This is a genomic window from Pedobacter psychrotolerans (assembly GCF_004340665.1).
GTDB classification, from domain to species: Bacteria; Bacteroidota; Bacteroidia; order Sphingobacteriales; family Sphingobacteriaceae; genus Pedobacter; species Pedobacter psychrotolerans.
On record NZ_SLWO01000002.1, the window covers coordinates 57,587 to 115,257 of the forward strand.

Consider the following 57,671-nt stretch of genomic DNA (forward strand, 5'->3'; position numbering starts at 1 on the left):
AAGATCCTGAATCAAGTTCAGGAAGACGATTCCTCAAGCAAAATCGTCATTGCGAAGCCAATTTTTCATTGGATGAAGCAATCTATCCAGTTTTTTCATGGGGATGTACTAAACGAATCGTCATGCTGACCTGTAGCGCAGCGGAAAGCTACGGAGTAAATTTAGTTCAGCATCTATTTAGATAAGATCCTGAATCAAGTTCAGGAAGACGATTCTTCTAGAAAAATCGTCATTGCGAAGCCAATTTTTCATTGGATGAAGCAATCTATTCAGTTTTTTCGTGGGGATGCACTAAACGAATCGTCTTGCTGACCTGTAGCGCAGCGGAAAGCTACGCAGTAAATTTAGTTCAGCAGCTATTTAAATAAGATCCTGAATCAAGTTCAGGAAGACGATTCTTCTAGAAAAATCGTCATTGCGAAGCCAATTTTTCATTGGATGAAGCAATCTATTCAGTTTTTTCGTGGGGATGCACTAAACGAATCGTCTTGCTGACCTGTAGCACAGCGGAAAGCTACGCAGTAAATTTAGTTCAGCACCTATTTAGATAAGATTCTGAAACAAGTTCAGGAAGACGATTCTTCTAGCAAAATCGTCATTGCTTCGTCGTACCTACTTGCATGACGACTCACCTGTTGATCAAGTTCAACCAGACAAACCCAATTCGCATCAACAAAAATGGCCCATATTTTCATATGAGCCATCCAATATTATATTTTAACCTTCGCTTAGTAAGCCCTTTGGTTATTTCCTTCTTTCCAGTTTACAAAAGCTTTATTAACTACTTTGTTACCACCTGGTGTTGGATAGTTACCTGAGAAATACCAGTCACCTTTATTTTTCGGACAAGCCTCATGTAAGTTTTCCAGACTTTGATAAATCACCTCAACTGACGCAACTGTTCCTTTCGGCGTGATAATCTGCGCAATTTTTGCAGAGATTTCTTCAGGAGAAAAAGGTTTATATATCTCTTTAACATGATTAACAATCTCTTCTTTAGGCAATAATAATGAAGCTTTACATTTCGTGTAAACATCCTCAATTACCTGCCACATTCCACGTTCAGTAAGCAATTGTATTGCTGCATCAAAGGCAACAAATTGCCCCATTCTGCTCATATCAATACCATAACAATCAGGGTAGCGAATTTGTGGTGCAGAAGAAACAATGATGATTTTCTTTGGATGTAAACGATCAACAATCTTAATGATACTTTGCTTTAAAGTTGTACCCCGAACAATCGAATCGTCAAGTGCCACTAAGGTATCCTGGTGATTATTGATAATGCCGTAAGTGGTATCATAAACGTGTGCCACCATTTCACTCCTGTCGGCATCCTGCGTAATAAATGTTCTTAATTTCACATCCTTTACAGCAAGTTTTTCAACTCTTGGTGCAAGCGACAACAGTTCCTCCAATTGCTCATCACTTAATGACTCCTTCTTATGCAGTAATATATCTTTTTGGTGCCTGCGAACATATTGTTGCACACCATCTACCATCCCAAAAAATGCAACTTCTGCCGTATTTGGGATGAAAGAGAATACTGTATTTTTCAAATCGTAATTAACCGCCTGAAGTATTTTTTCACTCAATAAACGACCTAACTGTTTACGTTCGCGATAGATTTCAACATCACTTCCTTTAGAAAAGTAAATCCTTTCAAAAGAACAAGAAAGTCTTTCGGTAGGTTCACGGAATTGCTCCATGCTTACTTCACCGTTCTTCTTGATAATTAGCGCATGCCCTGGATCAATTTCTTTTACATCTTTAAACTGAATATTAAATGCAGTTTGTAAAGCTGGTCTTTCTGATGCTGCAACCACGATTTCATCATCATAATAATAGTAAGCCGGACGAATTCCTGCCGGATCACGCATGATGAACGAATCGCCATTACCAACCATCCCGCAAATTGAATATCCACCATCCCAGGTTTTAGCTGATCGGCGAAGGATATTCGCAATGTCTAAATGATCTGAAATTTTGTGTGTAATGGCCACGTTATCGTGCCCTTCTTTTTTGTATTGATCGAAAAGCTCCTGGTTTTCATCATCTAAAAAGTGACCGATTTTTTCCAATACCGTTACTGTATCAGCTTTTTCTTTCGGATGCTGCCCTAATTCATACAATTGCTCCAATAATTCATCAACATTGGTCATGTTGAAGTTTCCGGCAATGACCAGGTTACGCGTCATCCAGTTATTTTGCCTTAAAAAAGGGTGGCAATTTTCGATACTGTTTTTACCATGCGTACCATAACGCAAATGGCCCATTAACACTTCGCCGATAAAGCTTACGTTGTCTTTGAGCCATTCTGTATCCTGCATTAATTCAGGAGTATTTTCTTGAATATCAACGAATTTGTTTTGAACATATTCGAAGATATCTGCTACCGCATTCGAAGCCATGCTTCGGTATCGGCTGATGTATCTACTGCCTGGTTTCATATCCAGTTTAATGGTAGCTATACCTGCGCCATCCTGGCCCCGGTTATGCTGTTTTTCCATTAAAAGGTATAATTTGTTAAGGCCGTAAAGTGCTGTACCGTACTTTTGCTGGTAGTAAGAAAGTGGTTTTAACAGGCGAATAAAAGCGATTCCGCATTCGTGTTTTATCTGATCACTCATTGTGTGGGTTTGAAGCCGCAAAGTTATCCTTTTATATACTCACAACCTAAACAAAAGTGTTTTCTTTTGTCACGAAGAGGTTAATTCAAAATTAATATAGCTAATACTATTATTTAGAATAATTAAAAATAAATTGTAATTAACAAAATGATTAATTACAATTGAAGATCAGATAATTTTTAACTAAAAACTAAGACTATGAAAAGAAATTTAAAATTAACGACACTAATTGCTGTAATTATTATCAGCTTGCTTTACTCTTGTAAAAAGGAAACAAACGATCAAGTAAAACCAACTTTACAAGAAGTTTCTTTATCACCAGAAGGGTATGGTTATTCAAGAATCAGTAAAAATGAGTTAACCAATATAAAAGGTGAGGATCTAAGCAAGATTTTTAAAAATTTCTCTGTTTACTATAATAAACAAATAGCATCTATGCAAGTAACAACTTGAGTTCTAGTTTTATTGGTCAAGAATATGAATTCCACTCATACAACTGCATAAGTAGCGGTACATTAACTAATCTTCAAAGTAGTGATCACCTTATTTTAGATGATTCTGGGCAAAATTAAAGATTTATAGATCAGGGTATTGTAGACCTGTACTATTGTCAGGATGTTTTACTGAACGGTAATGTACATGGTTTAATTGGCGGTCAAGAAGGTCAATGGGCATCTGCTGATGAGAGTTATTTTAACATAGACCCATGGCGTACTGATTCAAATGCGTTTAGAGGTCTCGTAGAAGAATCACCGGAACAATGGATTAAAGTGCGGTATTTATAAAGTTATGTGTATTTGAACAAGCAAGTAAAAAAATTAATTTATTTGCTTGTTTGAATTACTTAAATTTAAACTGTTTGCAATACTATTTTAAACAAGACATTGGCATAATGTATTCTTATTTCAATTAGGATGATTCTAAATTGAAGAAACTTTACATATTATTATTCATGTTCTTAGCCACAACTGTTCAAGAACAGTTATCGAAGGCAAAGTTATAGATAAACAGAACAGGCCAATTCCATCTGCAAATAGGATACAAAAGCGCTAGCTAAAAAACTCAGTAAAATTAAAGGCTACAAGCCATACTTTATTGATGCATTCGGTAATGCTAAAATTACCAATACAAAAATTTTCTCAAGCCTTGCCACCTTTCAGCGCAGCATTGTGAGCAGGAGAACACCTTTTGACCGATTTCTCGCTAAAGATAAAAAAGCCCTGACCGATCAACAATTAATGGGCTTACATTTATTCCGTACCAAGGCCCGCTGCATCAATTGCCATAACGGACCATTGTTTACTGATAATGAATTTCACAACGATGGCTTAACCTATTATGGACGTAAGTACGAAGATTTAGGTTTATATAACGTAACTAAGAAACCGGAAGATGTTGGCAAATTTAAAACACCGGGTTTACGAAATGTGATGAAAACTGCACCATGGTTTCACAATGGCTTATTTCCCAATATAGATGGTGTAATGAATATGTATAATATAGGGATGCCGGTACAACGTGTTAAGCCAGAACAAGTGAATGACCCACTGCTACCCAAAAATGATAAATTATTAAAAGGCTTAATGCTGAGCAATGCCGAAAAAGACGCCGTAGTTTCATTTTTAGATGCACTAACATCGCCTACTGTACTGATCAGGGTAGATAAATTACCACAGTAATATTAGATAGCTAAAAATAACCAGGAATTAAAATATAAATATGCGCTATTGGCCAGTACTTCACACCACGAACCAGTCGAAGTAAACGACGCGACAAATGCGCTATATAATGCTTAACAAGCCCCACTCCTATCCCATACAAAGCCCATACCTAAGGCATGTTAAAAGCATTTAAAGGCATATCTTATGCTTGCATAGTAACCTTTTACATACTATTGGATCCTACCTCCTCGCCAAAGAAAATCGAAGCATGTTCATCAAAGGCCAAAGGATCTCCACTGGTATAAAATGATTTCTTTCCTGCTCTTGCTAGTTTTGCTTTGATCTCTGGATGTCTTTCTAAATAATCAACTAAACTATTGGCAACAATTTCTCCTTGCGTTAAAATATTAATGTGATCAGGAAATACTTTTTTAAGTTTAGGTAATAATAGCGGATAATGTGTACAAGCTAATAGAACACAATCAATATCTTCAGATTGTTGCATCAAACTGCTGCAATACTCATTGATAAAAAAATCAGCACCACTTTGCAAATGTTCATTGTTTTCAATTAAAGGAACCCACATCGGGCAACTTTGCTGAAATACATTAATCTTTGGGAAAAACTTATTGATTTCTAATAAATAAGATTGAGAATTAACCGTTCCACGGGTTCCCATTACTCCAACTTTTTTGCTGAAAGTAAATTCGTCAATCACTTCAGCAGTAGGTCTGATTACGCCCAGCACTTTCCTATCTGGATATTTTGCAGGTAAATCCTTTTGCTGAATAGTGCGCAAAGCTTTTGCAGATGCCGTATTACAGGCAAGAATAACTAAATGACAACCTTTGGCAAATAGCCACTCCACGCATTCCAGTGTATATTTATAAATCGTATCAAATGAATGGTCACCATAAGGAGAGCGGGCATTATCACCAAGATAGATGTAATCGTATTCTGGCAACCGATCTGCTATAGATCTGAATACGGTTAATCCACCATAACCTGAATCGAAAATACCTATTGGTGAAGTGTTTTGCATTGAGGTAAAGATATTATTTTTTATTATCAATTGTTGGAAAGTTGGTCAGCTGAGAAGTTGATTAGCATTTAGATATAAACAATCATCCTACTGAATTCATTCAGGATTTATTAATAGAAATTCTACACTATTGATGCTAAAATAAATTTTTCATAAATCACTCAGCATAAAAAAAGCGGAACCAAGTTACCTTGATTCCGCTCTTTATTTTTTGCTTTGCAGGAAGACTATTGACTTCCGATTAAAGACTCAAGACTTATTTCTTAGGTGCAGGTGCTTTAGTAGCAGTTGCTGAAATGCCTAATTTAGTTTTAACTGAAGCTGTGATATCATCACCACCTTCCCAGAAAACCAGGTTATTACCACCTTGACCGTTTGCAATGTCAAAAACATAAGCTAAACCTTTTTCTTTAGCCACAGCTGAAATTGCAGTAGCTACTTTAGCCTGAATTGGCTGGAACAACTCACCTTGTTTAGCGCCTATATCTTGTGAAGCTTTTGTACGGGCATCATTGATACGTTTCTCTAAATCTTGCAATTCTTGACCAACAGTTTGTAATTGTTTACCTACAGCTTCTTTGTTTGCCTCGCTTAAGGTTTTCTCTAAACTTTGAGCACTTGTCATTTTAGTCTGATATTCTTTGATCATTGCATCAATATCAGCCTGTTTTTGTTTTCCTAATGTTTCTAAAGTACTTTGAGCCGTTTTAGCTTCAGGAAGGTTTGCGAAAACTTCTTCTGAATTAATGTGACCCAATTTTTGTTGCGCACTTGCCATATTCGCTGTAAACACTAATCCTGCTGCTACAAAGAATACGTTAATTAACTTTCTCATCTTTCTATTTTACTTTTTTATTTTTCTAATTGTTTTCGAAATTCAACGGGCGAATATACTAATTATTTGCAGTTCCTGGTTTGTAACCTAACTTAACAACAACATCATTACTAAGATCGTAACTACTGCTAGCATAAATCATCATGGTTGCTTCACTGCTTTTATCGAAGATAAAATCAAGGTATTTTGCTTTGGCAATTTGTTTAATTGCATCAGCAACTTTATCCTGAATAGGCTTGATTAATTTTGCTCTGCTTTGAAAAAGATCTCCATCAGGACCAAATTTCTGACGTTGAAATTCTTTAGCCTGTTTTTCTTTTTCAATAATTTCATTTTCTCTACGCTTGCGCATATCATCAGTTAATAAAACCTGATCGGCCTGATAGGCTTTATACATTCTGTCGATTTCAGAGAAATTCTGATCAACCTGCTGTTGCCATTGCTTTGAAGCCACTTCTAACTGGCTTAATGCCGATTTGTACTCTGGCATTTGCTTTAAAATGTATTCTGTATCTACATAAGCAAACTTCTGTGCAAAGGCACCAAAGGATGTGCAAAGTAGAAATGCGATTAAAAAATATTTTTTCATTGTGTGTAAATTTGTATTCAAAGGTAATGAAGCAATTATGATTTCTAAAGCTATTAAACTTTTATATCTACAACCATTATGGTTTCATTTTTCTGTTAATGATTTTATCTAATTAGCGATTTGATGTAAACTATAATAGACTTGTTTATATCAAAACATAATCTTCACAAAGATACTATCAAATAGTTAAAGCCAAAGTAAACTTAAGCATTTAACTTTTTTTAACAATTGAAGTTAATTCAACTATTTTTTATCTAAAAATCATAAAAAAAGGGATGTCTGTTAAACATCCCCTTTTTTATGATAGAAAATCTATATTTTAAAAACCACCCAATTGCTGCGCAATACTGAAAGTAAAGTTTTGTTTACCACCCTCACTAACACCTGGTATGGTATCAAATGCATGACCGTAATCTATACCAAGTAAACCAAATATTGGTAAGAAAATTCTGGCACCAATACCTGCTGATCTTCTGATGTTGAAAGGATTGAAATCACCAAATCGATCCCAAGTGTTACCACCTTCAGCGAAAGCCAGAACGAATGCTGTTGCTTGCTGACTTGAAATAACGGGATAACGAAGCTCCAATACATATTTAGTATAAATTGGACTACCTGATGTTTGTGCCGTAGTTGGATTAGAACCATTCGGTATAACAGCATTGTTTGCATAACCACGCATAGCGATGATCTCTGAACCTTGTAAGAAGTCAAATCCCTGCATACCATCACCACCCAATTTGAAACGCTCAAATGCTGATTGACCTACGGCTTTACTGTACTGACCTAAGAAACCAAATTGTGCCTGTGCTTTAACCACTAAGTTTCCAGCAACACGTTGGTACCATTGCGAATCAAATTTCCATTTATGGTATTCAGTAAAACGATATTTATCTTTATCAGATGCCGTAGCATAATTCACTTTGTTAAACAATGAATATGGAGGCGTTGCCTGAATAGTAAATCGAAGGAAAGATCCTGATTTAGGGAAGATAGGTGAATCTCTTGAATCACGGCTAATCTCCTGCGATAAGTTAAAGTTATATGATGTACCGGTAGAGAATTTAAACCCGCTATAATTATTTAAAATATACTGTTGGAAACTTACTGCATGGCTTAATTGGAAATAGTTATCCGGCCAGTTTAATCTTCTGCCTAAACTTACAGTAACACCATTCAAACGAATTTTCTGAAATGCTGCATTGTCTGAGCTATATCCATTAGATTGTAATGAAGTAAATGCACTTACACCAAAACTTACTGGCTTCTCACCACCAAACCAAGGTTGAGAGAAAGAGAAACTATATGATTGGTAATACTTACCATTCGTTTGTCCACGTAAGCTTAACTTCTGTCCATCCCCTTTTGGAAGTGGTTTATAAGCTTTAAGGTTAAAAAGGTTACGTAATGAGAAGTTATTGAAAGTTAAACCTAAAGTACCAATGATTCGGCCACCACCAAAACCACCAGATAATTCAATCTGATCTGAAGGTTTTTCTTCAACAGCATACTCAATATCAACAGTACCATCTGCAGGATTAGGGCGAGGTGTAGGAACTGTTTTAGATTCGTCGAAGTTACCTAACTGTCCAATCTCACGAATGGTACGGATTAAATCACTCTTATTAAATTTCTGTCCTGGTTTGGTACGAATCTCACGTAAAACTACTTTATCATTGGTAATGGTATTACCTTTCAACGTAATTCTGTTATTCACATACTGTGGACCTTCATACATGCGCATTTCCACATCAACCGTATCACCGTAAATTTTGGTTTGAACAGGATCAATATTGAAAGTCAGGTAACCATTATCAGTATACATACTGTTGATATCGCCACCGTTTTCTCCACCACCATTCAGTTTTTTATTTAATCTTTCTTCACTGAATACATCACCCTTTTCAATGGTTAATACTTTACTTAAAATACTGTCAGGATAAATGGCGTTACCTGCCCAGCTAATATTTCCGAAGTAATATTTTTTCCCTTCGTAAAGGTCCATTTTAATATTTACCTTCTTTTTGTTGTACTGATAAATGCTGTCTTTTAAAAGAGTTGCATCACGATAACCCTTTTCCTGCAATTTACCAACCATCTTTAATTTATTCTCCTCATATTTCTCTTTAGAGAATTTTCCTGAACCCCAGAAACGCCACCATGCAAATTGCTTAGGGCTTTTTAAATATTTTCTAAGTTTAGCGGATTTAAAATCTTTGTTTCCGGTAAAGTCTATGTGCTGAACCTTAACACGGCTTCCTTTATTGATGTAAGCTTCTAAGACAACACTGTTTTCGGCATTAGGATCTTTACGGGTTTTATAATCAATGGCCGTAAAGAAATAACCCTTATCCAACATATATTTTTTTATAATCCCAGAGGTGGTATTATATAAGTTATCATTAACGATTTTGCCAGTTTTATCATTCAACTTTTCCTGAATGGCTGTTCTTTGTGATTTGCTGATTCCTTTTAAATCAATAGAACTTAAACGAGGACGCTCGACTACTTCGATTTCGAAATAAACAGAATCCTGAACAAATTTTTCAATATTAATTTTCACATCATCAAACAATCCTTGCGCCCAAAGCGTTTTAATTGCATCTGATGTTGCTTCACCTGGAAGAACAACTTTATCGCCCTTGGTTAATTTAGATAATGTGATTAATACATCTTTATCTAAATACAGTGTTCCGGATACGCTTGTACCGCCGATAATGTATTCTTTCGGACTGAAATAATCGAGATCTAAGCCTCCAACTTTTAAAGATGGGGTTACCGGTGTCTGACCTTGTGGACGTATTTGAGCAAAGGCCGGTGTGGCTAAAACTAGTAGGATTAAAACTTGAAATATTCTTTTCATTAAAGTAATTTGTTCAGTAATGGCCACGAAGGTATTGGTCTTATAAAGCAAAAATCACTTTATTCAGTTTTCCTTTAATGGTTACATTTATCGTATAAAAGTGGCGCTAAGTTAGTTTAAACGCTTGTTAAAAAGTGTTAAAAGAAAAATTAGTTTAATTGTTCACTAATTTTACCGAAACGGCGTTCGCGTTTTTGATAGTCAACTATTGCCTCGAAAAGATCTTCGCGTCTGAAATCGGGCCAAAGTACATCAGTAAAATAAAACTCGGTATAAGCCATTTGCCAAAGTAAATAATTACTGATCCGGTGTTCTCCACTGGTTCTGATCATTAATTCCGGATCTGGCATATTAACCGTAGTTAACTTGGATGAAAATAAATCCTCATCTATATCATCTATGGAAATGGCATCTTCTTTTACAGCAGAAGCAATTTGCTTCACGGCATCTAAAATCTCCCATTTTGAACTGTAACTTAATGCAAGGGTTAGGGTACATTTTTCATTATGTGCCGTTTTGGCCATCGCTTCATGCAAATCATTGATACATTGCTGCGGCAAAGTGGCTATATTACCGATGGCATTTAACTTCACATGATGTTTATTCAATGTTTCAGTTTCGTTATTGATAGTAGAAATCAGGATTTGCATTAATGCATCAACCTCTTCTTTTGGTCTGTTCCAGTTTTCAGTAGAAAAAGCATAGAGCGTTAAGTATTCAATACCTACGTCTACACAACCTTCCACAATATCTTTTACAGAAAGTACACCTTGTTCGTGACCGAATACGCGTACTTTTCCCTGGCCTTTTGCCCATCTTCCATTACCATCCATAATGACAGCAATGTGCTTTGGCAGGCGACTATAGTCTATTTGTTCTTTAAATCCCATTAATTATGTCACAATCAGCTTAAAACGTGTAGCATTTTGAGGATACAAAGGTAAAAGATATGCCAACACTAACAAATAGATAAGTGTCCCTTTTTCTTAAATCTCCTCTTTGGGTACCAGGGATACCAATATTTAGGTTGTTTGGATCTGCAGGATTTGAAAGATTAAATGGTGGATTACCTATAATAACCTGCTTTTGAATTTCCGGATAACGCCCACTCACGTCATCAATATAATCTGTCATAGGTGTTCGATAGCCAATCTCTGAAAAAATGCTCCAGGTATCTTTATAATTATACCTTAACCCAACACCGTAAGGAATGGTGAGGGCAACATTACTATAAGCATTTTCCTGTCCTTCTGTAACCATTCGATCTAAACGGTATTTTTCTCCACCATACTTAACCGTAGGTTCGAAAATAACTGCACCTGCACCGGCAAAAATATAAGGTGAAAACAACCTGCTACCACCACCCAGTTTAAAATTAAATAAGTTGAAATCTAATATGGCGCTTACCTCACTCAAACTGGTTTTGAAACTTAAATTTCTATTTCTAAACTGCGCATTGCTTGATTCTGAATCTTTAGCCTCAATTTGCCCGTAGGTGTAATTCAAACGCACACCTAAATATTGATTAAAATTTCTTTTTCCGAAGATACCAGCTGAAATACCACTAATTTTTAAAGGATTGTTCTGATTCAAATCACCCATGTAACCTGCACCACCAGCCATTAACCCCAATTCCCAATTACCACCTTCTTGTCCACGTGATATTTGTGTACTGAAAGCAAAGAAAAGAAGAATTAAAAGCAATTTGTTCGGCACCATATTTAGTAGTTACGGGTATCTATTCCCCATAATAATTTATTCCTTAACGTATTCAGGTAGGTTTCATTGTTAAGCCGAATCAGATTAAGACAAAAGTCTGCCTTTTTTATAGAAATTTTAACTGATCTTTCTACTGTTACAGTTCTACTGTCGCATGAAACTAAAAATTTAGATTCACGTGCTTCCACTTCAAATGATAATTTACGGTCATCTGGTAAAACTACCGGTCTTACATTGAGGTTGTGTGGAGCAATTGGAGTAACCACAAAATTCCTGGAATCGGGATAAATGATTGGGCCACCGCAACTCAGTGAATAGGCAGTAGAACCTGTTGGCGTGGCAATAATTAATCCATCAGCCCAATAAGAATTAATAAAGTCATCATTCATCTTCGCATGAATAATCATCATGGCAGAATTATCACGTCGGTGAATTGTAATATCATTAAGGGCAAAATTTTCCTCGCCAAATAATTTATTATCTGATTCTAGCACCAGAAGCGAACGACAATCTAAGGTATATTCTCCATGAATTACTGCCTTTAATGCCGATTCGATTTCATTTTTATTGATGCTGGCTAGGAAGCCTAGTCGTCCGAAGTTGATTCCAATAACTGGAATATTCGAATTACGGATTAATGAAAGTGTATCTAATAATGTACCGTCACCACCCAAGCTAATTAAAATATCTGCACGTTCTTTTAACTCTGCGTGATTATGAAAAATCACCGTATTTTTTGGCAAATTAATCTTTCCGTGCAGCGATGTTTTAAACTTGGAGTATAAAACGGGCTGAACATCATGATTGGCTAAATGATTAAAAACCTCCTGAACATAGGGCAAAACTGTATCATTAAAGTCTCTCCCGTAAATGGCTATCCTCATCATTAGTTTTTAAACATTTAAATAGTTCATGAATGAATCGTATCGTTCCTGCGATCCATCATCAACCTGCGTATTGTTATATACTTCTTTTACCTGGTAATCATATCGTTCTAAAGATGCGACTAAAGAAGTGAGTTCAGTTTTATTTACTTTTAAGGTTACTTCAAGGCGTGTTGAATCCTCAAAAGAGTTTACATAAGAAGATAAAATCTGAGCATTATCCGCTTCCACAATTTGTGCGATATGCGCCAGAGAATTATCACGGTTGCTGATTTCCAGAACAATTATCCCGCCTGGTTCATTTACAGCATACTGTTCAGCCACAGCATCAACCATTTCGTTTATCGATATTAAACCTAAATAGTTTTTCTGCTGATCAACAACAGGAACTACACTCAGCTGCAACTGACTCAGTAACCTGATTACATCATATGTATGTGCATCATTAAGCACGAAAGCGCTAAGTAAATGAACAGAAGCATCATTCAAAGGTGTATCGTGATTATGAATATTGAGCAGATCATCTTCTGAAACCAAACCCAAAAGCACACTATCATTTACAACAGGCAGATGCTTTAGTTTAAAATCGTTTAAGCGATCTAAAGCCTTCTGCACTGAATCATTGATATTCAGTGTAGGAATGTCGTTCGATATGATTTCTTCAGCAAACATTATTTAAGTAGTATTCTATCTAAGAATTTCTCCAGGTAATCATTAAATACTTCGGGCTGCTCCATCATAGGTGCATGACCACATTGATCAACCCAGTTAAGCTCAGAATTCGGCAATAATTGGTGAAATTCCTTTGCCACTTCCGGAGGAGTAACTTTATCATTTTTACCCCAGATTAAAGAAACAGGAATGGTAATCTTGGATAGTTCTTTTGACATGTTATGGCGAATTGCCGATTTAGCCATGGTTAAAATCCTGATTACGCGTGACCTATCGTTAACTGTTTTAAAAACATCATCAACAAGTTCTTTGGTTGCAGTAGCCGGATCGTAAAATGTGAACTCTACCTTTTCTTTAATATAATCATAGCTTTCCCGACGTGGGAAAGAACCACCGAAAGCATTTTCATACAAACCTGAACTTCCTGTTAAGACCAATGCCTTTACAAATTCCTGATGTGCAACAGTAAATACTAAGCCTACGTGCCCACCTAAAGAATTGCCGACCAATACCACCTGATTAAGCGATTTAAACTTTAAAAACCGATGAAGGTATCTTGATAAGGCTTTAACACCTAGAGTTAAAATAGGTAAATCATATATGGGCAGAATCGGAATGATAACATGGTATCGATCCTTAAAACGTTCGATTACCAATTCCCAATTGCTTAGTTCACCCATCAGGCCATGTAGCAATACCAGTGTCTGGCCTTTTCCAGCTTCAATGTATTTAAATCCTTCTTCTTCTATTACCTGGTATGTCATATGTATTCTAGATGGTATTGTGCACTAAGTTAGTAGAGTAAAATTAATTTTTCGCATTTCTATGCCATTTTTCTGAAATAAAACCGAAAACGGTATAAAAACCTGATTCTTCGCATCCAAACGCACTATCAGGCATCGAGTATCAATTATCAAGATACAAAACCGAGAATAGCTTCCTCCTTTGGTCTTTCAGCTTTAAGCTTATTTAAGCAAGCTTTTCTTTCACAATTTCAGCAATTAATTTACCATCTGCTTTACCGGCAAGTGCTTTGTTTGCTAGGCCCATCACCTTACCCATATCTTTAACCGATGTTGCGCCAGATTGTTTGATTACATCTTCAATAATCGAAGCAACTTCTTCCCTACCCAATTGTTGTGGCAAAAATTGATTAATAACATTAATTTCTTCTTCTTCAACCAGATATAAGTCCTCACGGTTTTGTGATTTGTAGATATCAGCCGATTCACGACGCTGCTTGATTAATTTCTGAAGAATTTTCAGTTCAGTTTCTTCTGTAATTTCTTCTGAAGAACCTTTTTCTGTTTTAGCCAGAAGCAAAGCGGCTTTTATAGCTCTTAAACCTCTTAACTGTGCCTGATCTTTAGCCAACATGGCTTTTTTCATTTCCTGATTTATAGTGTCTGATATCATAATTAATTTTTTTTAAGGAGTTTAAATGGGAAGATGGTTATTTTGATAAGTTGGTGTTTCTCAACTTTACAGCTCTTCGCCTTCCCAACTTCCTGCCTATCCGTTCTTTCTGTTAATAATTGTAGCCGTAGCTTGTACTGTTGGCATAATCAACATGTCGTTGATATTCACATGTTTCGGGCGACTCACCACATACCAAATGGCATCAGCAATATCATCTGCAATTAGTGGCTCCAAATTTTCATATACTTTCTTTGCCCGGTCTTCATCTCCTTTAAAACGGACCACTGAAAATTCAGTTTCAACCATACCCGGATTAATTTCTGTTACCTTAATGCCATAGGGCAAAAGATCTATTCTCATCGCCTTACTTAAAGCATCAACGGCGTGTTTGGTTGCACAATATACATTTCCGTTCGGATACACCTCCTTACCAGCAATTGATCCTATATTTATGATATGACCAGATTGATTGGGAATCATCCAGTTGGATACAATTTTAGTGATGTAAAGCAAACCCTTAACATTGGTATCAATCATAGTGTCCCAATCATCAGTGTTGCCTTGATCTATTGGATCTAAACCCTGACTTAAGCCAGCGTTATTTACCAGCACATCAACTTTCTTCCAATCAGCGGGTAAAGTTTCCAACGCAGCGGATAGGCTTTTTTTATCCCGAACGTCAGCCAAGACCTGTTTAATTTCTATTTCGTATTTATCGGCCAGATGATGTGCAATTTTGGTTAAACGATCTTCTCGGCGGGCCAGTAAAATTAACTGATAACCTTGCTGTGCAAATGTATGGGCACAAGCTTCACCAATACCAGATGTTGCGCCTGTAATTAAAGCAATTTTAGACATGTATATGAATTTAAGTCTTGATAAATCCTCCGACATAAAACTAAGGCCGATGATTTACCTCTATTGGCAAAGGTAAGTTTTTTTGATTTGTACGGCTATTGAAAAATTAAGCTGAACGTTAATTGACGCAATTTCAACTTATCTATCGGATTGGCGAAAGCAGTGTCGTCATGTTGCAGAATATCATTGGTAGAATACGATAATTTAATCTCCGGCGACATTTTAAAATATTCAAAATATAAATCAAAACCAATTCCAGTCTCATAAGAAAGGTAATTTCGCTGATTTTTCAATAACTTATTGATTGCACTTTCACCTTCATCAAAAGTTTTTTTCTTTGAGGCAATATCAATGGAATATTTAGCTCCTCCCAACCAGTAGGCACGGAAATTATTTAAGCGGTTCGATTTTATTTTTAATCCGAGCGGGAACTCAAACATCGTAGCCTGAACTTTCTTATCGATTTGGGTTTGAAAATTTTTGGTTTGTCCGTTGCCCAAATCAATTGATCCCATTTGCTCGTATTCATAACGAACAATCCGATCACTAAAAATTAATGATGGTGTGGCACGGAGATCAAAGTTATCAGAAATGTTTCTATTGATCACAAAGCCCAATCCGAAACCTTGAGATGGCGGGCTGGAAATCGAATTTAAACGGCCGGTAACCGGAAGTCCAGTGTTTGGATCATAAGAGACTCCAAAAGAATCAGGAACTTCATAAAATGGACTCTGCCAGTTTTCTTTTTTTAGGATTTTATATTCTGCGGAAATGTATTGAAAGTTAAACCCAAAACTCCAATCTTCATCATCAATTCCTCCGCCCCAATTTTGAGCAAAGGAAGTAGTATAGATAAAAAATAGGGAGAGAATGAGGCTTAATTTTTTTATCATTTAGTGCCGACGTAAATTGAACTTATTCCAAACGTTAAAATTCTTTGTTTGGTACTTTTGAAACCAACTTTCTCCATTAAGGTGGTAAAATCTTTTCCATCAGGAAAAGCGGCTACTGATTCAGGCAAGTAGGTATATGCCTTCGCATCTTTTGAAAATAGTTTTCCAAAAAATGGCGTGATATGTAAAAAGTAAAAGTTGTATAATTGTTTTACCGGAAATACACGGGGTTTTGAAAATTCCAGAATTACCATTTTACCATTTGGTTTTAAAACCCGGTACATATCAGCCAAACCCTTTTCGAGATTTTCGAAATTCCTCACGCCGTAAGCACAGGTAATGGCATCAAAAGTGTCCTGTTCAAAGTGTAAGCCTTCTGAATCGCCCATCTGTACCGTGAACACTTCATGCAAGCTCCGTTCGTTAATTTTTTTCTTCGCCACGGCTAACATGCCTTCAGAAATATCTACACCGATTACTTTTTCGGGATGCAGCTTTTTTATTGCCTCAAATGCAAAATCACCTGTTCCAGTGGCCACATCAAGTAAATTTCTCGGCTGGATAGAGACTAATTCTTTGATGGCTTTTTTACGCCAGATGATGTCAATCCCTAAAGAGAGAAAGTGATTTAAAAAATCGTATGTACCTGAAATGTTGTTAAACATGGTTGCAACCTGCTCTTTTTTAGTTGCATCTGCTATTTGATATGGAGTGATATTCTGATTCATGATGTAAGGCAAAGATAAGTAAAAGAGTTTGCAGTTAGGAGTTCAGAGTTTACAGTTTAGCGATGATTTCAAACTTTACGGACTACTGACAACGCTGGGTTTTCAACTCCTAACTCCAAACGCCCAACTCAAAACTAATTGTTACATTTGCCATATGGTTATCAAAACGGCAACATTTGTTTGCAGCAACACCCAAATTTCGGCATTACCAGCGCCATTAATGCCTGAATATGCTTTTATAGGTCGCTCTAATGTAGGGAAATCCTCTTTAATTAATATGCTAGTGAATCAGCATGGATTGGCTAAAACTTCGCAACGTCCAGGCAAAACACAATTGATTAACCACTTTTTAATTAATGAGAAGTGGTATATCGTCGATCTTCCCGGTTACGGTTATGCAAAAGTTTCAAAAACCAGCAGAGAGAAATGGGAGAAATTTATTCGTGCTTACATTACCAAGAGAGAAAGTTTGCAATGTATTTTTGTCTTGATTGATAGCCGTTTAGATCCGCAGCAAATTGATATTGAATTTTGCTATTGGTTGGGTGAAAAGCAAATTCCATTCTCACTGATATTTACAAAGGCAGATAAACAGGGAATGACAACCACACAAAAGAATGTAGCAGCATTTAGAAAAAAACTGGGTGATTTCTTTGAAGAAATTCCGGCAACGTTTATCACGTCTGCAGAAAAAGGAAATGGGAAAGATGATGTGCTGCAATTTATTAGTGAAGTAAATAAAGATTTTGTCGTTCCGACAGACTATAAAAAGTTTTAAACAGTTAGCAATTTCAGTTTACGGCTGAAAATCGGACACATAAAATATTCGTATATCAATCAATGAAAAAATATTTTTCACTCGTACTATTTGCGCACTCCGTTTTTGCATTGCCATTTGCAATGATTGGCTTCTTTTTGGGTGTAACCACGACTGACAATCCTTTCGAATGGCATAAATTGATTTTGGTTTTGCTTTGTATGGTATTTGCCAGGAATGCCGCCATGGCATTTAACCGCTATCTGGATAGAGATATCGATGCAAAAAATCCCCGTACGCAAATGCGTGATATTCCTGCCGGAAAAGTTTCGGCCAATGAAGCATTAATCTTTGTGATCATCAACTGCGTGTTGTTAATCGCTAGCACATACTTCATCAATCCGATGTGCTTCTATTTATCACCTGTTGCCTTATTTGTGGTGCTGTTTTACAGTTATACTAAAAGATTTACTGCACTGTGTCACCTGGTTCTCGGACTTGGCCTTGCGCTCGCTCCTATTGGTGCTTACATTGCAGTAACAGGTCACTTTGCACTTGTCCCGGTTTTATATTCTTTTACAGTACTTTTTTGGGTAAGCGGATTCGATATTATTTACGCTCTACAGGATGAGGCCTTTGATCGTGAAGAAAAATTACATTCTATTCCTTCTGCACTTGGCATAAAAAATGCACTGAACGTATCCGTTTTACTGCATGTACTTTCAGCAACATGTGTAATCCTACCTGTATTTTTTACTGAATTCAGTTGGGTATATTACGTTGGAATTGTATTTTTCTGCTCTATGTTGATTTATCAGCATTTGCTCGTTAAACCAAATGACATTAGTAAAGTAAACCGGGCGTTTCAGACTTTGAATGGCTATGCCTCTGTGGTATTTGCCGTTTGCTTTTTAATCGACGCTTACATCAGACATAAGTAATAGAAATGAGAGAATTTTGAATAAGGAATGTTTGTCAATATTAAATGCCCTTCAATCATTCCCTAACTCAATAATTTTGTAATTCAATAATTAACAAAATATGATTATAGAAAAAAAAACCAGAACATATATCCCACAAGATTTGACTATTACATGGGAAAGCCTGTCGCCACTATTCACAGAATTACAAAATCGCGAAATCAATAATGTAGAAGCGTTGGAGCAATGGTTGAAAGACCGTTCTGAACTGGAAGCAGCACTTGAAGAGGATTTTGCCTGGCGGTACATTAAAATGAGTTGCGATACAGCCAATGAAGAACTGGTTAAAAGCTTTCAATATTTTGCAGAAGAGATTGAGCCAAAAATTTCACCGCTATCTAACGAATTAAACAAGAAATTTGTGGAAAGTCCTTTTATGGATGATCTGGAGAAGGAAAAATTCTTCGTGTATAGTAGGGCGATTAAAAAAGCGCTGGAAATTTATCGTGAAGAAAACATTGAATTGTTTACACAATTGCAGGTTAAACAGCAAAAATATCAGAGCATCACTGGTGCAATGAGTGTGGAAATTAATGGGCAGGAATATACTTTAGAGCAAGCATCAATTTTCATTAAAGATTTAAATCGTGAAGTTCGTGAACATGCCTGGAAAACCATTCAGCAACGACGTTTAATTGATAAGGATGATCTGAATATTTTATTTGATGAATTAATCAAAATGAGACATCAGGCGGCTTTAAATGCAGGTTTTGAAAACTATCGTGATTATATGTTCCAGGCATTGGGTCGTTTTGATTACACTCCACAAGACTGTTATGATTTTGCCAATGCAATTGAAAAAGAAATTGTTCCCATTTTAAAAGAGCAGGCAGAAAAACGCCGGGAAGCTTTAGGCTTGGAAACGCTAAAACCATGGGATTTAGAGGTGAGCATCAGTGGAAAACCCGCACTGAAACCATTTAATAATGGCGAAGAATTAATTGATAAAAGTATTGCCTGTTTTAACGCCATTGATGAAAATTTAGGCGCAAAACTCGCGACCATGAAGGCCAATCATCTTTTTGATGTAGAGAGCAGAAAAGGTAAGGCTCCGGGTGGATATAATTATCCTCTGGCAGAAACGGGTGCACCATTTATTTTCATGAATTCGGCAAATTCGCTTCGCGATTTAACGACTATGGTTCATGAAGGTGGTCATGCGATCCATACTTTCTTAATTGCAAACCTGGAATTAAATGATTTTAAGCATTGCCCTTCTGAAGTAGCCGAATTGGCTTCCATGAGCATGGAGCTTATATCCATGGACAACTGGCATGTTTATTTTGATAACGAGGAAGATTTGATCCGTGCTAAAAAAGAACAATTGGCAGATGTACTTAAAACTTTACCATGGGTTGCGGTAATTGATCAATTTCAGCACTGGATTTACACCAATCCTGAACATACTGCAGCAGACCGTGAGGAAACCTTTAAGCAGATTTACAGTCGGTTTGGAGCTGGTTTTGCAGATTGGACTGACTTAGAACAACAGTTTGGTAACGGTTGGCAGAAACAACTGCATCTTTTTGAAGTGCCTTTTTATTATATCGAATATGCCATTGCACAGTTGGGCGCTATTGCCGTTTGGAAAAATTATAAAGAAAATCCAGGTCAGGCATTAGATCAATACTTAGCTGCGCTTTCTTTAGGCTACACGAAACCAATTAATGAAATTTATGAAACCGCAGGAATTAAATTTGACTTCAGTGCAGATTATGTAAAGGAATTGGCCAAGTTTGTGAAGGATGAGTTAGAGAAATTAGGATAATTAATACATCTATATTCTTAAGAAGTCGCGGTTAATCCCCGCGACTTTTCTATTTTTAGATAAAAACATTTCTATGCGTGCTTTGAAAATAATATTGATCCTTTTAAGCTTTGCGACAAGCATTTGCCACGCACAGCAAAATAATACTATACAGAAATATACTTTAACAGGTTTTATTAATAAAAAGATTCCGGTTGAATTAAATATTTCCGTTTCCAATCAGCTCATTTTAGGAAACATCAGGTATTTGAATACTAAATTAAAAAAGCCAATTAAAATTATTGGCCTCATAGAGGATCATAATCAGTATTCATTGCATGAATTTGAAAAAGATGGAAATATCAGTGGAAGTATTTATGCTACGCTTAAAAATAATAAACTGGAAGGCAACTGGTCGGCGACTAAAGCTGATACCAGTTATGCTACGTCACTGACTGTTAAAGACAATCCAAATCTTCAACCAGAAATATTTTCTCCGCTTCAACCAGATCAGTTGACAGGTGAATATGCGTATCAATATGGAGATAAAGGTTATCAGGGAAATATTTCAATTAAGAAATTGAGTGGCAACACGTATACTTATGATATTAGTTCCGTCACTCGTGATCCTGGAAGAAACATTGCTGATGCATCGGGAAAGGCTGTTTTAAAAAACAATCAGCTGGTTATTTTGGTGAACAAATCTTGCAAATTCAGGATTAAATTCTATAATGGTTTCTTAATGATTACCCAGGAAAGTCCGGGTCAAATAAGTGATTGCGAATTTGGATTTAATGCAACATTGGAAGGAACTTATTTAAAAGTAAAATAATATTAGCAATAAATTAATCGGTTTAGAACTGTCCATAACATTCCAATACTTTTTGCGACAAATAATTCCACAGATTTAAATGGTTAATACAATAATCTGCGCAATCTATTGAACTATATTAAATCGTTAACTCACCTTTCTTCCTCGTTTTCATAATCACAAACATCACCAATACCGAAATTAAAATCATCACTAGATAGCTATAACTCAAATTACGCTCATCTTTTGCCGGGAAAAGATTAACAACGCCATAGCTTAGGAAAGAAACAATCACATAGGTAATTCCTCCTGTTAAACCACCTGCAATACCTGCATTTTTCGGGAATTTACTTAGACAAAAAGTAAAGTAATTATTAAAAGTATAGCCAGCACCGATATGAATGATAAAGGCGAAAAAGATCAAGGAATATAAATTACTAATCAGGCTTAAGCTTAAAATCATTAAGGTTACAAATAAAAGTTGCAATGCTGAATTAATGGCAAGGCGCCTAAAAAACGGACGGTTAATGGTTGCCTTACCAATAAAACCGCCAACCATCCAGGCAAAGCCTAAAACCAGAGAACTGTAACCCGCAATCACTGGAGAAAATTTCAACTCATGCTCAATGATAAAGGGGCCCGTCATGTTATACACCATTACCATACAATAAGCTAAACCTAACATCACAATACCTAACGTAAAGCATGTGGTTTTAATCATGCTAACATAAATACCGACAATCTTTTTTAATTGGAAATCTGTAAAATGCTTTAATGTTTCTCCGCTGAAAAGAAACTCGAGTAAAGCAAAAACGAGAGCAAAACCAGCAAGAAAGTAAAAGTTGGATTCCCATCCGAAAGCCAGCTGTAAATATCCTCCAACAAAAGGTGCAATAATTGGTCCGGTTGACCAAATGATTGAGAACAGACTTAAATAGTGTTTAAGTTGATCACCTTCAAATAAATCAACAAAATAAGCACGTTTTGCTACAACAATACATCCAACAGTTAAACCATGAATTACCCGCATGAAATAAATCAGATAGATATTATGGGTAATCGCAATTACAATACTGGCAGCAGCAAAAATTAACAGTGCATAAAGGCAAATTTTATACCGCCCGAAACTATCTAAAACACTTCCAATAAATAATTGAGATACCCCATAACTGATCAGAAATATACTTAAGGTAAGTTGAACCTGAATACTGCTCACCTGCATCTCTCCTGCCATGGTAGGTAAAGATGGAATATAGATATCTGTAGCGAAGCCCGAAAGCGGAATTAAAGCAAAAGCAAGAAAAGTGGCTATTTTTTGATTCTTTTCTTTTATGTAGGTGATATTGTCTGAAACCGTTTGCATTTAAAATTAATATTATAATCAAACAATTTTCATTTCTAAAAAATGGCTTGATTCGTTTAAGACGACAAAAGTATCATTTTAGAACATGGATAAATTATGCAAATCAAATAAAGGTTAATGCTTTTCAAACATTCGCAAATTTTGACATTTCACCAATAATGCTCAAATTTTAAACTTTAACATATGTAAAAACACGCTGATTCGAAAATTATATCTTGCTTTAAACGTTTTTAACTGATATTTTTATAAGTTTGAAGAATACTACAAGCAAATTAAGATGTTCGAAAAGCTATTCAGGAAGAAATCTATTTCAAAGATATTAAAAGATGCAGCAAGCGGCTATGGCGATCATGAAAATACACTTCACAAAACACTTGGCGTACGCGATTTAACTGCGTTTGGTATTGCCGCAATCATTGGTGCCGGAATTTTCAGCACGATTGGCAAGGCCAGTGCGGATGGTGGACCTGCAGTAATCTTTCTTTTCATCTTTACTGCTGTTGCTTGTAGTTTCGCTGCTTTTGCTTATGCAGAATTTGCCTCAATGGTCCCGGTTTCAGGAAGTGCCTATACCTACTCTTATGTTGCGTTCGGTGAATTAGTGGCCTGGATCATCGGCTGGTCGCTTATCATGGAATATTCAATCGGAAACATTACGGTAGCGATTTCATGGTCGGATTATTTTACTGGTCTGCTCTCTACCATTAAAATACCCTTTCTCGGCATCAATGGCATCCATGTTCCAGATTGGGCAACAATGGATTACCTAAGTGCCTATAACGGACATGAACATGCTGAAGCATTGCGAGCAGCTGGTAAAAGTATTACAGCCTTGGATCCTGCTACAGCCTTAGCCAATAACGCCTGGCGTACTGCTCCTCAAATTGGTGGCTTCCACCTGGTGGCTGATCTTCCGGCCCTGGGGATTATTATATTAATTACCTGGTTAATTTACCGGGGTATGAAAGAAAGTCGTAATGCCAGTAATGCAATGGTAGTAGTTAAACTGGCAGTGATTTTATTGGTTTTAGCTGTTGGAATATTTTATGTTGACACTAAAAACTGGAACCCTTTTGCACCTAATGGCGTGTCGGGAATTTTAAAAGGTGTATCTGCCGTATTCTTTGCATACATAGGGTTCGATGCGATATCAACCACTGCAGAAGAATGTAAAAACCCACAACGCGATTTACCACGTGGTATGATGTGGGCCATCATCATTTGTACCGTTCTATATGTGGCTATTGCACTGGTTTTAACAGGCATTGTAAGATCAGATACACTTGCTGTAGGTGATCCATTAGCCTTTGTTTTTGATCAGATTAATTTAAAACTAATGAGTGGAATTATCGCTGTTAGTGCGGTATTTGCAATGGCCAGTGTACTTCTGGTTTTCCAAATGGGCCAGCCTCGGATCTGGATGAGTATGAGCAGGGATGGTTTGTTACCAAAATCTTTTTCAAAAATTCACCCCAAATATAAAACACCATCTTTTGCAACTATTGTGGTAGGTTTTGTAGTGGCCGTTCCTTCGCTTTTCATGAATTTAACCATCGTAACCGATCTTTGTTCTATAGGTACTTTATTTGCCTTTGTATTGGTATGCGCAGGTGTGCTGGTATTGCAAAACCGCCCTGATGTGCAACGGGGTAAATTCAAAATTCCATATCTTAACAGTAAATTCATTGTGCCTATTGCACTAATTGCAGCACTGGCATTCGCTTTTGTTCAATTTCAAAAGGAAACCAAAGCCTTCTTCTTCAACACACCAAAAACGATTACTACCGTAAATTTTGTGACTTCTTTAAAAGGTGAGGAACTCAAAATCGTAAAGGAAGAAATTGTTAAAGATGCTGCACCACAAATTATTCTTGCAGAAAAAGTAGATGCGGAATCATACCTAAGCGCCTTACCAGGCGATCGTTATGAACAATTTATCGCTGCATCAAAGGTTTCATTTGACAAGAAATATGAAACTGGCTGGAGCTTGTTCAAACATAAAATCCCCATGTGGATTTTTCTGATCATCTGCGTGATCATCTCCTATTATTGCATCACTAAAAACCTATCACTGATTCCGGTTTTAGGATTAATCAGTTGTTTGTATATGATGTGTGAACTGGGAATTTCCAACTGGATCGGTTTTGGAATCTGGCTGGTTATCGGATTGATTGTTTATTTTGCATACGGCTACAGACACAGTAAGTTAGCTCATCCTGAAGTTTAATTTTTCTAAGCAAGATACTGACTAATGAGAAGTGTCCGCTATCGGTTTGCAACGTACGAACAGATATCATGCTCAGATTCAGTTTCGGTCGGTGGAGACACACGACCGATAAGAAAGTCTGCTTTCGGTTGGTATTTACATTCAGTTAGTGTTACTGTAAGTGTTCGGAAGATTATGATTTGTAGATTGAAAACGGATAACCACCCCCTACCCCTCCTAAATTAGGAGGGGAGTTCCCCTTATAGTTGTATAACAAAAAGCACTAATTCAATCTTAGATTGGTATTATCACCATGTGTTCGGAAGATTATGCCTTCGGTTGGTGTTATCACCAAACGACAAGTAAATCTATTTACGCTATCCACTTCGTTTTTTGAACACAAAAATAGTTAGTATAATAAGCCCTATTCCGGAAAGAATAAGGTAATATTCGCTATGTGGCAAACCATTTACCTTGGCTGCAGGCCCTACTATAAATAATAAAACAGCAAATACTATTAATAAGTTCTTGATCATTATACAGCCAATCTATTCAACTCAATATCGTCAGGCGTAACAAATATTAAAGGAACCTTTTCTACATCCACATAACTGCTATCCAAGCCAAAACTGCGTTCTTCTGATAAACTTAACTTTTTAAGGATAAAATAATAATCCATAATCTGACGCTCGTAGAAACTCAGCTTAGTAAATTTAGACAGGTGTTTTTCCAACAATACAAACCTGAAATCTCCTGCAATTTTATGTTTATTCAAAGATTTATACTGACTGGTAATGTCTATTTCTCCATTTTTCACCAATTCTTCAACCACTTTACGGTAGAGTAGGTTTACACGTTGTTCCACTCTGAAACCTAATCTAAAGTCAATTCGGATTAACTTCCCTGGGATTAAAAATTCTACTTTGTAATCCATTGTATACGGCTCATCCATTACATCAACGTGAACCAACCAATATACATCAGCTCGTTTAGGTTCTTTCTGAATAATGGAGTAAATAATCTTGGATTCTATCTCTGTTTTAAAATTTGCACTGGTTAAATAAACCAACTGTGAAGAATATTTTGGAACAGATTCATCACTACTTAATTCACTTAAAATTTGATAGTAATCTTCAATCTCCACATATTTCACAAAACGGTTTTTAATTTTTCTGGCTACAAACCAGCTCCACATGATGGTAAACAACAATGATCCGATTAATACGGTTACCCAACCACCATGCACAAATTTGGTTAAGTTACTCACTAAAAATGTTCCTTCGATAACGATGTAAGTCAGGAAGAAAATCAAAATAGAATATTTAGGGAATCTTCTGCTCCGCAGGTAATAACTCACTAAAATAGTTGTCATTAACATGGCTATAGTGATAGATAAACCATAAGCCGCGTCCATTCGTTCAGACTCTTTAAATAATAATACGATACCGCAGCAACCAATCCACAACATCCAGTTAATAGATGGAACATATAACTGACCTTTTGAAACCGTAGGATAAACAATTCGGATTTTTGGCCAGAGGTTTAAACGTACAGCTTCGGATATCAAAGTGAACGAACCACTAATCAATGCTTGAGAAGCAATAATTGCAGCCATAGTAGCTAAAATAACCATACCAATTTGAAACTGTTCAGGCACAATCATAAAGAAAGGATTCATTTTTGCACCAGGCATAAAATTACCTGAGTTTTGTAGTATCCAAACGCCCTGACCCAAATAGTTAAGAATTAAAGTAAGTTTAACAAAAATCCAGCTGATTCTGATATTGTTTCTTCCGCAGTGACCAAGATCGGAATATAATGCCTCGGCTCCAGTGGTACATAAGAATACACCACCCAAAATATAAAATGCATTGTGATTTGTGACCAATAAATGCATCGCATAATATGGATTCAATGCCCTTAAAATGCTAAAGTCTTTAATGATAAAGGAAACACCTATAACCCCTAAAATAGCAAACCATACAAACATTACAGGTCCAAATAGTTTTCCAACCAGATTGGTACCAAACTGCTGAATAATAAACAGCATGGATAAAATGGTTAAAACAATTGGGATAACCGGAACATCAAATTTACTGGTTAAACCCTCAATTGCCGAAGTTACTGTAATACTAGGTGTAATAATTCCATCTGCTAATAAAGCACATCCACCAATAATAGCAGGAACAACGAGCCATTTAGCCTTTTTCCTTACCAAAGAGAACAATGAAAAAATACCTCCCTCTCCCTTATTATCGGCCCTCAAGGTTATAATAACATATTTGATGGTTGTTTGAAGTGTCAATGTCCAGATAATACAGGATAGTACGCCTAAAACAACATCAGGTGTGATGGCACCGGGATTGGTAACTACACCATCTCTGACACCTAAAATAATTTTAAAAATTGCATTGAGCGTATATAGAGGCGATGTACCAATATCTCCAAATACGATTCCTAAACTGATCAGAACCCCACCGGCGGTTAATGCATTAACATTTTTATGATTTGACACTTTTATGTTTTTTAGTGGGGGCAAAAGTAAACTATGTCTAACAAATTAACAACCAAATTATTGTGTATTTTTAACATGATTGAAAACAGGTATTTTTGTTAAATTGTGTTAAAATATAGCTTTCAAACAAAATGTTTAATTTCTTTGTTTAAAATTAATACATTTGCTTCACCAATTTGATGAAACTCTACACTAGGATAACGTTACTCACAAAATTTATATGCACATTGTGTATGGTTTTGTTGTGTAGTTTAAATTCCTGGTCGCAACAAGCCGATAGTATTCACATCAGCTTAAAAAATAAATCAAAAAAATCAATCAGAGTACCAGAAATAAAGGCAAATATCGAATCTTATAAACCGATGTTTGGTACATTTGGCTATTCTGGAGTTTACAATTCCTATTCAAGCGTTACAAAAAGCGTTACTGTTGCTCCAGCAAAAGATAAATTGTTAACAGTCGTAAAAATTTATCCCAATCCAGTTGAAGATCAATTAAATATCATTTTAGCTATTGGCAAAGATGGTACCCAAACCACAATAAAAATTATAGATTTATTAGGTAATGAAGTGGTTACACTTTCAAATGAACGCTTAAATGCTGGAGAGCAAACCAAAAGCTTCAATATTCCAAGCCGTCTAAATGCAGGCATCTACTTTTTAAGGGTAACAGCAGGGTCAGAAAGCCAGGTAAAACGAATCTCAGTTTTATAAAATCATTTTCTTTTCTATTTTTGGAAAGGTATGAGCGATCTCATACCCACACTCTATACCCATAAGAAATGAAAATTATAGCCATAGGCCGGAATTATGCTGAACACGCTAAGGAACTAAATAATCCCGTTCCAACTACTCCGGTCATTTTTATGAAGCCAGATACGGCCTTATTAAAAGATAACAAACCTTTCTACCTTCCCGATTTTTCTGACGACATTCATTATGAACTTGAAGTGGTTTTAAAAATATGCAAGGAAGGAAAGCACATCGCCGAAAAATTTGCTTCAAATTATTATGACGAGATTGGTTTAGGAATTGATTTTACAGCCCGCGACATCCAAAGTAAACACAAGGAAAAAGGCCTCCCATGGGAGTTGGCCAAAGGCTTTGACCATTCTGCACCCGTAAGTATCTTTTTGCCTAAGAGCGATTTTGAAAATTTATACCTTTTGGACTTTGAATTAAAAATTAATGGTGAAACACGCCAGCATGGCCACACTAAAGATTTATTGTTCTCCTTCGAAAAGATCATCAGCTTTGTTTCGAAGTATATTACTTTAAAAAAAGGTGATTTGATTTTTACAGGTACACCTGAAGGGGTTGGCCGTGTTAATCAAGGTGATAAGTTAGCCGCGTGGCTAAATGGCAAACAACTTTTAAATTTTGAAGTTAAATAAGGAATGATTAAAAAACCGATCCTGAATCTATTTAATATCTCACTTTTTATTTGTTGTTCTATAACCACTAATGTGCTTCATGCGCAGCAAATATTCAGCAACAATAAATATCCCATTACAGATTTCAGACAACCACTGGATATCACTCCTCCCGCCCTCGCAGGTTCCTTTGGAGAAATAAGAGGCAACCACTTTCACTCAGGTGTGGATTTTAGAACCAATCAAAGAGAAGGCTATCCGGTTTATGCAGTTGCAGACGGCTACATTTCGAGGTTAAGGGTTCAAAATAGTGGCTTCGGACAGGCACTTTATATCAATCACCCAAATGGTTTTACTACAGTGTATGGGCACTTACAACGGTTTTCACCAAAAATTGCCACTATTGTAAAAAATCTGGAGTATGAGAAGAAATCATTTGAGATTGATGAATTTCCAGATGCAACACTTATTCCGGTACATAAAGGTGAAGTAATTGCCTGGTCAGGTAACCGCGGCAGTTCTGGTGGCCCGCATTTACATTTTGAAATCAGGGATACCAAAACCGAAGAGACTATTAACCCACAGTTCTTTGGAATTATCATCCCGGATAACATCCCTCCAGTTATTCATGGTTTATACGTTTACCGTTTAAACGGCAAAACATTTAATGAATTTACACCTAAACAAGCTATTGGCATTACGGGTGCAAATGGAAATTATAAAGCTGTTGCACCAGTTAGTTTAACTGGTGAAGTTGGTTTTGGAGTAGTTACCACAGATCGGCATAATGGTGCATCTGGCACAAATGGTGTGTATTCTATTCAACTGGAACTGGATGGAAAGATGATTTATACTTCTGCACTGGAGCGTTTTGCTTTCGAAAACAGTAAAGCGATTAATTCACATATTGATTATCCAACATACCTCAATACCAAAAGAAGTATTCAGAAGAGTTTTATCGATCCTGGAAACCCGTTAAAAATTTACAGCGGATTGGTAAACAGCGGAAAAATTAATTTTAATGATGGCGGCACGCATCAGCTTCGCTATATCATAACAGATTCTAAAGGCAATTCTTCCATTTTACCTTTTACCGTAAATGCAGGAAATGCACCATCCGTGGCACCAATTACTCCATCAGGCCTTATCTATCCGTACAATAAAGTAAATGAATTTAATACGGAGGATATTAAAGTGGTGTTTCCAAAAGGAACTTTGTATAATGATTTAAACTTTGTTTATAAAAAGCTTCCAAAACCAGCAGGAAATGCATGGTCCGCTATCCATCAAATTCACAACCGATATACCCCACTTCATGTTGGTTTTGATTTATGGATTAAAGCCGATCAGCTTCCGGAGAATTTAAGATCAAAAGCACTAATCGTCAATTCAAATGGCTCTACACAGGGCGGTTCCTATGATAACGGCTTCGTAAAAGCAACACCAAGAAACTTCGGCAGTTTTTACATTGCAGTTGATACCATTGCTCCACGGATTTCACCAATTAATATTGCCGATGGAAAAAGCATGGCTGGTTTATCAAAAATGATTTTTAAAATCAGTGATAATTTATCGGGAATTAAAAGTTTTAACGGCTACCTGGATAGCAAATGGATATTAATGGAATTTGATGCAAAAACTGCAACACTTTGGCACAGCTTTGATGAGCGAACTACAACAGGCAAGCATTCATTTGAACTCGTCGTTATTGATATGAAAGAAAACGTAAGACGATACACGATACATTTTTCCAAATAAATGGTAAAAATGTTTTAAAATGTCATCTTTTAAATCCCTGTGAACAGGATAGTAATTTAAACTGTTTACATTGCAGCATTAATTAATAGATCCATGAACATCAAAATTCAATCATTTTATATATGGCAGAATTAAAAGAAGGTGACCCGGCACCAGCAATTACATCAAAAAATCAAAGCGGAAATGAAGTTTCGCTAAATGATTACAAGGGTAAAACCGTAGTGCTTTATTTTTACCCTAAAGATGATACCCCTGGCTGCACAGCTGAAGCTTGCGATTTCAGGGATAATTATCAAGGCCTTCAAGCCAAGGGTATTGTGGTTTTAGGTGTAAGTATAGATGATGAAAAATCACATCAGAAATTTATTACCAAACACAACCTGCCTTTTACCTTACTGGCAGATACCGACCAGAAAATCGTAAATGATTATGGCGTATGGGTAGAAAAAAACATGTACGGAAAGAAATATATGGGTACCGCTCGTACAACATTTATTATAGATGGTGAAGGTAAAATTGCCCACATTATTAAAAAAGTTGACACCAAAAATTCAACCCAACAGGTACTCGATTTAATCAATAACTAATTATGATATAGCAAGTAAAATATTAACTTTGCTATGTAACAACAACCTCATATTTAATGAAACATACAATTAAAGAGCTAGAAGATATTGCCTCGCAAATCAGAAGAGATATTGTAAGAATGGTTCACGGATGTCAGTCTGGACACCCAGGCGCTTCGCTTGGATGTGCTGATTTCTTTACGGCTTTATATTTTGAAGTATTGAACCATAAAACAGATTTTACCATGGAAGGTGCCGGAGAAGATTTATTCTTCTTATCCAACGGACACATATCTCCGGTATGGTACAGCACACTTGCACATGCTGGCTATTTTGATAAAAGCGAATTAGTTACCTTCCGTAAACTGGGTTCAAGATTACAAGGACACCCAACCACACATGAACATTTACCTGGAATTCGCATTGCATCAGGATCATTAGGTCAGGGATTATCAGTTGCTATCGGTGCAGCTTTAGCAAAAAAATTAAACGGTGATCAATCTCATATTTTTGCATTACTTGGTGATGGAGAATTACAGGAAGGACAAAACTGGGAAGCAGCTATGTTTGCTCCTTTTAATAAAGTAGACCATTTAATTGCATCAGTTGATTATAATGGACAACAAATTGATGGACCCACCAGTAAAGTACTTGCCTTAGACGATTTACAAGCAAAATTTGAAGCTTTTGGATGGCACGTAATCAATACCGATGGTAATGATATGCAGGCTATTGTTGAAGGTTTACATTATGCTAAAACACTGACTGGAAAAGGTAAGCCAATTTTAAATTTAATGAGCACACAAATGGGTGCTGGTGTTGATTATATGGTTGGTTCGCATAAATGGCATGGTACAGCACCAAATGATGAGCAATTGGCTTCAGCATTGGCGCAGTTACCAGAAACTTTAGGGGACTATTAAACTAGATTTGAGACAATAGACATGAGATTTGAGACGAATTGTCGCCTGATCTCACATCTAAAATCTCATATCTAAAACACAATGAAAACCTGCGAAGCAAGCTTGAACGCAGCTAATTAAAAATATAATATCGTGAAAAAATACACATACACAGAGAAAAAAGACACACGTTCGGGATTTGGTGCTGGCTTACATGAAGCCGGAAAGAAAAACGAAAACGTAGTTGCATTATGTGCTGATTTAGTGGGATCGCTTAAAATGGATGCTTTCATTAAGGATTTCCCTGAGCGTTTTACACAAGTTGGTATTGCAGAAGCCAATATGATTGGGATTGCAGCCGGTATGACCATTGGTGGTAAAATTCCCTTCACCGGAACCTTTGCCAACTTTTCAACAGGTCGTGTTTACGATCAGATTCGTCAATCGGTAGCCTATTCTAATAAAAATGTTAAAATTTGTGCTTCACATGCAGGTTTAACACTTGGTGAAGATGGTGCAACTCACCAGATTCTAGAAGATATCGGTTTAATGAAAATGTTGCCAGGAATGGTGGTGATCAATCCTTGCGATTATAACCAAACCAAAGCTGCAACCATGGCCATTGCAGAATACGAAGGTCCGGTTTATTTACGTTTTGGACGCCCCGTAATTCCAGTATTTACAGATCCTGATCAAAAATTTGAGATTGGTAAAGCATGGATGGTGAACGAAGGAACTGATGTAACCATTATTGCTACCGGCCATATGGTTTGGAAAGCAATTGAAGCAGGTGAGCAATTGGCTGAACTGGGTATTGATGCAGAAATCATCAACATTCACACCATCAAACCTTTAGATGATGAAGCCATTTTGAAATCAGTTAAGAAAACAGGTTGCGTAGTTACCTGTGAGGAACACAACAAATTTGGCGGTTTAGGTGAAAGTGTTGCACGTTTACTAACGACTGAATTACCTACTCCACAAGAATTTGTAGCTACAAATGATACTTTTGGTGAAAGCGGTACACCTGATCAATTAATGTCTAAATATGGCTTAGATGCGGTAAACATTGTTGAAGCAGTTCAAAAAGTAATCGGCAGAAAAAAAGCATAAATTAAATCACTTTAAAGGCACGAAGCACACTAATAAAAATTGGTAGTCTTGGTGCCTTTTTGGTAGTAAATACTAATATTCCTCGATGAAACCAATTGAAGATTCGCAAATTCTTGAAATGTTTGCCATCGAGAAAACCCGCGATGAGGCTTTCAATTTACTTTTAAAAAAATATCAGCAGAAAATTTATTGGCACATCAGGCGATTGGTACTTAACCATGATGACTGTGACGATTTGTTACAAGAGGTTTTTGTAAAGGTGTGGAAGAATCTTGATAAATTTAGAAATGACTCGCAACTGTATACCTGGATTTATCGCATTGCTACTAACGAATCCATTACTTTCCTTAACAAGCAAAAGCTAAAAAACAACACGCCTCTGGATGAGGTATCTTCAGAATTGGCTGAAAACCTTGTAGCTTCTTCTTACTTCAATGGAGATAAATTAGAATTAAAGTTGCAAAAAGCCATTCTTACCCTTCCCGAAAAACAACGCCTGATCTTTAACATGAAATATTTTGGAGATATGAAATATGAAGAAATTTCGCAGGTATTGGGAACATCAGTTGGGGCTTTAAAAGCATCTTTTCATATTGCTGCAAAAAAAATTGAAGCTTTTATCACAAATGATGAAATAGATTATTAAACCTTTTCACTCTAATTGTATCCTATATCTGTGATGAATGAAAATATAGAAAATAACGATTGGAAAAAGGATGTTCCTGCCCTAACCGCAATGCAGAAACGCAATCCTTTTATTATTCCAAATGGATATTTCGACAGTGTGGAGGATAGAGTGAAGTCTGCTATCTTTATAGATGGTTTGAATAAAGAATTGAGTGGCGATAGTTTTGAGGTTCCACAAAATTATTTTGAAAATCTCTACGAGCGTATCCAAACAAATGTTAAGTTATCAGCGCTGCCAAAAGCCGAGCAATCTTTTTCTGTTCCAGAACAATATTTTGAGGGCTTAAAGCATAAAATTACAAACAGAATAGCTGCTGAGCAACCTATAAAAACTGTAAAAATTATCCCGCTTTGGAGACGAAACATTTTAAAATATGCTAGTGCAGCCTGCTTCGTTTTAATGGCATCATTTGGTGCTTATTTCTATCAAAACAACGCATCATCAATACCTGCTCAAACCTCATCTGCAGAACTTTCAAACGATCAACTGCTGTATGATATTGATGAAAACACCATCATTGAGCATTTAGAGGAACAAAATACCACATCAGCAAATAATACTTCTGCGTCAGATACAGAAATGGAAAACTATCTATTGAGCAATTTCTCTTCGAGTGATTTATCTCATGAATTAAATAACTAATAATGAAAAACTTACTATTCAGTGCATTAATATTCCTATTGCCCATTACGCTTTTGGCACAAAGACCAAAAAGCGAAGAAATAGAATCACTTAAAATAGCTTATTTTACCCAAAAACTTGCTTTATCTCCAGATGAAGCAAAAATCTTCTGGCCGATATATAATGATATGCAGAGCGAGCAAAATGCCCTACGCAAAGAACGCATGCAAAAAATGATTTCCTTCAGAAAAGTAAATGAAATAGATAACCTTACTGATGCTCAGGTTCAAAGTTTAATTACCAGCGAATTTGATTTTAAACAAAGAGATCTCAATCTGGATAAAAAGTATTACAGTAAATTTAAATCAAAACTACCTATCAAAATCATTGGGAAATTTTACCGGGCTCAGGAAGGATTTAAAAGGGAACTGCTGAATAAATTTAGAGGAGGCCAGAAAAATTAAACGAAAGACTTGCAGTACGCAGGTCTTTTTGTTTTAAAGGCTATTGTATTTCCGTACTTTTGTGCCATGCTTACACAACGTCAGTTGTTTTTACAACACAATGCACAAACCTCTCCCGAACCACTTATGCTCGAATTTGTACGGGCCAAAGGCGTTTACATTTACGATTCATCTGATAAAAAACATTTAGATTTAATTGCCGGTATTGGTGTGAGCAATGTTGGTCACTGCCATCCAGCGGTGGTTAAGGCTATTCAGGAGCAAGCTGAAACCTATATGCATTTAATGGTATATGGTGAGTATGTACAAACACCACAAGTAAATTTTGCCAAAGCTTTAGCCGATATTTTACCCGAAAGCTTAAGTTGTACTTATTTTTTAAATTCTGGTACCGAAGCGGTAGAAGGTGCCATGAAACTGGCTAAACGCTACACAGGCAAAAAAGGCTTTATTGCCTGTAAAAATGCTTATCATGGTAGTACACAGGGTGCCGAAAGTTTAATGGAAAGTGATTTCTATTCCTCAGGTTACGGTCCATTTTTACCACATGTTAGCTTCATTAGGCATAATAATATCGCTGATTTAACTAAAATAACAGAAGAAATTGCAGCTGTTTTTATTGAACCTATACAGGGTGAAGCTGGAATCAGGGTAGCTGACCTGGATTATATGGTGGCCTTAAAAGCAAAGTGCCAGGAAACCGGAACCTTATTGATTTTCGATGAAATTCAATCAGGCTTCGGGAGAAGTGGTAAAATGTTCGCCTTTGAGCATTATAATATAGTACCAGATGTTCTGCTTCTGGCAAAAGGAATTGGTGGCGGCATGCCCATCGGTGCTTTTATCAGTTCGTTGGAAATTATGTCCGTTCTATCACATACCCCAATTTTGGGACATATGACCACTTTTGGAGGTCACCCGGTTTGTTGCGCAGCCGGTTTAGCTACCCTAAGAACTTTGGTGGATAATGGAATTGTTGAAGATGTAGAAGAAAAAGGGCAATTATTTAAGTCGCTGTTAAAACATCCTGCAATTAAAGAAATCAGAGGGAAGGGTTTGATGCTGGCCGTTGAATTTGAAAGTTTCGAAGTGAACAAAAAAATTATCGATGCCTGTATCTTAGATGGTGTACTTTCGGATTGGTTTCTTCACTGCAGCAATTCCATGCGTATTGCTCCTCCCCTTATCATCACTAAAACAGAAATTGAGGAAGCCTGCAGCATTATCCTGAAAAATATTAACTTAGTTCTTGAGTAAAAGGTTGAATGATTAAAGCTGAAAGAATAAAGCTTAAAGACTAAAGCAAAGTGACAAACAAACGATTAAAAGCTCAAAGTATATAAATAAATACCAAAATGAACGTACTTATAGTTGAAGATGAAAAAAGCCTGGCGCTAGAAATGGATGAATTTTTAAGCAAAGAAGGATTTATAGTTGAACATGCCTGGAAAAAATCATCTGCAGAAGAAAAAATATTTGTTAACAACTACGATTTCATTTTACTTGATTTAGGCCTACCCGATGGCGATGGTTTTGAGGTATTGAAACAACTTAAAGCCATTAAAGACCGTGATGATGCCGTAATCATTTTAACCGCCAGAAGTGCAGTTGATGATCGCATTAAAGGTTTAGATGAAGGTGCAGATGACTATTTACCAAAACCCTTCTCCTTAAATGAGCTTTTAGCACGCATGCATGCCATCATCAGAAGGAAACATAAACTTGAAAAAAACGAAGTTAATATCCATAATTTTCTGTTAAACATTCAAAATAGAACGGTTTCTTTTGGTGAAGAACGACTCAATTTAACCAAAAAAGAATTCGAAATCTTTAACTACCTCGTATTAAACAAAAATCGCGTAGTGTCTAGAATGAGCTTGACTGAACATGTTTGGGGCGATATTTTAGAAGTTAATTCTGACTCCAACTTTGTAGATGTACACGTTAAAAATTTACGCAAAAAATTGGCCGCAACCACTCCTATCGATTGGTTTGAAACCGTAAGAAGTATTGGATACAGGATTAACTGTTAAGCAGAGAGATGGTGATTTTGGGAAGATGGTAAGTTGATGAAATCGGTTAGAAGGTTAGATGTTTAGTTGGTAAGCTGAAGTTTGAGGAGATGTCAAATCGACCAATAAGATTATAAAATTTATATTTTAGATACCTTAATGCTTTAAACAAATTAAGACCTTATCCATCTACCGCTCTAAACGCCTAATCCTCTAACCCAACTTTCTCAACTAAACGCCTAACCCATACTAACCCTCTAACACAAATCTACCAACTGACCACCTAACCAACTCCCCCATGAAATTACAGGTTAAGTTTTCTTTATACAATGCGGTAACTAAAATTGCTATTATATTGCTTTTAGGAGCTGCCATTTTATTTTCATTGGAAAGACTTGCCTATAATCAACTGGATAATCGACTGATTAAGAAAAAGAATAAGATTATCAAAAACCTGACGGATAGCGAAATTGATAGCTTACTCAATAATCAAGATTCTTTTACTGACTACAATATTTTAAAAGAGGAGTTCATTGTTTTACAAGATATTCCCGACAATCAGAAGGATTCTTCAGCGATTGTTTACACAGAGCGACGTGAAATTGAAGGCAATATTGAAGTCTACCGCATTTTAAATTACAAATTTTCTTACCACACCAATTGGTATAACCTGGAAATTGGTGAAACCATGACGACCCTCCAGTCAATTAAAAATTCTATTCGTTTTTATACACTCATTGTACTGGTTATTGCCCTATTGATCACTCTAGTGGCTGATTACGCTTTTTCAAATTATTTACTCAAACCTTTTTACCTGATCATTGATAAAAAAATCAATAAGGTTGATGATCCCTTACATTATAATTACCAGAATATTCCCACTACTACCGAAGATTTTAAAATGCTAGATAATAGCGTAAACACATTGATGCGAAAAATAAACACCCTTTTTGCACTCGAAAAACAGTTTATTGCTAACGTTTCACATGAATTGCTGACACCTATTTCTATTTTAAGCACACGCTTTGAAAATATGTTAAACACGCCGGAAATTCCGGTAGAGCATGAGAATAAAATTTATGCATCGATTAAAACACTGAATAGGCTGAAGGTGATTATTAATAGTTTGCTTTTAATTTCAAAAGTTGAAAATAACCAATACCTGAAAACGGAAGAGATAGACCTTCGGGAAAAACTCAACGATATTTATGAAGATCTGGAAGATAGAATAGCCGATAAAAATATCAGCTATCAGATTGATATACGCGATGATTATAAGTTCATTGGTAATAAGGCACTCATGCATACACTCCTGATGAACGTGATCAACAACGCAATAAAATATAACCGTGAAGGCGGACAAATATCAATTACTGGTAATGTCATTAATCAAAAATATGTGCTTACTGTTTCAGATAATGGATTTGGTATGAGTGAAGAACTGGTGGCAAATGCTTTTGACCGTTTTAAAAGGGGAAATACTGAAGAGAATGGATTTGGTTTAGGCCTGGCTATTGTTCAAAGTATAGCCATTTTCCATAAAATTGATATTGAAATTAAATCTGTAGAAAACGTAGGTACCAGCATTTCTATGATTTTTTAGACCACATACAAGTTAATCAATCCATCAGTTTCATCTATTTCAATTTCGTACCTTTGAAGCTACATGCCGATGCCACTATTTTTTAAGAAAGTATTTCTGCTCGTTATAGGCTTTTTATTATGGCTTGTACCAGATTTGATGGCTCAAAAAGTGGTACAAATACAAGCGTCTGCTCCTCAACATATTTTTACTTTTAAAGAAATTGAGGTTTTGGAAGATCCGGCTGATCAATATGAAATTAATCAAATCAGCAGTAAAGCATTCGAACATTTGTTCAAGGCCAGTATCACCAGCACACCACAAACCAAAAATCTTAATAAAACTTATTGGTTTCGAATAAAAATCAGAGGGAATGAAAAAGTAGAAAAACCATTTCTGCTGGAGTTTTTTGATCAAACCATTGATCACATTACAGTCTTCATTCCACAGGCTGATGGCACTTACCATATTGAATCATTAGGCGATACTCATAATTTCAATAAAAGGCTGATCAACCATAAAAACTTTGAAATTCCCATTAAAAATAGCTCCAATAATGTTCGAACATATTATTTTAAAATAAAATCATCTCAAATTTCAGATATCATTATTGTGTTGAGGTCTGCCGAATGGTTTATTTCATATGCACTAGATGAATACTTCTATTTTGGAATTTTTTATGGAATGATCCTGGTCTTCAGTTTCTACAACCTGATTATGTATATCTCTATCAGGCAGAAACAATATCTGTATTATGTTCTCTATAACCTGAGTGTTGGATTTTTCGAAATGAGTACCGATGGTATTGCGTATCAATACCTGTGGCCAAATGCACCAGCTTGGAATCAGGTAGCCTATGCATTTGCCCTTTGTACCACCAGTGTATTTGCCCTGCTTTTCACCAGAGAATTATTACTGGTTAAATCAAAGGCACCAAAAATAAACAGGTTAATTACGGGTGTGATCATCTTAAGGATTATCTTTTTTTCATACTGTTATCTTTTTGATCAGACTTTATTCAGCTTTAAATTTATAGAGGCTATCCCCCTTTCAGTGGCTTTCTTTACCGGAATCTATATTTACAAAAAAGGCTATAAGCCTGCCCGCTTCTTTGTGCTGGGCTATAGCTTTCTGTTTATAGGCTTTGTGCTTAAGTTCTTAATCATGCTGGGTATCGATTGGCTGAACTTTGGTGTCATCAGTTATTACAGTCTTAGTTTTTGTTTCATTATGGAAATGGTTTTCTTATCCTTTGCCATTGGAGATAAGGTAAGAATTTTGAAATTGAACAGGGATAAGGCGCAACAAAAAATCATCCGCCAAATGGCAGTTAATGCCAAATTAAAGGATACGGTAAACCGTGAACTGGAAAGTAAAGTAGAAGAACGTACACGTGATGTTTTTCACAAATCATTAATTATTGAAAGCAAGAACCAAGCTTTAGAAGAAGCGAATATTTTACTGCAAAAGCAAGCTGAAGAGATTTCAAGAATGAATGTTTTATTGGAGCAGGATAATGAAGAGCTTCAAACCAATGTTGAAAAAATAACCCGTGATCGGGTTATGAATACTGAGGTGGATTTTGAGGAGTTTAGTAAAATTTACCCTGACAAAGAAACCTGCTATGAGTTTTTAGCAGAACTTAAATGGAAAAATGGCTACCACTGTAGAAAATGCAGCAATGATCATTATTTTAGTGGTCACATCTTACATAGCCGCCGTTGTAGTAAATGCGGTTATGAAGAATCAGTTACTACTTACACCATTTTTCACAATACACGGATTCCGATTAATAAAGCCTTCTATATGATTTTCCTGATTTATTCATCAAAAGGAAAAATCTCTTCACATAAACTTTCAGAGTTACTTACCATCAGACAAAGTACTTGCTGGACTTTCGGATCTCGAATTAAAAAAGTGATGGAGGACCGCAAGAAAACACTTAAAAAAAGTGGTAAAAATGGTTGGAGCCAGCTCGTAATTGAATAATAAGTCTTGCTAATTAGTCACATTTATGTTATTTGGTTAAATCAGCAAAAATAATTTGATCGGTATTTAAGCGTATCAAAATCGCCCCGAAGCCTTATCCATTCCTTTAACTTAATAACTGATAATCAGGCTAAAGCGTATCAAGATAACTGCGGTACTAAAGCGTATCATAAATTTTATAAAATACTATAAATCAGTTATTTACACTAAAATTAACTTTCAGAAAACTTGTTTTTAACATGAATTGCATAGTAACTTTACCTCATATAATATTAACAAAGCAAAAATTATGAGAAAAAAATTTACATTGCTTATGGTATTTCTTCTTGGCGCTATCTCATGGAGTATGGCACAAAACATTACCGTAACCGGCCAGGTAAAAGATCAGAAAGGTCTGCCTTTACCTGGTGTTTCTGTTAAAGTGAAAGGCTCAAACCAAGGAGCATCAACGGCAGACAACGGAACTTTTACCATTTCTACACCACAGAATTCAATACTTGAATTTTCTTTTATTGGATTTAAAGCGATAGAAGAGTCCGTAAATAATCGTACCAGTATCAACGTCACCCTATCTGATGACAATCAGCAGCTAAATGAAGTGATTGTAATTGGTTATGGTACCACCACTAAAAAAGACCTGACTACATCGGTGGTTTCAGTTTCATCGAAAGATTTAGAAAATCAGCCGATCACTAACCCGCTACAGGCTATCCAGGGTAGAGCAGCAGGTGTTCAGGTAAGTTCTCAATCTGGTAAACCAGGCGCAGGAATTTCAATCAGCATCCGCGGTAATACATCAATCACCGCATCTAATAGTCCGCTTTATGTGATTGATGGAGTTACGTCAAGAGATGCCAGCTTTTTAAATGCCAATGATATTGAATCGATGACGATTTTGAAAGATGCATCTGCAGCAGCTATTTATGGTTCAAGTGGTGCGAATGGAGTGGTTTTAATTACCACTAAAAAGGGATCAGCAGGCAAATTGAAAGTAGCTTTCAACGCCTTCTCAGGTTTTTCAAACTTCTGGCAAAAACAAGATGTATTGAACAATGAGCAATATATTGGTTTAATGAAGGAACTAGGTTACACCACTTTCGGTGGAAATAACAATACTGACTGGCAAAAAGAGATTTTTGGCACCGGAACACAAAACCAATATCAGGCATCCATCTCGGGTGGTGTAAAAGGCGGTCAGTATTATTTTTCTACAGGTTACCAGCAAGATAAAGGCGTTGTTGCACCAGCGAAACTGGATCGTATCACGGCAAACTTCAACGGTTCTCAAAACATTACATCATGGTTAAAGTTAACTGGAAATGCTGTTTTAACATCAAGCAATTCCATCGATGTTGGAGATAACAGCAGTGTTTCTCGTGGAGGTGTTATTTTAGGTGCATTAACGACCCCTCCTACCATCGGTATTTTTGAGCCAAATGGTCAGTATACTACTATTCCGAATGCCGGTGGCTGGGATAATCCTTTAGCTTTAGCTTTCGGATCAAACAATAAAACACGTAATTTCAGATTCATTGGGGCATTTGGTGCTCAGGTTAATTTCACCAAAGATCTGTTCTTCAAATCAACAATCAGTACCAATTCGAATAGAAAATTTTACCAGTATCATACTGATAATTTCCTTACCACTTATGGCCGTCAGGAAAGAGGTGTTTACAGAGACAACACCACTAATGATCATGTTTGGTTAAATGAAAACATTTTGAATTACACTAAAAATGTTGGAAAAAATGCATTCACTGCCACAGGTGGTTATACCATTCAATCTTCAGATTACCAATATAAAAACAACGAATTAACCCGTTTTTATGATGTATCTGGTAATCCAACTGCTCCATCAGTTGCCTTAACAGTGCCTCAAAGAGCACAGTGGAGCAAACAATCTTATTTGGCTAGGATCACTTATGCTTATGATAGTAAATATCTGTTCAGCTCAAACTTCAGGGCTGATGGCTCATCTAGATTTGCGAAAGAAAATCGTTTCGGTTACTTCCCATCATTTTCAGCAGGTTGGAGAATTTCTGGAGAGAACTTCATGAAAGACAGTAAAACCATCAATGACCTAAAACTTCGTGGTAGCTGGGGTAAAGTGGGTAATGATGAAGGTATTGGAGATTACGCCTACTTAAAACTTTACAACGTGAATGCCCAGGGAGAATATAATCTTCAAAACCCTGCAAACGATAACCTTTCCTGGGAAAAAACCACACAAACCAATATTGGTTTAGATTTAACCATGTTCAATAGCCGCATTACCTTCACGGCTGATGCTTATCTAAAAAAGACAAATGATCTTTTAATTAACGTGCAGTTGCCTCCATCATCAGGTTTTGTAAGTCAGGCCTATAACATTGGTGCAATGGAAAACAAAGGCTTGGAGTTTGTTTTGTCAACCAAAAACTTTGATCGTGAGCAATTCAAATGGACTACGGATTTAAACTTTTCCATTAACCGGAACAAAGTAACCGATTTAGGTGCCACTACACAATCATTAAACTTTGCCGGCATTTACGAACGTGATGATGCCGTTCGTGTAGTAGCAGGCAAGCCATTGGGAAGTTTCTACGGCTATGTATTTACTGGTGTAAACCCTGCTAACGGAGCGGCGCAATATGCAGATACTAATGGCAATGGCGTTACAGGCTCGGCAGATCCGGGCGATAGAACGTTCATTGGTTCAGCACAACCGAAATTTACCTATGGCATCACCAATAATTTCACTTATGGAAACTGGGGATTAAATTTCTTCTTCCAGGGTGTTCAGGGTAATGAATTATTTAATGCATCAAGAATTGATATCGAAGGGATGTTTGATTCTAAAAATCAATCAACAGCCGTATTAAACAGATGGACTACTCCAGGTCAAATCACCAATATTCCAAAAGCATTAAGAAGTAGCTCAGAAAACTCCCTTACTTCCAGCCGTTTTGTAGAAGATGCCTCTTACCTGCGCTTGAAAACCACTACGCTTTCTTACAGCTTCGGCCAATCTGTATTGGAAAAACTAAAGATGAGCAAGCTAACCATTTTTGCTACAGGGTATAACCTGTTAACCTTTACGAAATATTCAGGTTTAGATCCAGAGGTTAACGTAAATGATGCAAATGGCCCTTCGATGGGAGTTGATTATGGCACTTATCCACAATCAAGAAGTTTATTGTTTGGTATTAATGTTGGATTTTAAAGATTAAGAAAATGAAATTAAAAATATATTCATTAGTGGCAACCGCTGCATTAGCGATTACTTTGCAAAGCGGATGCAAAAAAGATTTCCTTGAAAAACAGCCTTTCAATCAAGTTACAGCAGATGTAGCCTTTACAACTGCTGCAGCAGCAGAGAAATTAATGGCTGGCGTTTATGGTGGTATGTACAACGACTATCACATTTGGGATTATATGGTTAACGGTGATGTTACGGCAGATAATGCCTATGCAGGTGGCGATAACCCTGCCAATATCCAGATAGATCTCTTCACGACCAATTCTACAAATGGAAATGTTGGCCGTGATTGGACCGGACTTTATTCCAATATCAAAAATGCAAATGAGGTTTTAGAAAACGTTCCGAATATTCAGGATCCTGCATTGGATGCCAGTGGCCGGAGAAATCAGATTTTAGGAGAAGCTTCAACGCTTAGGGCTTACTTTTATTTCCACCTGGTGAGGTTATATGGTGGTGTTCCTTTGGTTTTAACATCGCCCACCTCTTTAGAAGAAATGCAAAAATCTCGTTCATCTGTGGATGAGGTTTATGCTCAAATTATTAAAGACTTAGAGTATGCTTTACCTAACGTTCGTGCTACTGCGCCTAATAAAGGCATCATTACCAAAGGGATTGTTAATGCGCTATTGGCGAAAGTTTACGCATCAAAACCCACCCCAGACTGGAGTAAAGTACAACAATACGCTGATGCCACTATAAATGGCGGTTATAACCTGATGGGATCTTTTGATCAGTTATTTGATGGCGCACATAAAAATAACAGTGAATCTATCTGGGAAATGCAGTATGATGGATGGGGCGGCCCGAATGGTCGTGGAAACTGGATGACAGGCGTAATTGTAGGCACAGGCTGGAAACGCTTTTGCACACCGACAAATGACTTGATTGCTGCATTTGACACAGAAGGTGATATGATTCGTAAAAACTCCAGTGTAAGCTTTAAAAACGTGAGCACTGAAGGATGGTCTGATGACTATTGGACAAAATCTAATTATCCGTTCATTAACAAATACCGCAATGATGATTTAGCGAATTCATATATTCTTCGTCTTGCCGATATTAAGTTACTTAAGGCAGAAGCGCTAAACGAATTAAGTGCCTCAGGTTGGTCGGCAGCTGCCCCTGTAGTGAATGAAATCCGTCGTCGGGTAAACTTGGCAGCCACTCCTGCAAATGATCAGCCATCAATGCGCCTGGCCATTGAAAAAGAACGCCGTTTAGAACTGGCTTTTGAAGGTCATCGTTGGTTTGATTTATTAAGAACCAACAGAGCAATTGCTGTAATGAATGCTCAGAAAAACGGCAATGGTGCAAACCTAAATTATAATGTTACTGCTTCGAAATTATTGTTTCCTATTCCGCAGGCAGAGCTAGACCGAAATCCGAGTATCAGATAATTTTTAACACACCAAATAAACCTTAAGGTTCGGGGGGAAAAACATTCCAATCCCGAACCTTTTAAAACAAAGATTTCGATTTTAAAATTTTATCTCCCTATGAAATTCATTTATAATATTTGTTTAGTTACCAGTCTGCTATTATCTGCCTGCGCCAGCAGAAATGTAAAATCAGGCAATGAAGCAAATCAAAAAGTTACTCCTAACTCTGCTAAAAATGAAGTGGGCTTCTGGTTAACCAAAGGTGATCAATCTCAATTGCTTCAAAAACAAAATGTCACGCTAAACTTCTCCGATGGAACGAATTCAAATCCAACTATTGAAGTTGATCCGGATACTAAGTTTCAAACCATTGATGGTTTTGGATACACTTTAACAGGTGGAAGTGCAACTCTAATTAATGCCTTGCCTGCAACGGAAAAAGAAAATTTACTGAATGAGCTTTTCTCGGCTACCGATCGTGCTATCCGTATTAACTACCTCAGGATAAGTATTGGAGCTTCAGATTTAAGTGCTACTCCCTTTACTTATAATGATTTGGCAGAAGGCGAAACCGATGAGTCTCTGGCTAAATTTTCAATTGCCAAAGAGCAGGCAGATTTGATTCCAATCTTAAAGAAAATTGTATCCATTAATCCTTCTATCAAGATTTTGGGCTCGCCGTGGACTGCTCCTACCTGGATGAAAACGAATAAAAGTTTTATCGGAGGAAGTTTGAAACCAGAATACTATCAAACCTACGCCAAATACCTGGCAAAATACATCCAGGCCATGAAGGCGGAGGGAATTGTAATTGATGCCATTACCCCTCAGAATGAGCCTTTACACCCTGGAAATAATCCAAGTATGTATATGGCAGCAGTTGATCAGGCAAATTTTATTAAAACAGCTTTAGGCCCTGTATTCAAAAATAGCGGCATTAAAACGAAAATCATTATCTACGATCATAATGCAGATAAACCTGAATATCCAATCACTATTTTGAATGATGCTGAGGCGAAAAAATATGTGGATGGTTCTGCCTTTCACTTATATGCCGGTCCAATTACAGCTTTATCGAAAGTTCATGATGCACATCCTGATAAAAATGTTTATTTCACCGAACAGTGGGTTGGCGGACCCAGTAATTTTTCAGAAGATTTGAAATGGCATGTATCTACCTTAATTATTGGCGCTACCCGAAATTGGAGCAGAAACGTATTGGAATGGAATCTGGCTGCAGATCCAAATTATAATCCTCATACCGATAAAGGTGGATGTACTTCATGCCTGGGCGCAATTACCATTGCACCCGCAATAAGCAGAAATGTGGCCTATTATGTAATTGGCCATGCATCGAAGTTTGTTCCGGCCGGATCAGTAAGAATTGCATCCAATGTGACCAATAATTTACAAAATGTCGCTTTTAAAACTCCAGATGGCAAAAATGTACTAATTGTTTGCAATAACAATAGCACCACGACCGACTTCAATATTAAATATAAAGGAAAAATAATGACCAGCAGCTTAGATCAAGGTGCTGTTGCTACTTATGTTTGGTAAAAATTTAGTTTAATTGTCAGGATGGCCTCGCAAATGCGGGGCTTTTCCTTTTGAGGAGAATTTAAAATACCTAAAAATTAAAACCTGCGCTAATTTTCTGGCAAGGGCTTTGAGGTTAAGACTAATCAAAATCTAAACCATGAGAAACATCATCCCAATACTTGCCATTTTTACATCGGCTATGATGGCCTGCCAAAGCAACAACACCAAAACTACATCCACAGATTCAAAGGTTGCCGAGACCGATACAAATTTAAAACAATGTTTTCAATACATTAACAAAAAAGATACGGCTTCTTTAAATTTAGTGACCAACAAAGGTACAGTGAATGGAGTATTGAGTTATAACCTTTTTGAAAAGGATAAAAATAATGGCAGCGTAGCAGGTATCGTTAAAGGTGATACCATTATTGCTGATTACACTTTCCAGTCAGAAGGCACTACATCAACCCGGCAAGTGGTCTGGTTAAAGAAAAATGATCAATTAATTGAAGGATTTGGAGATGTAGAAGAAGTAAAAGGGAAAATGAAATTCAAGAATACATCCAGTCTTCGTTTTGATCAATCGATAGTTTTTAAACGTTTTATTTGCAATTAATTTCAAAAATTGATAAAGTAAGGTGTTAAATATTTTCAAATCTTTCCCAAAAGCCGTCTATAGGTAATTTGGCGAAAATATTAACAGGTTCTTTCTTTACCGGATGCAGAAACTGGAGTCTGCGGGCATGGAGGCAAATACTTCCTTTTCTGCTTCCACGCGGATAGCCATATTTATTATCCCCTACAATTGGGCAACCCATAGAAGAAAGCTGAACCCTAATCTGATGCGATCGACCGGTAAGCGGATCAACCTCAATGAGATAATAATCTCCCACTTTTGATAGTAAACGATAAGATAATTCCGCACGTTGAGAGCCCTGAACTTCAGACTTATAATAGGTTACTACATTTTTCTGAGGATTTTTGATCAACCAATGAATCAATGTTCCTGATTCATTTTCTGGCTTGTTTTTAGTGACCGCCCAATAGGTCTTTTTTACTTCACGATTTTTAAAGGCAGCATTCATCCGCTCTAAGGCTTTGCTTGTTTTCGCAAATAAAATCACGCCACTTACCGGACGATCCAAACGATGTACCACACCTAAAAATGCACCATTTGGTTTATTATATTTCTGGGCGATGTATTTTTTTACCTGTTCATCTAACGGTTCATCACCTGTTTCATCAACCTGTACAATATCTCCCGCTCTTTTATTAATAGCGATTAAATGATTGTCTTCAAAAAGAATGTCTTTATCGGTGATTGGCATAGGGTGGTTTGTTGGGTAGATGGTTAGTTGACTTTAGACTAAAGACTCAGGACTAAATACTCTAAAATTAATATTGTTCTTTTTCGCTTGGAAAGTCATTGCTTTTAACATCCCGAATGTAAGATTGTGCAGCACCTAAAATATCATCGTAAAGGTTAATATACTGGCGTAAAAACCTTGGTTTAAACCCTTTTGTTAATCCGATCATATCATTAACCACTAAAACCTGTCCATCGCAACCATTTCCCGCACCAATACCAATGGTTGGGATATGTAAACTCTCCGTTACTTCTCTACCTAATGCAGCCGGAATTTTCTCTAAAACAATGGCAAAACATCCAGCAGCCTGCAAGGCTAAAACATCAGTCTTTAATTTATTAGCCTCCTCCTCTTCTTTAGCACGAACAGTATAGGTACCAAATTTGTAAATAGATTGAGGTGTTAAACCCAGGTGACCCATTACTGGTATACCTGCTGTAATAATGCGCTGAACCGATTCTATGATTTCTTCGCCGCCTTCTAGCTTTACACCATGTGCGCCAGATTCTTTCATAATTCTGATGGCAGAGTTTAAGGCTTCTTTTGAATTTCCCTGGTAAGAACCAAAAGGAAGATCAACCACCACAAATGCACGTTTTACCGCCCTGATAACAGATGCAGCATGATAAATCATTTGATCTAAAGTTATCGGCAAAGTTGTTTCATGACCAGCCATTACATTTGAAGCTGAATCGCCAACCAATAAAACATCCAATCCGGCATCATCTAAAATGGTAGCCATTGAATAATCATAAGCCGTAAGCATGGATATTTTTTCACCACGTTGTTTCATTTCCTGCAAAATGTGTGTGGTTATTCTCTTAATTTCTTTATGTACCGACATGGGTTTTATTTTGATGTCCCAAAAGTATTGTTTTTTTTTAATTAAGCTGAAAGGTAAAAGGCCAAAGCTATCTCAGACAAAAATCATTTTTAATTCAAATCAAATCTCACTGCTTTCGCTTTAGTCTTTCTGCTTTTACCTCAAAGCTTATTTCACTTTTTTCTTTACAATTCAATTCTTAAACCCTATCTTTGTACCCCGAAATGGAAGGGATATATTCATCTTTTTTTGCACCCCGCAAAAACAGCTTAAGTGCTGAGATAAACCCTTTTTTCAAGTCTTTTTCAACTCAAAATCCATATTGTAATTACCATGACTAACTACACCAAGTTACCTGCGATTTTATTACTGGCCGATGGCACTATTTTTCACGGCAAAGCGGCTGGAAAAATTGGAACCACTACTGGCGAAATTTGTTTTAATACCGGGATGACGGGTTACCAGGAAATCTTTACCGATCCAAGTTATTTTGGACAAATCATGGTTACGACCAACTCGCACATAGGTAATTATGGAATCCAGAAAGAAGAAATTGAATCTGATTCAATTAAAATTGCAGGCTTAGTTTGTAAAAACTACAATATTGTTTACAGCCGTAAACAGGCAACTGAATCTATTCAGGATTACTTTCAGAATGATAACCTGGTTGCCATTTCAGATATTGATACCCGTGCCTTAGTGCGTCACATTAGAGATAAAGGTGCCATGAATGCCATCATTTCTTCAGAAATTACGGATATTGATGAATTGAAACAAAAACTTTCTGAAGTTCCTTCAATGGAAGGTTTAGAGTTATCATCAAAAGTAAGTACAACTGAACCTTACTTTTATGGAAACCCAGATGCAAGTTTAAAAGTTGCAGCATTAGATTTAGGAATAAAGAAAAACATTCTGCGCAGTTTCGAAAACAGAGATATTTATGTAAAGGTTTTCCCAGCAAAAACAAAGTTTGCTGAAATGGAGGAGTTCAGTCCGGATGGTTATTTCATCTCTAACGGCCCTGGCGATCCATCTGTAATGCCTTATGCCGTAGAAACCATTAAAGAAATCATGGAAGAAGACAAACCTCTGTTTGGCATTTGTTTAGGGCACCAGTTATTGGCAGAAGCAAACGGCATCGGCACCATGAAAATGTTTAACGGACACCGTGGCCTTAATCATCCGGTAAAAAATATTATTAAAAACCACTGTGAGGTTACTTCACAAAATCATGGTTTTGGAGTTGTTCCGGATGAGGTTAGAAATTCTGACAAAGTTGAAATTACCCATATTAACCTGAACGACAAATCTATCGAAGGTATTCGTGTGAAGGGCAAAAAAGCCTTTTCAGTTCAGTATCACCCAGAGTCTTCTCCAGGTCCTCATGATTCTCGTTATTTATTTGATGATTTCGTGAATGTAATGAAGGGCGAATTGGTTTGGTAATTTGAACTGAAAGATAAAAGCATAAAGCAAATCGTTTAAAAATCTGCGAATTTGAGGCCAATCTAAGCCACAGATTCGCAGATTTGTTTTATAATAGCATCTTCAAACCAGCAGCATTATCATTTAATCAACATTTTCCCTTTTTTCTGATTAAATTCACTTTCAATTCATTTAAAGCTCCCTATCTTCAACACATGGAAACAAACAAAGCCATTATCAGTGTTAAAAATCTGGTTAAAAAGTATGATGATTTCATTGCCGTTCAAGATTTAAGTTTTGAGGTTTATGAAAATGAAATTTTTGGTTTACTGGGTCCTAACGGTGCCGGAAAAACTACTACGCTTGAAATTATTGAAACACTTAGAGATAAGACTTCAGGAGAAATTATTGTTGATGGCTTTTCAGTTGATAAACATCCAAATGCAATTAAGCAGATTATAGGCGTACAATTGCAGGCAGCTGGCTATTATCCTAACTTAAATCTGATCGAACTGATTGAGCTTTTTGCAGGATTGTATGGCGCTAAAATCAAGCCAATGGAAATGTTGGAAAAGGTTAATCTTCAGGATAAAGCAAAAGCAAAATACAAAGCACTTTCTGGCGGACAAAAACAGCGTTTCTCTATTGCTACTACCCTTATTAATCAGCCAAAAATTATTTTTCTAGATGAACCTACAACTGGTTTAGATCCACAGGCAAGAAGAAATTTATGGGATTTAATTATTGAAATTAGAAATGCCGGTACCACTGTAGTGATTACAACGCATTATATGGATGAAGCCGAGCAACTTTGTGATCGTGTTGCTTTTGTAGAGCGGGGAAAAATCATTGCCGTAGATACTCCAGATAACCTCATTGATCAATTGATCAATAGCGGTTTTGAGCGTAAAAAAGAAGTAAAAAAGGCAAACTTGGAAGACGTATTTATTAACCTGACGGGTAAAGAATGGAGGGAGTAAGCCTCAACTTATTATAGAGAAGCTCAAAAACTAACGCATTAACATCAATTCTAAAAATTTCAGCAAAATATTTATGCAAAAAGACATTAACAATGGAACGGATCAAGTTCCTGTTAGAAGTTCGGGGACTTATAGCAATACTACGGCAACACTAGCCTTGGCTAAAGCAAGTTTCCGGTCTATCATGCGGAGCCCATCTGCAGTTGTATTTACCCTTGCCTTCCCCCTTATATTTATTTTAGTATTTGGCTTTTTAGGTAGTGGCGGTACACGTATAGATGTTGGAATTACGCCAGAATCAGACATCAATAACCCAGTTATTGGTATGCTTCAAAAAACAGGCATGATTCGATTGGTTAAAGATAAATCGAAAGATGAGTTTGACAAATTACTTGAAAAAGGCAATGTGGATGCCATGATTGATGTACACAGAAAAGTAAACACCGCAGCCTATTCGGTAAATGTAATTTACACTTCAGCTTCAAGAGATAAAGGCGGAATTTTAAAATCAGTTTTAAATAACTTATTTTATGATAAAACTTTAAAACCAACCATTGCTGAGATCAAAGAAAGCAGTGTAAAAGGAAGGGAATATAAAACTATTGACTTTATTTTACCTGGTCAGCTGGGTTTTTCATTGTTAAGTACCGGCGTTTTCGGAACGGCCTTTGTTTTCCTGAGTTTACGCCAAACGCTAGTGATTAAACGTTTTTTCGCCACCCCTGTAAAAAGATCGAGTATTGTAATTGGTGAAGGAATAGCCAGAATAGGTTTTGCTTTAATTGGCGCTTTGTTTATTATTCTTATCGGACACTTTTTCTTCGGTTTTACACTCGTTCACGGTGTCGTCACGGTGGCGAACATGTTATTGCTCGCCATTATGGGAATCATCGTTTTCATGGGCTTTGGTTTCATTATTTCTGGCATTGCAAAAAGCGAGAGTATGGTACCTCCTATTTCCAACATTGTAACCTTACCGCAATTTTTATTATCGGGCACTTTCTTTTCTATAGAAGCTTTCCCAACATGGCTACAACCCATCAGCAGAGCTTTACCTTTAACCTATTTAAATGATGCCATGCGCAAAGTAGCTTTTGAAGGAATGGGCCTGTGGGATGTAAAGTTTCAGATCATGATTTTGCTCATTTGGGGAATTGTAATTTATGCCATCGCCGTGAAGGTTTTTAAATGGGAATAATTATTCATGTAATATGATAAAAGGCTGAACTTATAGTTCGGCCTTTTTATTTAAATTATTAATATCGGTTTAAATATTTTTATATCCAATCCGATATTTATATATTTGTTGATGTGGAAATTTGATTTACAAGATTTAGAAGAATTACAGCCCATGATTAATCGGCTGAATGATAAAAAAGCTAAGCTTGATTCATCAAGGCCATTACCAAATAGTGCACTTCAGCGGATTAAAACCGATTTAAGCTTAGAGTGGACCTACAATTCAAATAGTATAGAAGGCAATACCCTTAATTTGCAAGAAACCCAAATGGTCCTTCAGGAAGGAATCACCATCAAAGGAAAATCGCTAAGAGAGCATTTCGAGGTATTTAATCATGAAAAAGCTATTGATTATCTATACACACTGGTAAAAGAAAGCTATCAGTTGCGGGGTATTGATATATTATCGCTTCATGGTTTAGTGTTAAGAAGCATTGAAGATGATTTTGCAGGCCGGATTAGAAATGGAGGTGTTCGTATAGTTGGCGCTAACTTTACACCACCAAATGCAAATAAGGTCTCAGATTTACTTGATGAGCTCATTGATTTTGTCAATAATAATCCCTTGGGTTTAAATGAGATCGTTTTAACCACTATTTTTCACCATAAACTGGTCTGGATCCACCCATTTTTTGATGGTAATGGAAGAACCGTTCGGTTGGCTATGAATTTGCTATTAATGAGAAGAGGCTTTCCACCTGCTATTATATTAAAAACAGATCGCAAGAAATATTATGAAGCGCTAAATCAAGCCAATAAAGGAAGTTATTATAAGCTATGCCTATTGATGTTACAAGCCCTTGAGCGTTCACTAAATATGTATATTAATGCTCTTCCAGGTAATAGTTATGGCGATTACGAACCTATCGCCAGTATTGTTGCCGAGCCAGATATTCCTTATGGCCAAGAATATGTAAGTTTATTGGCGAGGCAAGGTAAAATTGATGCCCATAAAGAAGGAAAAGACTGGCTCACCACTAAAAAGGCCGTAAAAGAATACATCATCAATAGAAAAAGAATACGTTAACCTTTTTTAACTCTTTGCTTAAAATGAATCAGGTACTTTTGCATAATGAAAAATCTGCTGATCATCTGTGTGTTCTTATTTATCTCACTAAGAACAACGGCACAATTCAAATTTTTATCTAATAATACTTCTAACGAGTATAATGCTAAGATATTTGTTGCTGATTGCAGTGATGGACGCTGTGAAGGCAAGGGCACGATTATTCTTTATGATAAATTATCAGAAGAAGAAATCCAGACATTTCATTCTACAGACCTGGATTTCTCTTTAACGGCCAAACAAGATGCCCGTATTGGCTGGCTTGATCTTGGAAAATATCAAAGTCCGCTAATCTTTGGTGATTTTAATTTCGATGGCTTAGAAGATCTTGCGATTAGAAATGGCAACAATGGTGCATATGGTAGTCCCTCTTATGATGTTTATATCTCTGGCAAGAACAGAACATTTATGCTTGATAAAAATTTAACTCAGCTGGCCAGTGAGAATTTAGGAATGTTTGCGGTAGACCGTAAGCAAAAACAAATTACTACCGAGCAAAAAAGCGGATGCTGCTTTCATCAAACAACAAGCTATATGTTTGATAGTAAAAAAGGTCTAGTGGAAGTATCATCAATAATTGAAGATTCCAGTATTGGAGATGAAGTTACAGTGATTACTCAAAAAATTATTGGTGGTAAAAAGCAAAAAACCGTTCAAAAGTTTAAGGCAAAAGATTACTACGCAGAACAATAAAGTGCTTACAATGCTGCTTTAACCAAAAACGGCAAGATTTCTTTCTGAAAGCTTACAAAATTCTTCCTTACATCAGCATCACTTACTGAAGTAAATGCAAACGAAAATACAATACTTTTACTTGCCTTAAGTAAAAACGCTAAACCTTCTCTCCTGGCTGGATTATTTTTGAAATTATCCAATTCCAGATAAGCGGCAAGCAATAATGCTTCTAACTGATCAGACAAATGCTTTAAAAATTCTTGTGAATTGGCATTTTCACGTACAAAATCCCAACCAATAAACTCATTACAAGCGGTGAAAGAGAGCCGGCTGGTTTTCATCACCAAAGCCTTTAAATGTTCTTCTTCTGAAGCGTAACTTACTTTGTTGTTAATGATTTCATAAAGATTCTGATCTAAATAATCCATCAGAATGCTATCTAAAACCTGCTCCTTACTTTCGAAATATTTATATATAGTGGCTTTTGCTATCCGTGCTTTTTTGGCAATTTCGTTAACACTGGTTTTGTGGTATCCGTACTTTCTAAAAAGTTCCTTGGCAGCTTTCTTTACCGTTTCCTTTATCTTTTCAGCTTCCATTAATTAGTTACATTTAGTAAGACATTCCCTTGAAGGGAAATATTGTAAATTTTCAGTGTTTTCTCTGCCGGTGCTTTCTGTGGCGTTCCGTCAAGCAAAGAAAACTTTGCGCCAGAACATGGATCAGTAGCCGTTAAGCCACTATCATCAGGAACGATTGCACATTTTTTCTCAGGGTTAACTGTGCTGCAGCGATCAAAGGCTACAAAACTTCCTAAAGGTGTTTTAACAATAATTAATCCTGCAACACCTTGGTTAGACACCAACAGCACATTATTTTTAGCTTGCAAACTAAATTGTGTAAGTGTTACATTGTAATTAACAACTACTTCGGGCACATAGTTTTCCTCTTTCCCGCAGCCGGAGAACAAAATTAAAACAACAAGTAAACCATATAAGTGACGCGTCATTAAATTAAGGCTGATTTAAACTGTTTTAAGAAACGGGCGTCATTTTCTGAAAACAGACGTAAATCTTTAATCTCATATTTTAAGTTAGCGATGCGTTCGATCCCCATACCAAAGGCAAAACCACTGTATTTCTTTGCATCTATACCACAGTTTTCTAAAACATTTGGATCTACCATTCCGCAGCCTAAAATTTCTACCCAACCGCTGTACTTACACAGCTGGCAGCCAGCTCCTTTACAAATGGTACACGAGATATCCATCTCTGCAGATGGTTCTGTGAAGGGAAAATAAGATGGACGGAAACGCACTTTCGTACCTTCGCCATATAGTTCCTGCACAAAATAAAATAAGGTTTGCTTTAAATCTGCAAATGATACATTTTCATCAACGTATAAACCTTCTATCTGATGAAAAAAGCAGTGTGCCCTTGCAGAAATAGCCTCATTGCGGTATACCCTGCCCGGCATAATAGCCCTGAAAGGTGGTTGCCCCTGCTCCATCATGCGCACCTGTACAGATGAAGTGTGTGTCCGCAAGGCAATATCTCCTTTCTCTCCACCTTTTTTAATGAAGAAAGTATCTTGCATATCTCTTGCAGGATGCTCCTCTGGAAAGTTTAATGCAGAGAAGTTATGCCAGTCATCCTCAATTTCTGGTCCTTCAGCAACAGTAAAACCTAGCTTAGCAAAAATCTCTACTATTTCCCGGCGTACGAGTGCCAGAGGATGGCGAGAACCGATTTCAAAACCTTCTCCAGGTAGTGTTAAATCCTGTTCATTCACAGCCGCTTGCGATTCACTGCTTTCAGTAACTTCCTTTAACGTGTTGTATTTTGATTCGGCAAGTTGCTTAAATTCATTCAGAACCTTACCTAATGATTTCTTTTCTTCAATAGAAACAGATTTAAATGCGTCAAAAATTTCTTTTATAACGCCCTTACTTCCTAAGTATTTTATACGAAACTGCTCTAATTCATCTGCTTTTTCTGTTACAAAAGCATTAATTTCCTGGCTGTATTGTGTAATCTTATCCTGCAACATGGGTTCAAATATACGTCAAAATATCTTAACAATTTCAACATACAGAGTTCAAAAAATCTGTTTACAATATCAGCACAAAAGAAAATGAACTCAAAACAACAAAAGCCACATGGTGTGGCTTTCTAAAATATTATAGAGATAAGGCAGTTTAAATTTCCATCTATCGATTGGTGTCTCACGAACCGAAAAAATGGTGTATATAAATTCAATAGTATTAACCAGATAAACTTAAGCTGGTTGGTGAGACACCAACCAGTAGGTGCAAGAATTTCTCTCTTTCAGAAGATTTTCGCACACAGAGATGCTAAAAGAGGTTAACAATTATTAAACTCGGTTTATAACCTAAATAACACCTAAATCTTTTCCAACCTTTGTGAATGCAACAATAGCTTTATCCAGGTGATGTTGTTCATGCGCTGCCGAAAGCTGAACGCGGATTCTGGCTTTGCCTTGCGGAACAACGGGATAGAAAAATCCGATCACATAAATGCCTTCTTCCAGCATTTTTGCTGCAAAATTTTGTGCAATCTTTGCATCATATAACATCACTGGTACAATCGGGTGAAAACCAGGTTTAATATCAAAACCTGCTTCAGTCATTTTTTCGCGGAAATATTTCGTATTACTTTCCAGTTTATCTCTAAGTGAAGTGGTTTCTCTTAACATGTCTAAAACGGCGATAGATGCTCCGGCAATTGCAGGTGCAAGTGTATTAGAGAACAAATATGGACGGGATCTTTGACGCAACATATCAATAATTTCTTTTTTACCTGAAGTAAATCCTCCTGATGCACCGCCTAAAGCCTTACCTAAAGTCCCTGTAATGATATCAATGCGATCCATTACATTAAAATGCTCATGTGTACCACGTCCGGTTTTACCGATAAAACCAGAACAATGTGATTCATCGATCATAATTAATGCTTCATATCGATCTGCCAGGTCAGCTATTTGATCTAAAGGTGCAACAGATCCATCCATCGAAAACGCACCATCGGTAACTATAATTCTATGGCGACAATCTTTAGCAGCAATCAGCTGTTTTTCTAAATCCTCCATATCTGCATTTTTATACCGGAAACGTTGTGCTTTACATAAACGAACGCCATCAATAATTGATGCATGGTTTAGTTCATCAGATATAATGGCATCTTCAGCATTAAATAAGGGCTCGAAAACACCTCCATTAGCATCAAATGCCGCTGCATATAAAATGGTATCTTCAGTACCTAAAAATTCGGATATTTTTGCTTCGAGTTCTTTGTGTACTTCTTGGGTACCACAAATAAACCGCACAGATGACATACCATAACCATGATTATCAATTGCCTTTTTAGCGGCCTCAATTACTTTTGGATGAGAGGAAAGGCCTAAATAATTATTTGCACAAAAGTTGATGACCTCTGCGCCGCCACTCACTTTAATATCTGCACCCTGAGGCGTGATAATAATACGTTCGCGTTTAAATAATCCAGCGTTTTCAATTTCTTCAAGTTCTTTTTGAAGAACAGGTTGTAAGGTTTTGTACATGACTTTTTTATAATTAATTATGCTTTCAAAGTTATAAAAAAATTGCGCTCCACTTATATTCCAATCTGAAATGCCATTTTATTTAAATGAGAACTGAACTTAACCTACTATTGCCA

Annotated in this window: 51 protein-coding genes and 1 pseudogene; 30 read left to right on the plus strand and 22 right to left on the minus strand. The window is 36.6% G+C overall.

Going from position 1 to position 57,671, the window contains the following annotated elements; all coding sequences use genetic code 11:
• On the plus strand, positions 1–185 hold a 185-nt coding region (locus EV200_RS21870), incomplete at its 5' end, for a hypothetical protein (RefSeq protein ID WP_208864503.1).
• A 543-nt stretch (positions 186–728) separates the two neighbouring features.
• Here EV200_RS21870 and EV200_RS04155 read toward each other — a convergent pair.
• A complete protein-coding gene (locus tag EV200_RS04155; protein ID WP_132529563.1) occupies positions 729–2,630 on the minus strand; it encodes an amidophosphoribosyltransferase in 1,902 nt (633 codons plus the stop codon).
• Between the two features lie 198 nt (positions 2,631–2,828).
• Here EV200_RS04155 and EV200_RS04160 point away from each other — a divergent pair, with 198 nt between their 5' ends.
• Together EV200_RS04160 and EV200_RS04165 are read left to right on the plus strand one after the other, a co-directional pair.
• Entirely contained in the window at positions 2,829–3,083 is a 255-nt protein-coding gene (locus EV200_RS04160; RefSeq protein ID WP_132529564.1) for a hypothetical protein, read from the plus strand.
• A gap of 602 nt (positions 3,084–3,685) precedes the next feature.
• Positions 3,686–4,309 (plus strand): annotated as a pseudogene (locus EV200_RS04165) (cytochrome-c peroxidase); the annotation flags it as partial.
• Between the two features lie 205 nt (positions 4,310–4,514).
• Here EV200_RS04165 and murI read toward each other — a convergent pair.
• From murI to ubiE, 13 genes are all read right to left on the minus strand, one after another.
• Positions 4,515–5,333: a glutamate racemase gene (gene murI, locus EV200_RS04170; RefSeq protein WP_132529566.1), complete on the minus strand. Its 819-nt coding sequence runs from the start codon at positions 5,331–5,333 to the stop codon at positions 4,515–4,517.
• A 256-nt stretch (positions 5,334–5,589) separates the two neighbouring features.
• Positions 5,590–6,168 carry an OmpH family outer membrane protein gene (locus tag EV200_RS04175; protein WP_132529567.1) on the minus strand — a complete coding sequence of 193 codons (579 nt, stop codon included), beginning with the start codon at positions 6,166–6,168 and terminating at the stop codon, positions 5,590–5,592.
• Between the two features lie 58 nt (positions 6,169–6,226).
• Positions 6,227–6,757, minus strand: coding sequence for an OmpH family outer membrane protein (locus EV200_RS04180; RefSeq protein WP_132529568.1), 531 nt, complete (start codon positions 6,755–6,757; stop codon positions 6,227–6,229).
• Between the two features lie 319 nt (positions 6,758–7,076).
• On the minus strand, positions 7,077–9,620 hold the full coding sequence (bamA, locus tag EV200_RS04185; RefSeq protein WP_132529569.1) for an outer membrane protein assembly factor BamA: 2,544 nt from the start codon (positions 9,618–9,620) through the stop codon (positions 7,077–7,079).
• Positions 9,621–9,769: 149 nt separating this feature from the next.
• Positions 9,770–10,510, minus strand: a complete 741-nt coding sequence (locus EV200_RS04190) for an isoprenyl transferase (protein WP_132529570.1) — start codon at positions 10,508–10,510, stop codon at positions 9,770–9,772.
• A gap of 19 nt (positions 10,511–10,529) precedes the next feature.
• The gene (gene porG, locus EV200_RS04195; protein WP_132529571.1) at positions 10,530–11,339 is read right to left on the minus strand and encodes a type IX secretion system protein PorG; all 810 of its coding nucleotides are present in this window, start codon (positions 11,337–11,339) and stop codon (positions 10,530–10,532) included.
• 2 nt (positions 11,340–11,341) lie between these two features.
• Complete coding sequence (locus EV200_RS04200) at positions 11,342–12,223, minus strand: NAD kinase (RefSeq protein ID WP_132530614.1); 882 nt, start codon at positions 12,221–12,223, stop codon at positions 11,342–11,344.
• 9 nt (positions 12,224–12,232) lie between these two features.
• A complete protein-coding gene (locus tag EV200_RS04205; protein ID WP_132529572.1) occupies positions 12,233–12,895 on the minus strand; it encodes a CBS domain-containing protein in 663 nt (220 codons plus the stop codon).
• Entirely contained in the window at positions 12,895–13,659 is a 765-nt protein-coding gene (locus EV200_RS04210) for an alpha/beta fold hydrolase (protein WP_132529573.1), read from the minus strand. The genes EV200_RS04205 and EV200_RS04210 overlap by 1 nt, the downstream gene beginning before the upstream one ends.
• A gap of 205 nt (positions 13,660–13,864) precedes the next feature.
• Complete coding sequence (locus tag EV200_RS04215; protein WP_188754101.1) at positions 13,865–14,311, minus strand: GatB/YqeY domain-containing protein; 447 nt, start codon at positions 14,309–14,311, stop codon at positions 13,865–13,867.
• 96 nt (positions 14,312–14,407) lie between these two features.
• The gene (locus EV200_RS04220) at positions 14,408–15,172 is read right to left on the minus strand and encodes an SDR family oxidoreductase (protein ID WP_132529575.1); all 765 of its coding nucleotides are present in this window, start codon (positions 15,170–15,172) and stop codon (positions 14,408–14,410) included.
• Between the two features lie 95 nt (positions 15,173–15,267).
• On the minus strand, positions 15,268–16,065 hold the full coding sequence (gene porT, locus EV200_RS04225) for a type IX secretion/gliding motility protein PorT/SprT (RefSeq protein WP_132529576.1): 798 nt from the start codon (positions 16,063–16,065) through the stop codon (positions 15,268–15,270).
• Positions 16,062–16,793, minus strand: a complete 732-nt coding sequence (gene ubiE / locus EV200_RS04230; RefSeq protein WP_188754102.1) for a bifunctional demethylmenaquinone methyltransferase/2-methoxy-6-polyprenyl-1,4-benzoquinol methylase UbiE — start codon at positions 16,791–16,793, stop codon at positions 16,062–16,064. The genes porT and ubiE overlap by 4 nt, the downstream gene beginning before the upstream one ends.
• Positions 16,794–16,947: 154 nt before the next feature.
• Here ubiE and yihA point away from each other — a divergent pair, with 154 nt between their 5' ends.
• The 4 genes from yihA (at position 16,948) to EV200_RS04250 (ending at position 21,109) form a co-directional block, all read left to right on the plus strand.
• Positions 16,948–17,571, plus strand: coding sequence for a ribosome biogenesis GTP-binding protein YihA/YsxC (gene yihA, locus EV200_RS04235; protein ID WP_029287969.1), 624 nt, complete (start codon positions 16,948–16,950; stop codon positions 17,569–17,571).
• 62 nt (positions 17,572–17,633) lie between these two features.
• Positions 17,634–18,491 carry a UbiA-like polyprenyltransferase gene (locus EV200_RS04240; protein WP_132529577.1) on the plus strand — a complete coding sequence of 286 codons (858 nt, stop codon included), beginning with the start codon at positions 17,634–17,636 and terminating at the stop codon, positions 18,489–18,491.
• Between the two features lie 100 nt (positions 18,492–18,591).
• Positions 18,592–20,298: a M3 family oligoendopeptidase gene (locus EV200_RS04245; RefSeq protein ID WP_132529578.1), complete on the plus strand. Its 1,707-nt coding sequence runs from the start codon at positions 18,592–18,594 to the stop codon at positions 20,296–20,298.
• A 73-nt stretch (positions 20,299–20,371) separates the two neighbouring features.
• Entirely contained in the window at positions 20,372–21,109 is a 738-nt protein-coding gene (locus tag EV200_RS04250; RefSeq protein ID WP_132529579.1) for an RFA2 family protein, read from the plus strand.
• A gap of 118 nt (positions 21,110–21,227) precedes the next feature.
• On the opposite strand, the gene EV200_RS04255 is transcribed toward EV200_RS04250, so the two are convergent.
• Complete coding sequence (locus EV200_RS04255; protein WP_132529580.1) at positions 21,228–22,451, minus strand: MFS transporter; 1,224 nt, start codon at positions 22,449–22,451, stop codon at positions 21,228–21,230.
• A 277-nt stretch (positions 22,452–22,728) separates the two neighbouring features.
• Here EV200_RS04255 and EV200_RS04260 point away from each other — a divergent pair, with 277 nt between their 5' ends.
• A complete protein-coding gene (locus EV200_RS04260) occupies positions 22,729–24,678 on the plus strand; it encodes an amino acid permease (RefSeq protein ID WP_132529581.1) in 1,950 nt (649 codons plus the stop codon).
• 514 nt (positions 24,679–25,192) lie between these two features.
• On the opposite strand, the gene EV200_RS04265 is transcribed toward EV200_RS04260, so the two are convergent.
• Complete coding sequence (locus EV200_RS04265) at positions 25,193–27,172, minus strand: KUP/HAK/KT family potassium transporter (RefSeq protein ID WP_132529582.1); 1,980 nt, start codon at positions 27,170–27,172, stop codon at positions 25,193–25,195.
• A gap of 233 nt (positions 27,173–27,405) precedes the next feature.
• Here EV200_RS04265 and EV200_RS04270 point away from each other — a divergent pair, with 233 nt between their 5' ends.
• The 17 genes from EV200_RS04270 to EV200_RS04350 all read left to right on the plus strand — a co-directional run bounded on the left by EV200_RS04270 (position 27,406) and on the right by EV200_RS04350 (position 47,017).
• Positions 27,406–27,885, plus strand: a complete 480-nt coding sequence (locus tag EV200_RS04270; protein ID WP_132529583.1) for a T9SS type A sorting domain-containing protein — start codon at positions 27,406–27,408, stop codon at positions 27,883–27,885.
• A gap of 68 nt (positions 27,886–27,953) precedes the next feature.
• Positions 27,954–28,565: a fumarylacetoacetate hydrolase family protein gene (locus tag EV200_RS04275; RefSeq protein WP_132529584.1), complete on the plus strand. Its 612-nt coding sequence runs from the start codon at positions 27,954–27,956 to the stop codon at positions 28,563–28,565.
• A 3-nt stretch (positions 28,566–28,568) separates the two neighbouring features.
• Entirely contained in the window at positions 28,569–30,302 is a 1,734-nt protein-coding gene (locus EV200_RS04280; protein ID WP_132529585.1) for a M23 family metallopeptidase, read from the plus strand.
• 122 nt (positions 30,303–30,424) lie between these two features.
• The gene (gene bcp, locus EV200_RS04285) at positions 30,425–30,889 is read left to right on the plus strand and encodes a thioredoxin-dependent thiol peroxidase (RefSeq protein WP_132529586.1); all 465 of its coding nucleotides are present in this window, start codon (positions 30,425–30,427) and stop codon (positions 30,887–30,889) included.
• A 56-nt stretch (positions 30,890–30,945) separates the two neighbouring features.
• Entirely contained in the window at positions 30,946–31,791 is an 846-nt protein-coding gene (locus tag EV200_RS04290; RefSeq protein WP_132529587.1) for a transketolase, read from the plus strand.
• Positions 31,792–31,923: 132 nt separating this feature from the next.
• On the plus strand, positions 31,924–32,883 hold the full coding sequence (locus EV200_RS04295; protein WP_132529588.1) for a transketolase family protein: 960 nt from the start codon (positions 31,924–31,926) through the stop codon (positions 32,881–32,883).
• Positions 32,884–32,977: 94 nt separating this feature from the next.
• Positions 32,978–33,529 carry an RNA polymerase sigma factor gene (locus EV200_RS04300; protein WP_444543948.1) on the plus strand — a complete coding sequence of 184 codons (552 nt, stop codon included), beginning with the start codon at positions 32,978–32,980 and terminating at the stop codon, positions 33,527–33,529.
• Between the two features lie 33 nt (positions 33,530–33,562).
• On the plus strand, positions 33,563–34,213 hold the full coding sequence (locus EV200_RS04305) for a hypothetical protein (RefSeq protein ID WP_132529590.1): 651 nt from the start codon (positions 33,563–33,565) through the stop codon (positions 34,211–34,213).
• Positions 34,214–34,215: 2 nt separating this feature from the next.
• Positions 34,216–34,656 carry a hypothetical protein gene (locus EV200_RS04310; protein ID WP_132529591.1) on the plus strand — a complete coding sequence of 147 codons (441 nt, stop codon included), beginning with the start codon at positions 34,216–34,218 and terminating at the stop codon, positions 34,654–34,656.
• A 9-nt stretch (positions 34,657–34,665) separates the two neighbouring features.
• Complete coding sequence (locus tag EV200_RS04315) at positions 34,666–35,913, plus strand: aspartate aminotransferase family protein (RefSeq protein WP_308424125.1); 1,248 nt, start codon at positions 34,666–34,668, stop codon at positions 35,911–35,913.
• Between the two features lie 98 nt (positions 35,914–36,011).
• Positions 36,012–36,689, plus strand: a complete 678-nt coding sequence (locus tag EV200_RS04320; protein ID WP_132529592.1) for a response regulator transcription factor — start codon at positions 36,012–36,014, stop codon at positions 36,687–36,689.
• Positions 36,690–36,966: 277 nt separating this feature from the next.
• The gene (locus EV200_RS04325; protein ID WP_132529593.1) at positions 36,967–38,271 is read left to right on the plus strand and encodes a sensor histidine kinase; all 1,305 of its coding nucleotides are present in this window, start codon (positions 36,967–36,969) and stop codon (positions 38,269–38,271) included.
• 69 nt (positions 38,272–38,340) lie between these two features.
• Complete coding sequence (locus tag EV200_RS04330) at positions 38,341–40,239, plus strand: 7TM diverse intracellular signaling domain-containing protein (RefSeq protein WP_132529595.1); 1,899 nt, start codon at positions 38,341–38,343, stop codon at positions 40,237–40,239.
• A gap of 289 nt (positions 40,240–40,528) precedes the next feature.
• Entirely contained in the window at positions 40,529–43,441 is a 2,913-nt protein-coding gene (locus EV200_RS04335) for a SusC/RagA family TonB-linked outer membrane protein (RefSeq protein ID WP_132529597.1), read from the plus strand.
• Between the two features lie 11 nt (positions 43,442–43,452).
• Positions 43,453–44,877, plus strand: coding sequence for a RagB/SusD family nutrient uptake outer membrane protein (locus EV200_RS04340; protein WP_132529599.1), 1,425 nt, complete (start codon positions 43,453–43,455; stop codon positions 44,875–44,877).
• Between the two features lie 99 nt (positions 44,878–44,976).
• Positions 44,977–46,419 carry a glycoside hydrolase family 30 protein gene (locus EV200_RS04345; RefSeq protein ID WP_132529601.1) on the plus strand — a complete coding sequence of 481 codons (1,443 nt, stop codon included), beginning with the start codon at positions 44,977–44,979 and terminating at the stop codon, positions 46,417–46,419.
• Positions 46,420–46,558: 139 nt separating this feature from the next.
• Entirely contained in the window at positions 46,559–47,017 is a 459-nt protein-coding gene (locus EV200_RS04350; RefSeq protein ID WP_132529603.1) for a hypothetical protein, read from the plus strand.
• Positions 47,018–47,042: 25 nt separating this feature from the next.
• On the opposite strand, the gene EV200_RS04355 is transcribed toward EV200_RS04350, so the two are convergent.
• Both EV200_RS04355 and panB read right to left on the minus strand, forming a co-directional pair.
• Positions 47,043–47,729, minus strand: coding sequence for an RluA family pseudouridine synthase (locus EV200_RS04355; protein WP_132529605.1), 687 nt, complete (start codon positions 47,727–47,729; stop codon positions 47,043–47,045).
• 67 nt (positions 47,730–47,796) lie between these two features.
• Positions 47,797–48,612 (minus strand): 3-methyl-2-oxobutanoate hydroxymethyltransferase, encoded by an 816-nt coding sequence (gene panB, locus EV200_RS04360; RefSeq protein WP_088299346.1) that lies wholly within the window; start codon positions 48,610–48,612, stop codon positions 47,797–47,799.
• A gap of 312 nt (positions 48,613–48,924) precedes the next feature.
• On the opposite strand from panB, the gene carA reads away from it, so the two are divergent.
• From carA to EV200_RS04385, 5 genes are all read left to right on the plus strand, one after another.
• Positions 48,925–50,037 (plus strand): glutamine-hydrolyzing carbamoyl-phosphate synthase small subunit, encoded by a 1,113-nt coding sequence (carA, locus tag EV200_RS04365; protein ID WP_132529607.1) that lies wholly within the window; start codon positions 48,925–48,927, stop codon positions 50,035–50,037.
• Positions 50,038–50,231: 194 nt separating this feature from the next.
• Positions 50,232–50,996, plus strand: coding sequence for an ABC transporter ATP-binding protein (locus EV200_RS04370; RefSeq protein ID WP_132529609.1), 765 nt, complete (start codon positions 50,232–50,234; stop codon positions 50,994–50,996).
• 73 nt (positions 50,997–51,069) lie between these two features.
• Complete coding sequence (locus EV200_RS04375; RefSeq protein ID WP_165877853.1) at positions 51,070–52,194, plus strand: ABC transporter permease; 1,125 nt, start codon at positions 51,070–51,072, stop codon at positions 52,192–52,194.
• Positions 52,195–52,305: 111 nt separating this feature from the next.
• A complete protein-coding gene (locus EV200_RS04380; protein ID WP_132529611.1) occupies positions 52,306–53,262 on the plus strand; it encodes a Fic family protein in 957 nt (318 codons plus the stop codon).
• Positions 53,263–53,307: 45 nt separating this feature from the next.
• Positions 53,308–53,994 (plus strand): XAC2610-related protein, encoded by a 687-nt coding sequence (locus tag EV200_RS04385; protein WP_132529613.1) that lies wholly within the window; start codon positions 53,308–53,310, stop codon positions 53,992–53,994.
• A 5-nt stretch (positions 53,995–53,999) separates the two neighbouring features.
• Here EV200_RS04385 and EV200_RS04390 read toward each other — a convergent pair whose 3' ends face one another.
• From EV200_RS04390 to kbl, 4 genes are all read right to left on the minus strand, one after another.
• Positions 54,000–54,575 (minus strand): TetR/AcrR family transcriptional regulator, encoded by a 576-nt coding sequence (locus tag EV200_RS04390; protein ID WP_029286838.1) that lies wholly within the window; start codon positions 54,573–54,575, stop codon positions 54,000–54,002.
• Entirely contained in the window at positions 54,575–54,985 is a 411-nt protein-coding gene (locus EV200_RS04395) for a Rieske (2Fe-2S) protein (protein WP_132529615.1), read from the minus strand. Before EV200_RS04395 ends, EV200_RS04390 begins: the two co-directional genes overlap by 1 nt.
• The gene (gene pheS / locus EV200_RS04400) at positions 54,985–56,025 is read right to left on the minus strand and encodes a phenylalanine--tRNA ligase subunit alpha (RefSeq protein WP_132529617.1); all 1,041 of its coding nucleotides are present in this window, start codon (positions 56,023–56,025) and stop codon (positions 54,985–54,987) included. The genes EV200_RS04395 and pheS overlap by 1 nt, the downstream gene beginning before the upstream one ends.
• Before the next feature lie 342 nt (positions 56,026–56,367).
• A complete protein-coding gene (gene kbl / locus EV200_RS04405) occupies positions 56,368–57,555 on the minus strand; it encodes a glycine C-acetyltransferase (RefSeq protein ID WP_132529619.1) in 1,188 nt (395 codons plus the stop codon).
• Positions 57,556–57,671: the final 116 nt, after the last annotated feature.

Coding starts and splice junctions, on each gene's coding strand:
- EV200_RS04155 (WP_132529563.1), bottom strand. CDS start 2,630: ATGAGTGATCAGATAAAACACGAATGCGGAATCGCTTTTATTCGCCTG.
- EV200_RS04160 (WP_132529564.1), top strand. CDS start 2,829: ATGAAAAGAAATTTAAAATTAACGACACTAATTGCTGTAATTATTATC.
- murI (WP_132529566.1), bottom strand. CDS start 5,333: ATGCAAAACACTTCACCAATAGGTATTTTCGATTCAGGTTATGGTGGA.
- EV200_RS04175 (WP_132529567.1), bottom strand. CDS start 6,168: ATGAGAAAGTTAATTAACGTATTCTTTGTAGCAGCAGGATTAGTGTTT.
- EV200_RS04180 (WP_132529568.1), bottom strand. CDS start 6,757: ATGAAAAAATATTTTTTAATCGCATTTCTACTTTGCACATCCTTTGGT.
- bamA (WP_132529569.1), bottom strand. CDS start 9,620: ATGAAAAGAATATTTCAAGTTTTAATCCTACTAGTTTTAGCCACACCG.
- EV200_RS04190 (WP_132529570.1), bottom strand. CDS start 10,510: ATGGGATTTAAAGAACAAATAGACTATAGTCGCCTGCCAAAGCACATT.
- porG (WP_132529571.1), bottom strand. CDS start 11,339: ATGGTGCCGAACAAATTGCTTTTAATTCTTCTTTTCTTTGCTTTCAGT.
- EV200_RS04200 (WP_132530614.1), bottom strand. CDS start 12,223: ATGAGGATAGCCATTTACGGGAGAGACTTTAATGATACAGTTTTGCCC.
- EV200_RS04205 (WP_132529572.1), bottom strand. CDS start 12,895: ATGTTTGCTGAAGAAATCATATCGAACGACATTCCTACACTGAATATC.
- EV200_RS04210 (WP_132529573.1), bottom strand. CDS start 13,659: ATGACATACCAGGTAATAGAAGAAGAAGGATTTAAATACATTGAAGCT.
- EV200_RS04215 (WP_188754101.1), bottom strand. CDS start 14,311: ATGATATCAGACACTATAAATCAGGAAATGAAAAAAGCCATGTTGGCT.
- EV200_RS04220 (WP_132529575.1), bottom strand. CDS start 15,172: ATGTCTAAAATTGCTTTAATTACAGGCGCAACATCTGGTATTGGTGAA.
- porT (WP_132529576.1), bottom strand. CDS start 16,065: ATGATAAAAAAATTAAGCCTCATTCTCTCCCTATTTTTTATCTATACT.
- ubiE (WP_188754102.1), bottom strand. CDS start 16,793: ATGAATCAGAATATCACTCCATATCAAATAGCAGATGCAACTAAAAAA.
- yihA (WP_029287969.1), top strand. CDS start 16,948: ATGGTTATCAAAACGGCAACATTTGTTTGCAGCAACACCCAAATTTCG.
- EV200_RS04240 (WP_132529577.1), top strand. CDS start 17,634: ATGAAAAAATATTTTTCACTCGTACTATTTGCGCACTCCGTTTTTGCA.
- EV200_RS04245 (WP_132529578.1), top strand. CDS start 18,592: ATGATTATAGAAAAAAAAACCAGAACATATATCCCACAAGATTTGACT.
- EV200_RS04250 (WP_132529579.1), top strand. CDS start 20,372: ATGCGTGCTTTGAAAATAATATTGATCCTTTTAAGCTTTGCGACAAGC.
- EV200_RS04255 (WP_132529580.1), bottom strand. CDS start 22,451: ATGCAAACGGTTTCAGACAATATCACCTACATAAAAGAAAAGAATCAA.
- EV200_RS04260 (WP_132529581.1), top strand. CDS start 22,729: ATGTTCGAAAAGCTATTCAGGAAGAAATCTATTTCAAAGATATTAAAA.
- EV200_RS04270 (WP_132529583.1), top strand. CDS start 27,406: ATGGTTTTGTTGTGTAGTTTAAATTCCTGGTCGCAACAAGCCGATAGT.
- EV200_RS04275 (WP_132529584.1), top strand. CDS start 27,954: ATGAAAATTATAGCCATAGGCCGGAATTATGCTGAACACGCTAAGGAA.
- EV200_RS04280 (WP_132529585.1), top strand. CDS start 28,569: ATGATTAAAAAACCGATCCTGAATCTATTTAATATCTCACTTTTTATT.
- bcp (WP_132529586.1), top strand. CDS start 30,425: ATGGCAGAATTAAAAGAAGGTGACCCGGCACCAGCAATTACATCAAAA.
- EV200_RS04290 (WP_132529587.1), top strand. CDS start 30,946: ATGAAACATACAATTAAAGAGCTAGAAGATATTGCCTCGCAAATCAGA.
- EV200_RS04305 (WP_132529590.1), top strand. CDS start 33,563: ATGAATGAAAATATAGAAAATAACGATTGGAAAAAGGATGTTCCTGCC.
- EV200_RS04310 (WP_132529591.1), top strand. CDS start 34,216: ATGAAAAACTTACTATTCAGTGCATTAATATTCCTATTGCCCATTACG.
- EV200_RS04320 (WP_132529592.1), top strand. CDS start 36,012: ATGAACGTACTTATAGTTGAAGATGAAAAAAGCCTGGCGCTAGAAATG.
- EV200_RS04325 (WP_132529593.1), top strand. CDS start 36,967: ATGAAATTACAGGTTAAGTTTTCTTTATACAATGCGGTAACTAAAATT.
- EV200_RS04330 (WP_132529595.1), top strand. CDS start 38,341: ATGCCACTATTTTTTAAGAAAGTATTTCTGCTCGTTATAGGCTTTTTA.
- EV200_RS04335 (WP_132529597.1), top strand. CDS start 40,529: ATGAGAAAAAAATTTACATTGCTTATGGTATTTCTTCTTGGCGCTATC.
- EV200_RS04340 (WP_132529599.1), top strand. CDS start 43,453: ATGAAATTAAAAATATATTCATTAGTGGCAACCGCTGCATTAGCGATT.
- EV200_RS04345 (WP_132529601.1), top strand. CDS start 44,977: ATGAAATTCATTTATAATATTTGTTTAGTTACCAGTCTGCTATTATCT.
- EV200_RS04350 (WP_132529603.1), top strand. CDS start 46,559: ATGAGAAACATCATCCCAATACTTGCCATTTTTACATCGGCTATGATG.
- EV200_RS04355 (WP_132529605.1), bottom strand. CDS start 47,729: ATGCCAATCACCGATAAAGACATTCTTTTTGAAGACAATCATTTAATC.
- panB (WP_088299346.1), bottom strand. CDS start 48,612: ATGTCGGTACATAAAGAAATTAAGAGAATAACCACACACATTTTGCAG.
- carA (WP_132529607.1), top strand. CDS start 48,925: ATGACTAACTACACCAAGTTACCTGCGATTTTATTACTGGCCGATGGC.
- EV200_RS04370 (WP_132529609.1), top strand. CDS start 50,232: ATGGAAACAAACAAAGCCATTATCAGTGTTAAAAATCTGGTTAAAAAG.
- EV200_RS04375 (WP_165877853.1), top strand. CDS start 51,070: ATGCAAAAAGACATTAACAATGGAACGGATCAAGTTCCTGTTAGAAGT.
- EV200_RS04380 (WP_132529611.1), top strand. CDS start 52,306: ATGTGGAAATTTGATTTACAAGATTTAGAAGAATTACAGCCCATGATT.
- EV200_RS04385 (WP_132529613.1), top strand. CDS start 53,308: ATGAAAAATCTGCTGATCATCTGTGTGTTCTTATTTATCTCACTAAGA.
- EV200_RS04390 (WP_029286838.1), bottom strand. CDS start 54,575: ATGGAAGCTGAAAAGATAAAGGAAACGGTAAAGAAAGCTGCCAAGGAA.
- EV200_RS04395 (WP_132529615.1), bottom strand. CDS start 54,985: ATGACGCGTCACTTATATGGTTTACTTGTTGTTTTAATTTTGTTCTCC.
- pheS (WP_132529617.1), bottom strand. CDS start 56,025: ATGTTGCAGGATAAGATTACACAATACAGCCAGGAAATTAATGCTTTT.
- kbl (WP_132529619.1), bottom strand. CDS start 57,555: ATGTACAAAACCTTACAACCTGTTCTTCAAAAAGAACTTGAAGAAATT.